The 53,102-nt window shown below is 65.8% G+C and carries 67 protein-coding genes and 4 tRNA genes (2 of these 71 running past the window's edge); 23 read left to right on the plus strand and 48 right to left on the minus strand.

Annotation, left to right across the window (positions count from 1 at the left end):
* The 12 genes from AC5P99_RS05385 to AC5P99_RS05440 form a co-directional block, all read right to left on the minus strand.
* On the minus strand, positions 1–310 hold the beginning of the coding sequence (locus AC5P99_RS05385) for a portal protein (RefSeq protein WP_495212953.1). It extends 1,289 nt beyond the left edge of the window; the window shows 310 of its 1,599 coding nt (coding positions 1–310); the start codon lies at positions 308–310; the stop codon falls past the left edge of the window.
* Entirely contained in the window at positions 310–540 is a 231-nt protein-coding gene (locus AC5P99_RS05390; protein WP_414615967.1) for a hypothetical protein, read from the minus strand. Before AC5P99_RS05390 ends, AC5P99_RS05385 begins: the two co-directional genes overlap by 1 nt.
* Positions 541–544: 4 nt before the next feature.
* A complete protein-coding gene (locus tag AC5P99_RS05395) occupies positions 545–859 on the minus strand; it encodes a hypothetical protein (RefSeq protein WP_414488075.1) in 315 nt (104 codons plus the stop codon).
* A 3-nt stretch (positions 860–862) separates the two neighbouring features.
* Positions 863–1,501: a hypothetical protein gene (locus AC5P99_RS05400; protein WP_495212954.1), complete on the minus strand. Its 639-nt coding sequence runs from the start codon at positions 1,499–1,501 to the stop codon at positions 863–865.
* A 72-nt stretch (positions 1,502–1,573) separates the two neighbouring features.
* Complete coding sequence (locus tag AC5P99_RS05405; protein ID WP_050483592.1) at positions 1,574–1,810, minus strand: hypothetical protein; 237 nt, start codon at positions 1,808–1,810, stop codon at positions 1,574–1,576.
* A 2-nt stretch (positions 1,811–1,812) separates the two neighbouring features.
* Complete coding sequence (locus AC5P99_RS05410; protein WP_414608593.1) at positions 1,813–2,385, minus strand: RuvC family protein; 573 nt, start codon at positions 2,383–2,385, stop codon at positions 1,813–1,815.
* A complete protein-coding gene (locus AC5P99_RS05415) occupies positions 2,382–2,675 on the minus strand; it encodes a hypothetical protein (RefSeq protein WP_414488072.1) in 294 nt (97 codons plus the stop codon). Before AC5P99_RS05415 ends, AC5P99_RS05410 begins: the two co-directional genes overlap by 4 nt.
* Entirely contained in the window at positions 2,672–3,136 is a 465-nt protein-coding gene (locus tag AC5P99_RS05420) for a recombination protein NinB (protein ID WP_495212955.1), read from the minus strand. The genes AC5P99_RS05415 and AC5P99_RS05420 overlap by 4 nt, the downstream gene beginning before the upstream one ends.
* Entirely contained in the window at positions 3,133–4,614 is a 1,482-nt protein-coding gene (dnaB, locus tag AC5P99_RS05425; RefSeq protein WP_495212956.1) for a replicative DNA helicase, read from the minus strand. Before dnaB ends, AC5P99_RS05420 begins: the two co-directional genes overlap by 4 nt.
* Positions 4,611–5,528, minus strand: a complete 918-nt coding sequence (locus AC5P99_RS05430; RefSeq protein WP_495212957.1) for a hypothetical protein — start codon at positions 5,526–5,528, stop codon at positions 4,611–4,613. Before AC5P99_RS05430 ends, dnaB begins: the two co-directional genes overlap by 4 nt.
* A gap of 82 nt (positions 5,529–5,610) precedes the next feature.
* Positions 5,611–5,973: a helix-turn-helix domain-containing protein gene (locus AC5P99_RS05435; RefSeq protein WP_100450392.1), complete on the minus strand. Its 363-nt coding sequence runs from the start codon at positions 5,971–5,973 to the stop codon at positions 5,611–5,613.
* Positions 5,974–6,236: 263 nt separating this feature from the next.
* Positions 6,237–6,437 (minus strand): helix-turn-helix domain-containing protein, encoded by a 201-nt coding sequence (locus tag AC5P99_RS05440; protein ID WP_414488068.1) that lies wholly within the window; start codon positions 6,435–6,437, stop codon positions 6,237–6,239.
* Between the two features lie 92 nt (positions 6,438–6,529).
* Between AC5P99_RS05440 and AC5P99_RS05445 the strand changes: the two genes are divergently transcribed.
* The 20 genes from AC5P99_RS05445 to AC5P99_RS05540 all read left to right on the plus strand — a co-directional run bounded on the left by AC5P99_RS05445 (position 6,530) and on the right by AC5P99_RS05540 (position 15,548).
* Positions 6,530–7,201, plus strand: coding sequence for an XRE family transcriptional regulator (locus tag AC5P99_RS05445; RefSeq protein ID WP_495212958.1), 672 nt, complete (start codon positions 6,530–6,532; stop codon positions 7,199–7,201).
* Positions 7,202–7,204: 3 nt separating this feature from the next.
* A complete protein-coding gene (locus AC5P99_RS05450) occupies positions 7,205–7,522 on the plus strand; it encodes a hypothetical protein (protein WP_495212959.1) in 318 nt (105 codons plus the stop codon).
* 126 nt (positions 7,523–7,648) lie between these two features.
* Positions 7,649–7,978 carry a hypothetical protein gene (locus AC5P99_RS05455; RefSeq protein WP_032962306.1) on the plus strand — a complete coding sequence of 110 codons (330 nt, stop codon included), beginning with the start codon at positions 7,649–7,651 and terminating at the stop codon, positions 7,976–7,978.
* Between the two features lie 109 nt (positions 7,979–8,087).
* Positions 8,088–8,357, plus strand: coding sequence for a hypothetical protein (locus AC5P99_RS05460; RefSeq protein ID WP_495212960.1), 270 nt, complete (start codon positions 8,088–8,090; stop codon positions 8,355–8,357).
* On the plus strand, positions 8,345–8,470 hold the full coding sequence (locus AC5P99_RS05465; protein ID WP_495212961.1) for a hypothetical protein: 126 nt from the start codon (positions 8,345–8,347) through the stop codon (positions 8,468–8,470). The genes AC5P99_RS05460 and AC5P99_RS05465 overlap by 13 nt, the downstream gene beginning before the upstream one ends.
* Positions 8,471–8,511: 41 nt before the next feature.
* Entirely contained in the window at positions 8,512–9,039 is a 528-nt protein-coding gene (locus AC5P99_RS05470) for a hypothetical protein (protein WP_495212962.1), read from the plus strand.
* 83 nt (positions 9,040–9,122) lie between these two features.
* Positions 9,123–10,061 (plus strand): hypothetical protein, encoded by a 939-nt coding sequence (locus AC5P99_RS05475; RefSeq protein ID WP_495212963.1) that lies wholly within the window; start codon positions 9,123–9,125, stop codon positions 10,059–10,061.
* Between the two features lie 8 nt (positions 10,062–10,069).
* On the plus strand, positions 10,070–10,972 hold the full coding sequence (gene bet, locus AC5P99_RS05480) for a phage recombination protein Bet (RefSeq protein ID WP_313177126.1): 903 nt from the start codon (positions 10,070–10,072) through the stop codon (positions 10,970–10,972).
* Positions 10,969–11,751 (plus strand): lambda exonuclease family protein, encoded by a 783-nt coding sequence (locus AC5P99_RS05485; protein ID WP_495212964.1) that lies wholly within the window; start codon positions 10,969–10,971, stop codon positions 11,749–11,751. Before bet ends, AC5P99_RS05485 begins: the two co-directional genes overlap by 4 nt.
* A complete protein-coding gene (locus AC5P99_RS05490; protein WP_480983198.1) occupies positions 11,751–11,966 on the plus strand; it encodes a hypothetical protein in 216 nt (71 codons plus the stop codon). The genes AC5P99_RS05485 and AC5P99_RS05490 overlap by 1 nt, the downstream gene beginning before the upstream one ends.
* Positions 11,963–12,184, plus strand: a complete 222-nt coding sequence (locus AC5P99_RS05495; RefSeq protein ID WP_164178493.1) for a hypothetical protein — start codon at positions 11,963–11,965, stop codon at positions 12,182–12,184. The genes AC5P99_RS05490 and AC5P99_RS05495 overlap by 4 nt, the downstream gene beginning before the upstream one ends.
* A complete protein-coding gene (locus AC5P99_RS05500; protein WP_495212965.1) occupies positions 12,181–12,399 on the plus strand; it encodes a hypothetical protein in 219 nt (72 codons plus the stop codon). Before AC5P99_RS05495 ends, AC5P99_RS05500 begins: the two co-directional genes overlap by 4 nt.
* Positions 12,396–12,638 carry a hypothetical protein gene (locus tag AC5P99_RS05505; RefSeq protein ID WP_495212966.1) on the plus strand — a complete coding sequence of 81 codons (243 nt, stop codon included), beginning with the start codon at positions 12,396–12,398 and terminating at the stop codon, positions 12,636–12,638. The genes AC5P99_RS05500 and AC5P99_RS05505 overlap by 4 nt, the downstream gene beginning before the upstream one ends.
* Positions 12,635–13,498: a hypothetical protein gene (locus tag AC5P99_RS05510; RefSeq protein ID WP_495212967.1), complete on the plus strand. Its 864-nt coding sequence runs from the start codon at positions 12,635–12,637 to the stop codon at positions 13,496–13,498. The genes AC5P99_RS05505 and AC5P99_RS05510 overlap by 4 nt, the downstream gene beginning before the upstream one ends.
* The gene (locus AC5P99_RS05515) at positions 13,491–13,649 is read left to right on the plus strand and encodes a hypothetical protein (protein WP_495212968.1); all 159 of its coding nucleotides are present in this window, start codon (positions 13,491–13,493) and stop codon (positions 13,647–13,649) included. Before AC5P99_RS05510 ends, AC5P99_RS05515 begins: the two co-directional genes overlap by 8 nt.
* The gene (locus tag AC5P99_RS05520; protein WP_495212969.1) at positions 13,642–13,794 is read left to right on the plus strand and encodes a hypothetical protein; all 153 of its coding nucleotides are present in this window, start codon (positions 13,642–13,644) and stop codon (positions 13,792–13,794) included. Before AC5P99_RS05515 ends, AC5P99_RS05520 begins: the two co-directional genes overlap by 8 nt.
* Complete coding sequence (locus AC5P99_RS05525; protein ID WP_495212970.1) at positions 13,787–14,050, plus strand: hypothetical protein; 264 nt, start codon at positions 13,787–13,789, stop codon at positions 14,048–14,050. Before AC5P99_RS05520 ends, AC5P99_RS05525 begins: the two co-directional genes overlap by 8 nt.
* Positions 14,050–14,232 carry a hypothetical protein gene (locus AC5P99_RS05530; RefSeq protein ID WP_495212971.1) on the plus strand — a complete coding sequence of 61 codons (183 nt, stop codon included), beginning with the start codon at positions 14,050–14,052 and terminating at the stop codon, positions 14,230–14,232. The genes AC5P99_RS05525 and AC5P99_RS05530 overlap by 1 nt, the downstream gene beginning before the upstream one ends.
* An 11-nt stretch (positions 14,233–14,243) precedes the next feature.
* A complete protein-coding gene (locus AC5P99_RS05535) occupies positions 14,244–14,444 on the plus strand; it encodes a helix-turn-helix domain-containing protein (RefSeq protein ID WP_111172936.1) in 201 nt (66 codons plus the stop codon).
* A 9-nt stretch (positions 14,445–14,453) separates the two neighbouring features.
* A complete protein-coding gene (locus AC5P99_RS05540) occupies positions 14,454–15,548 on the plus strand; it encodes a tyrosine-type recombinase/integrase (protein ID WP_495212975.1) in 1,095 nt (364 codons plus the stop codon).
* An 82-nt stretch (positions 15,549–15,630) separates the two neighbouring features.
* Here AC5P99_RS05540 and AC5P99_RS05545 read toward each other — a convergent pair.
* The 9 genes from AC5P99_RS05545 to thrS form a co-directional block, all read right to left on the minus strand.
* Positions 15,631–15,707: transfer RNA gene (locus AC5P99_RS05545), tRNA-Pro, on the minus strand.
* A 68-nt stretch (positions 15,708–15,775) separates the two neighbouring features.
* Positions 15,776–16,132, minus strand: a complete 357-nt coding sequence (locus tag AC5P99_RS05550; protein WP_005410431.1) for a MerR family transcriptional regulator — start codon at positions 16,130–16,132, stop codon at positions 15,776–15,778.
* Complete coding sequence (locus AC5P99_RS05555) at positions 16,113–16,412, minus strand: integration host factor subunit alpha (protein WP_005410432.1); 300 nt, start codon at positions 16,410–16,412, stop codon at positions 16,113–16,115. Before AC5P99_RS05555 ends, AC5P99_RS05550 begins: the two co-directional genes overlap by 20 nt.
* 27 nt (positions 16,413–16,439) lie before the next feature.
* Positions 16,440–18,821, minus strand: a complete 2,382-nt coding sequence (gene pheT / locus AC5P99_RS05560) for a phenylalanine--tRNA ligase subunit beta (protein ID WP_495212972.1) — start codon at positions 18,819–18,821, stop codon at positions 16,440–16,442.
* Between the two features lie 120 nt (positions 18,822–18,941).
* Positions 18,942–19,937, minus strand: coding sequence for a phenylalanine--tRNA ligase subunit alpha (locus AC5P99_RS05565; RefSeq protein ID WP_005410434.1), 996 nt, complete (start codon positions 19,935–19,937; stop codon positions 18,942–18,944).
* A 192-nt stretch (positions 19,938–20,129) separates the two neighbouring features.
* Positions 20,130–20,489, minus strand: a complete 360-nt coding sequence (gene rplT / locus AC5P99_RS05570) for a 50S ribosomal protein L20 (protein ID WP_005410435.1) — start codon at positions 20,487–20,489, stop codon at positions 20,130–20,132.
* A gap of 11 nt (positions 20,490–20,500) precedes the next feature.
* Positions 20,501–20,698, minus strand: a complete 198-nt coding sequence (gene rpmI, locus AC5P99_RS05575; RefSeq protein ID WP_005410436.1) for a 50S ribosomal protein L35 — start codon at positions 20,696–20,698, stop codon at positions 20,501–20,503.
* 265 nt (positions 20,699–20,963) lie between these two features.
* Positions 20,964–21,506, minus strand: coding sequence for a translation initiation factor IF-3 (gene infC / locus AC5P99_RS05580; protein WP_005410437.1), 543 nt, complete (start codon positions 21,504–21,506; stop codon positions 20,964–20,966).
* 48 nt (positions 21,507–21,554) lie between these two features.
* Positions 21,555–23,456, minus strand: coding sequence for a threonine--tRNA ligase (gene thrS, locus AC5P99_RS05585; protein WP_285309823.1), 1,902 nt, complete (start codon positions 23,454–23,456; stop codon positions 21,555–21,557).
* Positions 23,457–23,885: 429 nt separating this feature from the next.
* On the opposite strand from thrS, the gene AC5P99_RS05590 reads away from it, so the two are divergent.
* From AC5P99_RS05590 to AC5P99_RS05600, 3 genes are read left to right on the plus strand one after another with little or no spacing between them, the layout of a single operon-like run.
* Complete coding sequence (locus tag AC5P99_RS05590) at positions 23,886–24,182, plus strand: hypothetical protein (RefSeq protein WP_005410439.1); 297 nt, start codon at positions 23,886–23,888, stop codon at positions 24,180–24,182.
* The gene (locus AC5P99_RS05595) at positions 24,182–24,445 is read left to right on the plus strand and encodes a hypothetical protein (RefSeq protein WP_099605435.1); all 264 of its coding nucleotides are present in this window, start codon (positions 24,182–24,184) and stop codon (positions 24,443–24,445) included. The genes AC5P99_RS05590 and AC5P99_RS05595 overlap by 1 nt, the downstream gene beginning before the upstream one ends.
* Positions 24,446–24,455: 10 nt before the next feature.
* The gene (locus tag AC5P99_RS05600; protein ID WP_187757097.1) at positions 24,456–26,015 is read left to right on the plus strand and encodes a PepSY-associated TM helix domain-containing protein; all 1,560 of its coding nucleotides are present in this window, start codon (positions 24,456–24,458) and stop codon (positions 26,013–26,015) included.
* A gap of 129 nt (positions 26,016–26,144) precedes the next feature.
* Here the strand turns inward: AC5P99_RS05600 and AC5P99_RS05605 are convergent, their stop codons facing one another.
* The 27 genes from AC5P99_RS05605 to secG form a co-directional block, all read right to left on the minus strand.
* Entirely contained in the window at positions 26,145–26,537 is a 393-nt protein-coding gene (locus tag AC5P99_RS05605; RefSeq protein WP_005410442.1) for a VOC family protein, read from the minus strand.
* A gap of 90 nt (positions 26,538–26,627) precedes the next feature.
* Positions 26,628–27,818, minus strand: coding sequence for a glycoside hydrolase family 18 protein (locus tag AC5P99_RS05610; protein ID WP_108270355.1), 1,191 nt, complete (start codon positions 27,816–27,818; stop codon positions 26,628–26,630).
* Positions 27,819–28,105: 287 nt separating this feature from the next.
* Positions 28,106–30,214: a polyribonucleotide nucleotidyltransferase gene (gene pnp, locus AC5P99_RS05615; RefSeq protein WP_005410444.1), complete on the minus strand. Its 2,109-nt coding sequence runs from the start codon at positions 30,212–30,214 to the stop codon at positions 28,106–28,108.
* Positions 30,215–30,365: 151 nt separating this feature from the next.
* Positions 30,366–30,626 carry a 30S ribosomal protein S15 gene (gene rpsO / locus AC5P99_RS05620; protein WP_005410445.1) on the minus strand — a complete coding sequence of 87 codons (261 nt, stop codon included), beginning with the start codon at positions 30,624–30,626 and terminating at the stop codon, positions 30,366–30,368.
* A gap of 172 nt (positions 30,627–30,798) precedes the next feature.
* Positions 30,799–31,707 (minus strand): tRNA pseudouridine(55) synthase TruB, encoded by a 909-nt coding sequence (gene truB / locus AC5P99_RS05625; protein ID WP_005410446.1) that lies wholly within the window; start codon positions 31,705–31,707, stop codon positions 30,799–30,801.
* A 107-nt stretch (positions 31,708–31,814) separates the two neighbouring features.
* On the minus strand, positions 31,815–32,198 hold the full coding sequence (gene rbfA / locus AC5P99_RS05630; protein ID WP_005410447.1) for a 30S ribosome-binding factor RbfA: 384 nt from the start codon (positions 32,196–32,198) through the stop codon (positions 31,815–31,817).
* Positions 32,199–32,330: 132 nt separating this feature from the next.
* Positions 32,331–34,976 (minus strand): translation initiation factor IF-2, encoded by a 2,646-nt coding sequence (gene infB, locus AC5P99_RS05635; RefSeq protein ID WP_005410448.1) that lies wholly within the window; start codon positions 34,974–34,976, stop codon positions 32,331–32,333.
* A gap of 92 nt (positions 34,977–35,068) precedes the next feature.
* Positions 35,069–36,580: a transcription termination factor NusA gene (gene nusA / locus AC5P99_RS05640; protein WP_005410449.1), complete on the minus strand. Its 1,512-nt coding sequence runs from the start codon at positions 36,578–36,580 to the stop codon at positions 35,069–35,071.
* A 4-nt stretch (positions 36,581–36,584) separates the two neighbouring features.
* Positions 36,585–37,175, minus strand: a complete 591-nt coding sequence (gene rimP, locus AC5P99_RS05645; RefSeq protein WP_005410450.1) for a ribosome maturation factor RimP — start codon at positions 37,173–37,175, stop codon at positions 36,585–36,587.
* A 366-nt stretch (positions 37,176–37,541) separates the two neighbouring features.
* Positions 37,542–37,618: transfer RNA gene (locus AC5P99_RS05650), tRNA-Met, on the minus strand.
* An 82-nt stretch (positions 37,619–37,700) separates the two neighbouring features.
* Positions 37,701–37,777 (minus strand) — tRNA-Met (locus tag AC5P99_RS05655).
* 129 nt (positions 37,778–37,906) lie between these two features.
* Positions 37,907–39,367, minus strand: coding sequence for an NADH-quinone oxidoreductase subunit NuoN (nuoN, locus tag AC5P99_RS05660; protein ID WP_005410451.1), 1,461 nt, complete (start codon positions 39,365–39,367; stop codon positions 37,907–37,909).
* 15 nt (positions 39,368–39,382) lie between these two features.
* Positions 39,383–40,891, minus strand: a complete 1,509-nt coding sequence (locus tag AC5P99_RS05665) for an NADH-quinone oxidoreductase subunit M (RefSeq protein WP_005410452.1) — start codon at positions 40,889–40,891, stop codon at positions 39,383–39,385.
* A 23-nt stretch (positions 40,892–40,914) separates the two neighbouring features.
* Complete coding sequence (nuoL, locus tag AC5P99_RS05670; RefSeq protein WP_495212973.1) at positions 40,915–43,074, minus strand: NADH-quinone oxidoreductase subunit L; 2,160 nt, start codon at positions 43,072–43,074, stop codon at positions 40,915–40,917.
* A 7-nt stretch (positions 43,075–43,081) separates the two neighbouring features.
* Positions 43,082–43,387 (minus strand): NADH-quinone oxidoreductase subunit NuoK, encoded by a 306-nt coding sequence (gene nuoK / locus AC5P99_RS05675; protein ID WP_005417921.1) that lies wholly within the window; start codon positions 43,385–43,387, stop codon positions 43,082–43,084.
* Positions 43,384–44,040: an NADH-quinone oxidoreductase subunit J gene (locus AC5P99_RS05680; protein ID WP_123958847.1), complete on the minus strand. Its 657-nt coding sequence runs from the start codon at positions 44,038–44,040 to the stop codon at positions 43,384–43,386. Before AC5P99_RS05680 ends, nuoK begins: the two co-directional genes overlap by 4 nt.
* Positions 44,041–44,049: 9 nt before the next feature.
* Positions 44,050–44,538 carry an NADH-quinone oxidoreductase subunit NuoI gene (gene nuoI / locus AC5P99_RS05685; protein ID WP_005410456.1) on the minus strand — a complete coding sequence of 163 codons (489 nt, stop codon included), beginning with the start codon at positions 44,536–44,538 and terminating at the stop codon, positions 44,050–44,052.
* 4 nt (positions 44,539–44,542) lie between these two features.
* A complete protein-coding gene (gene nuoH, locus AC5P99_RS05690; RefSeq protein ID WP_005410457.1) occupies positions 44,543–45,637 on the minus strand; it encodes an NADH-quinone oxidoreductase subunit NuoH in 1,095 nt (364 codons plus the stop codon).
* Positions 45,634–47,868, minus strand: a complete 2,235-nt coding sequence (nuoG, locus tag AC5P99_RS05695) for an NADH-quinone oxidoreductase subunit NuoG (protein WP_329753471.1) — start codon at positions 47,866–47,868, stop codon at positions 45,634–45,636. Before nuoG ends, nuoH begins: the two co-directional genes overlap by 4 nt.
* Positions 47,865–49,205, minus strand: a complete 1,341-nt coding sequence (gene nuoF, locus AC5P99_RS05700) for an NADH-quinone oxidoreductase subunit NuoF (RefSeq protein WP_010486436.1) — start codon at positions 49,203–49,205, stop codon at positions 47,865–47,867. The genes nuoG and nuoF overlap by 4 nt, the downstream gene beginning before the upstream one ends.
* Positions 49,206–49,209: 4 nt before the next feature.
* Positions 49,210–49,737: an NADH-quinone oxidoreductase subunit NuoE gene (gene nuoE / locus AC5P99_RS05705; protein ID WP_005410460.1), complete on the minus strand. Its 528-nt coding sequence runs from the start codon at positions 49,735–49,737 to the stop codon at positions 49,210–49,212.
* Between the two features lie 97 nt (positions 49,738–49,834).
* Complete coding sequence (locus AC5P99_RS05710; RefSeq protein WP_014037950.1) at positions 49,835–51,142, minus strand: NADH-quinone oxidoreductase subunit D; 1,308 nt, start codon at positions 51,140–51,142, stop codon at positions 49,835–49,837.
* Entirely contained in the window at positions 51,139–51,888 is a 750-nt protein-coding gene (locus AC5P99_RS05715) for an NADH-quinone oxidoreductase subunit C (RefSeq protein WP_005410462.1), read from the minus strand. Before AC5P99_RS05715 ends, AC5P99_RS05710 begins: the two co-directional genes overlap by 4 nt.
* 33 nt (positions 51,889–51,921) lie before the next feature.
* Positions 51,922–52,476 (minus strand): NuoB/complex I 20 kDa subunit family protein, encoded by a 555-nt coding sequence (locus tag AC5P99_RS05720; RefSeq protein WP_005410463.1) that lies wholly within the window; start codon positions 52,474–52,476, stop codon positions 51,922–51,924.
* Positions 52,467–52,823: an NADH-quinone oxidoreductase subunit A gene (locus AC5P99_RS05725; protein WP_005414075.1), complete on the minus strand. Its 357-nt coding sequence runs from the start codon at positions 52,821–52,823 to the stop codon at positions 52,467–52,469. Before AC5P99_RS05725 ends, AC5P99_RS05720 begins: the two co-directional genes overlap by 10 nt.
* A 111-nt stretch (positions 52,824–52,934) precedes the next feature.
* A tRNA-Leu gene (locus AC5P99_RS05730) sits at positions 52,935–53,019 on the minus strand.
* A gap of 51 nt (positions 53,020–53,070) precedes the next feature.
* Positions 53,071–53,102, minus strand: the 3' end of a protein-coding gene (gene secG / locus AC5P99_RS05735) for a preprotein translocase subunit SecG (protein WP_005410465.1). Its footprint extends 406 nt past the window's final position; only the last 32 of its 438 coding nucleotides appear in the window; its start codon lies beyond the right edge, outside the window; its stop codon occupies positions 53,071–53,073.

The following is a 53,102-nucleotide window of genomic DNA, read 5'->3' on the forward strand; positions in this document are numbered from 1 at the left end:
CAGCCTCGCCCAGCCATTCCTTCTCGTCGTCGGTGGCCTGCTCCACGTCCAGCTCGAACCAACGCGAGTTGGCCGGAGTCAGGCCCGACATGATCCCCGAGGCCAGGATGCGGCAGCCGTCGGTGCCGGTGCTGTCCAGGATCTCGCCGCGCTTGCGCATGCCCTGCTGGGCGTCCAGCTGCTGGCCATCGAAGCCATCGGCGCGCAGCGGGTACGTCATTTCGAAGCAGTGGCGCCACGTGGGTTCGTGGATCTGCCGGCGCGACTTCAGCTCACCGAGGCGCTTGTGGATGCGGGCACCGGCGCTCATCAGGCACCGCCCAGGGTGGACTTGCCAACAGCGCTGGCCAGCAGCGAGCGGCCACCGCCGCCACCTACCAGGCCCTGTGCCCCGAGCGTCAGCAGCGACGACTCGCGGCGACGGCGGCGGCGCGATGCCAGCTCGAGGTTGGATTGGGTTGTGGCTTGCGCCTCGGCGGCGCGCTGGTCGGCCACGGGGTCGCGTTCAACGACCTTGGGTGCCTTGGGTTTCCCACACATGGGGTCAGCCTCCTGCAGAGCCCAGCAGGCTGACGGCGAAGGAACTACGCCGCTTCAGTCGCTGGTTGAGGGTGGATTCGGTGGACTGCGCGGCCAGGCGGCGGGCATCAGCCAAGGCGTTCGGCAGGACGTTCTTTGCGTCGTCCTGCGCCTTTCGGTCGGCGGCAGCCTGGGCGGCCACCTTCGCGCGTTCCTTGCGGATATCGCCCGTCGGGTCGCCGATGGCCGTCTTGGTGACGCCGAGCGGGTCGGCCCACTTGGCGTTCTTGCCGGTAAGCAGCCCGGCCGGGTCGAGGATCTTGGCCTTGTTGCCGCACATGGCTCAGGCCTTCGGCTGCGGCTCGGGGACGACCCAGCCGGCGTCGGTCAACACGGCCTGGCCGGAGGTGCGCGGCGCATTCACTTCCGCTTTCGGCAGTTCTGCAACCGGAATCGGGGGTTGTGCTGCCGCTTCGACCAGATCCACACCCAGCTCGCGCCAGCCACCTACGGCAGCCTCATCGAGCGACAGGCCACGGGTAGCGGCCCATTCCTCGATCGCTTCGACGGCCGCGCCAGCTTCCTCGGATGCGCCCAGGGCGATGACCTTGTCGCGCGTGGTGAGGAAGCCGGCGAAGTCGAACAGTGCGCCGGCGATGACCACGCACAGGTCGGCAGGCAGTGGGTCGGCTGGGGCAATCGGGTCAGTAGAGCCCAGCTCGGCACGGCGCTTGTCCTCTGCCTCGATCGCAGCCAAGACACCCTTGCGGTTGTCGCCGGCCACCTCGAGGTCGCGCAGGGCGATCAGATCGCCAGCCACCAAGCCGGGCAGCGCCTCAGTGATGACCGCGACGGTCTGCTTGGACAGGGTGAGGACGGCGGCCAGGCGCTCGTCCGGCGGTGCGGTGGTGGTGCTGGCGGCTGCGGCGCTGGTGTCGGCGGTTTCGCCGGGGACTTTCACGGTCAGTTCGGGCGCGGGCATGTGCTGCTCCTGTGGGCTGCATGAGTGGCGAACAGCCCGGAGTGTTCGCCACCCGCCCATGCGGATTCCCGACTATTTCCCCATGCGCGGCAGCTGCTCAATGGGGCGATCAGTCAGGCCCAGCCACAGCGCCACCAGCCGCTCGCCGTCTGCGAACTTCGGTTCCGCGCCCTGCTTCCACCCCAGGATGGTCGACTGCGGCACGCCAATGGCTGACGACACGGCCAGCACTGGCACGCCCTTCCGGCTCAGGTCGGTGAGGACCTGGAACCAGTCGACGCGATCAGGGTCTGTCGCCAGCCGCCGCATGCTCAGGCCGCCGCTTCGTCGCAAACGCGCGCGCGCACGCGAGGCGCAGCAGGGGCAGTTTCCCCCTCCCCTCCCAGCAGATGACTGCCGAGCTGGGTGTTCTCGTGCCACAGACCGATGAGCAGGGCATCGGCTCGGCCGTTGTCCTTCTTCCTGCTCATGGTCTTGGCTGCCGCTGGGAATCGGGCACAGGCCAGGAGGCGGCCAGCGTCCTTGGGTTGCTTCAGCAGGCCGAAGGTTCGCTTCCACACGGCGGGGATCGCCCGAGTGGTGGGGATGCCCAGCACCTCGAGGATGGCCTGCAGCTTCCCAGTGCCCTGGCCGAAGCGGAATGCGCTGGTGCCGCCGTCGCCGGGGCGTGCACCAACCTTCTCGATGCAGGCGGATACGTAGGCCCCGGGGTGGTTGGCGCGCTGTTCGCGGATGAACACCGTCACCGCGCGGGCGTCGATCTCGTCCCAGCCGTCCACGTCCATGGTGGGCATGTCCAGCACCGGGCCGGGCTCGCCGTCGATCAGGGTGGCGATCGCGCCGGACAGGCCCGGGTCAATGCCGAAGGTGAGGCGCATGGTCATCGAATCCCCCTTGTGCTGAGTAGCAGCAGTACGTTCCGAATGGTTTCGTTCAGGGCGCCTACTTCGTCGATCTTGTAGATGCGCCACATGGTGCGGCGGCCGTGCAGGCCGTTCTCGCTGCCGGTGTGACAGTCCTGGCACAGCGCCACGGTGGTGAAGTGGTCACCCTGGTTGATGTGGTGGGCTTCCGACGGAGCCGCGCGGCCGCAGACACTGCAGGGGCAGAGCTTCACCAGCGCCATGTGCGCGCGCTCTGCCGCGGTGATCGCCTTGGCGTTCTTCGTCCTCATGCCACCGCCTGCTCGGCCAAGCGCTGGTCCCGCAGCGGCGCCACGTCGCGCAGCAGCACGTCGTTCTCCACGGCCCAGCACTGCGCGAAGGTGATCAGGTCGGCCATGTCCCCAACGGTCATGCGCCGGGTCTGGATGGACAGGTTCACGATGCTGGCACCGTCCAGGGTAGGCACCACGTCGCCCTGCTGCCGGTTGGATTCTCGCGCCCAGGCGTCGACCAGCAGCCGTTTCCAGCCCTCAGCGTCGATCCAGCGGCCGGCCCACTGCTTCCGCTGGGCCAGCTCGCCGCAGATCGAGTGGAACTTCGCGTTCTGTTCCTTCGACCGGGCCGGCTTGTACTCGGCCACAGTGACCATCACGTCCTGCCCGTGCTGCAGGAACCCGCAGGCGAAGAGCCAGGCGGCTTTCATGCGGGCGCGGGCATCGCCGGCGCGAAGAATGAAGGTTCCCAGGTTCATGCGCGCTCTCCGGTTGCCATGTCCTTGCCACTCCTGCGGCGGTCGCGCGGCGCGTCGAAGCCGCCGCTGTCATCGTCTGCATCGCGCAGCACGGTCTTGAGCGAGTAGTTCGGCTTCTCGCCGTGGTAGTTCTCGAATCGGCTGCATTCGAGGTGGTGCCGCAGGTAGGCGGTACCGGTCTCGCCCTGGCGGTTCTTGGCCAGGATGAATTCCGATATGCCGGGAGCGCCGCACGCGTCCTTCGTGTAGTAGTCGTCGCGGTAGATGAAGGCGATCACGTCGGCGTCCTGCTCAATGCCTCCGGACTCGCGCAGGTCGGCCATCACCGGGCGCTTGTCGGTGCGCGTTTCCAGCGACCGATTGAGCTGCGACAGCGCGATCACCGGGCAGCCCAGCGTCTTGGCCAGTTTCTTCAGCGTGCGCGAGATGTAGGAGACTTCCTCGGTCCGGTTACCGGCCTTGGCCGGCCCTGACAGCAGCTGCAGGTAGTCGACCGCGACCACGCCCAACCCGCCCTTCACCTTGGCGTGCATGCGGGACGCGCGCGCCACCAGCGAATCCACCGGCAACGAGCCGCAATCATCGATCGCAAGCGGCAGGCCATGCAGGAAATTGCGGGCGATGCTCAGCTTGTGCCAATCGTCGTCGGTCAGCTCGCCCTTCACCCGCATGCGCGACAGCGGCACGCCCGAGTGCATGCTCATCAGCCGCGCGAGCAGCTGCCTGCGCGCCATCTCCAGGCTGAACACCGCAGCGTGCTTGCCCTGTGCCGCAACGCTGTAGACCCACTCCAGCATGTTGGCCGTCTTACCCATCGAGGGCCGAGCCGCGAGGATCATCAGGTCGGTGGGTTCCAGTCCGGGCAGTTTCCTGGCCACGTTCTGCCACGGCGGCACCAGGCCGAGGTCAGCGGTTCCGTCGTAGCGCGCCTCCATTTCCTCCCACATGCCCTGCAGGTCGCTGCGCACCATCACCAGGCCACCGTTGCCGCCCGACTGCACGCTGAGGTTGGCGAACTTGGCGGTGGCGCTGGCCACCAGGGCATCGGCGTCCTCGTCGGCAGTGCCGTAGGCATCGTTGGTGATCTCGGTCGCACGCTCGATCACGCCCCGCAGCAGCGCCTTGTTGCGCACGACCTCGGCATAGCCGCGAATGTTGGCCGCTGACGGCGTGGTGCTGGCCAGCTCGACCAGATACGCGCCATCGCCTACCAGCTCGAGCTGCCGCTGGTTCTCAAACCAGTTGATCAGCAGCACCGTGTCGAAGGGCTGTTCGCGGTCGGCCAGATCGCAGATGGCATGCCAGATCAGCTGGTGATCCCGGCGATAGAAGTCCCGTTCGGCCAGCACATCGCGGACCTCGCGCAGCGCTTCCGGCGCCAGCATCAGCCCGCCGAGGACGGACTGCTCAGCGTCGATCGAGTGCGGCGGCACTGGCAGGTAGGCGTAGTCGTCGCGGTAGGCAGGCTGGGCGCTCATGGGGCCTGCTCCTGCTCACGGGCCTTTTCGGCATCTCGCTCACGGGCCAGCTGCACACCGGCCGTGGTCAACTCGCAGCCACCTGCAGGCGGCAACCACCAGAGCTTGAACCAGTTCCGGCGAACGGCGTCGCGGAAGTGGGCGCGCCAGTCCTTCTGCATCTTGCCGCTGTCGCGGTGTCTGCCAGCGAACTCTCGCCATGCCAGGTGCAAGAAGTCCTTCGGGATCCCAGCGTCACGGGCGAAGGCAAAGATTGGGTCCGTCCTCGGGATGGCCGATTCGCCGGCGTCCTGGCACTGGTCGAGGAAGGCAGCGAAGGTGATCTTCTCCCGCTTCTTCCGCCCTGGCTTCGCCCCTTCGGCGGCAGCCGGAGGGGTATGGGGAGGTTCTTCTGCTTTTGGAGACGGATTCGGAGACGGATTCGGAGACGGAGACGGGGCATTGCTCGATCCTGCTAGTTGCACACCCTCGCCTGCTACTGGCATACCTTCGCCATGCTCGGGCTGTGCACTGAGCAGCTTTGCTGCGTACTCGGGCATCAGTTGCGCAGCCTCTTGGCGACCATGCCGGCGACACAGGGCGGCCCACTTCGCTTTCTCCGACCGTGCCTCAGCACCTGCAGACCAGGGTTGATGCTCTGCCCAATCGTGCAACCGGTACGAACCAGCATCGCCGTCGAGGAAGCCGACCGACGCCAGCTCACGCACGAGCGCATCGTTGTCGCCGGCCCAATCCGAAGCCAGTTCAATGTCCTCGGCCGTCATGCCGCACAGGTCGCCATCTGGACGGTTTGCGCGTGCCCACAGGATCAGACACACCAGTGACCAACCAGCGGCTGGGCCGAGCCGGCGCACAAGCTTCTTCGTCTTCGGGTGGCCAGGCAGGCCGGTACTCAGCCGCGCGTCCGTACTCATGCGGCACCTTTCAGCAGCAACAGATAACCGGCGGTGTGCCACAGCACGCGCACGGCCAGCAGCGCCTTTTCAGTGGCGTCCATCAGGCAGACCTCAGCATCCCCGCCAGGCGCGCAATCTCCGAGCGCGGGTCGGGCTGTTCCAGGGCCGCCTGCAGGTCCATGTACTGGCGGATGAGATTCGAGCCGGTGGCAGCGCACAGCGACAGCACCAGGCGGGCCGGGATCGGCCGTTCACCGGTGCGCATGCGCGACACGTAGCTCTCCGACTTGCCAATGGCCGCGGCGATCGTCGCCAGCTTGTGGCCACCGGCCTGCATCGATACCGCCAGGGCCTGAGCGGCCGATTCGATCTGGCGGAGCAGCTTCTGCGGGGCATCCTTCGGCGCGCTGTGCACGCCGAACACAAGGCGGAGGTTGTCCTGTTGCTTGCCAATGCTTTCCATGATTTGCCTTTATTTGCCAAGGGTTTGCGGGCGAAAAAGAAGGCCTCTCAGATGGAAGCCTTGAATGCCCAGGTCAGTTCGAAAGCCGCGATCCAACGTCGTGGATCTGAAATTCCAGTGGATCAGCGGGAAGTGCTTCGCCCTGATCCGTCAGGGTCGAAGGGTCGATGTGCGCCCATACCCCCGTAGGCGCCGTGAGCCACCGCTGCCCGGCACGGGCACCGTGGTGCCCTTCCCCGCCAAGGCGCGGTGAGGTGGCCACGTCAGCCTGCAGTCGCCGGCCGGGCGCCGGTGGCGTAGAGGTGGTGGAGCTGCACAGCGGCCATGCCGCCCGGCTCCTTCGTCCGCCCCTGCTTCAGGTCGCTGACGGTCTGCGGCGACTTGCCGATGGCGCGGCCAATGTCGGTGAGGGTCCAGCCGCGCTCTTCGAGCGCCTTGATTCGGTCTGCCCAGGTGATTTCCATGTGCCGTTTCCAGTGGGTTCGTCGCCATCCTACGGAATTCCGTTACCCCTCGTCAACGGCATTCCGTTACGGCATTCCGTTCAAATGTGAATATGGAAACGATTGGCACCAGGATCAGGGCGGAACGCGAGGCGCAGGGCGTCTCGCGCGCAGAATTGGCGCGGTCTGCTGGTATCGCCCCCACGACCCTTTCGGACCTCGAGCTGGGGCTGTCGAAGTCAACCACCGCGCTGCACAAGATCGCCAGGCGCCTTGGCCTGCGCCCCGAGTGGCTGGAAACCGGACGCGGCGCCAAGGAACCAACGAACGATCCGACCGAAGGTGACTGGGCCGATATCAACGGCTACGCGCAGGCCATCGGCCTTGGCGGCGGTCCCGAGGCTCAGGAGTACGCCGAAACCCACAAGTTGAAGTTCAGGGCTGAGTCGCTGGCCCGAAAGCGTCTTCGCCCCAACAACCTGGCCGTCATGTATGGCAAGGGCGACAGCATGGAACCGCGCATCCACAGCGGTGACGCCATCCTGTTCGACACCAGCGACACCATCCCCCGCGACGGGCAAATGTACGTGGTGATGGTCGACGGCGGCGGCGCGGCGAAGGAGTACCACGTGAAGCGCTGCGAGGTGATCGACGATCTGGTGTTCTTCAAGGCCGACAACCCCCGCGGCGACCACAACTGGCGGAAGCCGAAGCGGCTGGACAGTCCCCGGCATCCTATCCAGGTGATCGGCCGGGTTCGATGGATCGGAAGCTGGGAGGGCTGACGCATGTTCCCCAAGATCCTGCTGGACACCCCCGAATGGCGCATGACCATCGACTGGTTCGGAGTGGGCTCGCTGAAAGTGACTGACAAAGTGACGGGGCGATATGCCAAGGCACCCGCACACGTGAAGGCGCATCTACTCAACACCGCCAGAGAGCTCGAGGGGTTGGGGTTGCCGCTGGCACCGCCCAGCCCAGCCACTATTCGGCTGTTTATGTGCTTTGCCCGCATAACTATCTCTCCCCATGACCTCATTGCCCGGTCGATGCTTAACCAGACACCCCGGCAGATGGCTATAGGACTTCTAAGCGACACCCCGTGAAACGCCACCCAGCCTGGCTGGGTGTTTTTTTCGCCTCTCTCTACGGAATTCCGTTGACAGGGTGTAACGGTATTCCGTAGTCTAGACCCCGTCGGCCCTTCCGGGCCATCTGAAACGGGGTTCACCATGGCACTGCACACTGCAAACGACCTGGCCCGCAACGCCCAGCGCAGCTGGGACGGGCTGATGCCCGCAGAATCCGAGGTCGACAGCACCGCGCTGGAATCGCTCCGCGCCCTGCCGGCCGTCCTCGAGGACGTGCTGGGCTACCAGGACCACACCTTCTGGGCCAAAGCAGCGCGGCTGCTGGACAACCACAAGGACGCCGAGCTGGCCGAGCTGTTCCGCAGCACGCGGGACCGGATCGTCAACGAGAAGGTTGAGGACACCGCCGGCGACGAGTCGATTTCCGCAAATGGCGCGATCGACCTGCTGCTGAAGAGGTACGCGGCATGAGCGCCGCAGAACGCGAGTACCGCCGCAGCGTGCGGGCCACCTGTGTGACCCACTTCCTGGCGCTGTGCCTGGGCGTGCTGGCCTCGCTGCTGGTGCAGGCGGTGCTGTCGTGACGCCGCGCACCATGACCCTGCTGGGCCTGCTTGTCTGCGAGGCCACAGACTTCGAGAACAGCGCGAGCGTCCGCCGCGAGCGCGTAGGAAAGGCGCACCTCGACCTGTTCAACGAACTGTGCGCCGAGTATCGCCGCGTGGCCGAAGTCCTCGCCGCCGCCCGCGCCTCCCTCGCTGCACGCGACCTGGCCGACCAGATGGCCGCAGACGACCGCCTGCGCGCCGCTGTGGCGGCCTGCGAATCGGAGGCCCCATGCGCTTTCTGACCGCCATCGGCTGCCGCAGCTGGCGCGACTTCGCCGCCTGCCTCGCCTGCTACGCCATCACCGCCTTGCTCGCAGCCGCCATGTGCTGGCCGCTGGCCTGGTCCTGGTCCTGACTTCCCGCCGGCGCGGCCGGCCTTCCTGAGAGGCACCACCGATGTTCGAACTGATCGACGCGACCGCCAAGGTCTCCAACTACAACCCCCGCGCCGAGAAGCATGGCGGCGAAAACAAGATGGCCGGCGACCTGAAGCTGCTCGCTACCACCGGCAGCAGTGTGCTGGATTTTTTCAGCAAGGATCTGCGCAAGGCCCTGTACCGCAAGCCCGGCCAGGGTGAACAGCAGGACCTGATCGAAGGCGCCGACGGGCTCACCGCCGTGAAGTTCCCGAGGCTGGGCGCCCTGCCCTGGGACGAGGAATACCCGGGCTATGAACTGGTGATCGCCGGCGGCCTGGGCCTCACCGAACCGATGGTGCTGTCCGGCGTGACGCTGAAGAACTTCAAGTTCGAAGCGCTGGACGGCGGAAGCCTGCAGGTCACCGTGAGCGCCCTGTTCCATCCGACCACCGAACAGGCCGGCGCCCTGTGTGCGCTGATCCAGGAAGACGTGCAGATCACCCTGATCCCGCCGACCAAGCAGGCCAAGGGCAGCAAGCCGCAGCAGGCAGACCTGGCCGCGTAACGCATTCCCCCGCCCTCACGGGCCCCGCGCCGGCCGGGATTCCACGACGCCGGCATCTATTCCCACCCGACAAAGGAACTGCCATGTCCGAAGCCCTGATTCCGCTCGAATCCGTCAATGCCGTCGAGGTCTTCACCGGCGGCGGACTGGACGACCTGCTGGCCCGCATCCGTGCTGAGGCCGTCACCTTGGTACCGAACGTCAAGACGGTTGCCGGCCGCAAGGAAATCGCCTCGATCGCCTACAAGGTGTCGCGCTCCAAGACTGCCATCGATGACGCTGGCAAGGCGCTGGTGGCCGACCTGAAGAAGCAGACCGGCGACATTGACTCGGCCCGCAAGAAGGCACGCGACACCCTGGACGCGCTGCGCGACGAGGTGCGCAAGCCGCTGACCGACTGGGAGGAAGAGCAGGCCCGCATCGAGCGCGAGCGCGCCGAGGCCGAGGAACGCGCCCGTGCTGAAGCCGAAGCGGCCCGTCTGGCTGAAATCGCCCGCCGGGAAGAAGAGATCCGCGCCCGTGAGGAAGCCGTGCGCGCCGCTGAGGAAGCTGAGCGCCAGCGCGTCGCCGCCGAGCAGGCCGAGCGTGAGCGCGTGGAGCGTGAAGCCCGCCTGCAGGCCGAGGCCGCCGAGAACGCGAAGCGCGAGGCAGCCGCTGCAGTGGAACGCGCCGAACGCGAGGCCCGCGAAGCCACCGAGCGCGCGGCCCGTGAGGCAGCCGAAGCCGAGCAGCGCGCCAAGGACGCAGCAGCGCGTGCCGAACGCGAGAAGGCCGAAGCCGTCGCCGCTGCCGAGCGCCGCGCCCAGGAAGAGGCCGAACGCGCCGAACGCCAGCGGCAGGCCCAGGCCGATGCGCAGCGCCGAGAGGACGAAGCCCGCGCCGCCGACGTCGAACACCGCCGCCAGATCAACCGTGCAGCCGTTGCCGCCCTGACCGCCCTGGGCATCAGCGACGACGACGCCGCCACCGTCATCACCGCCATCGTGCAGGGCAAGGTCCCGGCCGTGGCCATCCGCTACTGAGGCACGCCATGAACCAGATGACCACCCGCGCCGCTGGCGGCGAACTGATTACCGAAGAACAAGCCGGGGCTATCCGCACCGCGCTGAAGACGAGCCTGTACCCCGGCGCCAGCGATGCGTCGGTGGACCTGGTTCTGGCCTACTGCAAGGCCGCTGGCCTGGACCCGATGAAGAAGCCGGTGCACATCGTGCCGATGTGGGACAACAAAGCCCGCACGATGCGTGACGTAGTGATGCCCGGCATCGGCCTGTACCGCACTGACGCGGCCCGCACCGGCGAGTTCGCCGGCATGTCCAAGCCGGTGTTCGGCCCGATGGTGACCGAGAATATCGGCGGCCGCGAGGTGACCTTCCCCGAATGGTGCGAGGTCACCGTCTACCGTCAACTGCGCAGCGGCCATATCGCCGAGTACACCGCCACCGAATACTGGATCGAGAACTACGCGATCAAGGGCGGTAAGGACCAGGACCAGTCGCCGAATGCGATGTGGACCAAGCGCGCGCGCGGCCAGCTGGCGAAGTGCACCGAGGCCCAGGCGCTGCGCAAGGCGTTCCCCGAGGCCGTCGGCTCGCAGCCCACCGCCGAGGAAATGGAAGGCAAGGCCATCATCGACGGCGAGCTGGTGCGCGACGAGCGCCGCCCGTCCACCGCCGGCGCCATCACCCGCCAGCAGCCGGCCGAGCCCGAGGACACTCCCGAACGAACCAAGCTCTACATCAGCCTGAAGGACTTCGCCGACCAGGGCATGGAAGAGTACGCAGGCGCGTGGAGCCGGCTCACCAAGGAGCAACGCCAGATGATCGGCAATGCCGGCCACGAAACCCTGAAGGGCATCGCCGAGCGCGCCAGTGCCACCGACGTGGAGGATGCCGACCAACAGTCGGCAGCCGATGAAGAGGTGCCGCTGTGATCGTCATCGGCTGCGACCAGGGCAGCGAGGCATGGCACCGCGCCCGCGCCGGCATCATCACGGCCAGCATGTTCGCCACCGCGCGCTCGCGCGTGGGCGAGCTGAGCGACCAGCAGCGCACCTATGTGGACGCGGTGCTGTCCGGCCTGGCCGAGAAGGCCGCCATGGAGCGCGCCGGCTACAAGGCCGTGCCGCGCTCGGCCATCATCGAGAAGGCCATCGCCGGCGAACCCATCGGCGACTTCAGCGAAGCGTCGAAGAACTACGCTTTCCGGCTGGCCATCGAGCGCATCAGCGGTGAGCCGCTGGACGAAGGTTTCGAGACGTTCGCCATGCGCCGCGGTCATGAGCTGGAACCGGAAGCCCGCGCCGAGCATGAGGTGCAGTCCGGCCTGCTGGTGAAGCGCGCCGGGTTCGTGCTGAGCGAGTGCGGCGACTACGGCTGCTCGGCCGACGGCTTCATCGGCGAGGACGGCGGCAGCGAATACAAGTGCTTCATCAACCCGGAGAAGCTGCGCGCCTTCCACATCGACAACGATGCGAGCGAGGTGTTCGAGCAGGCCCAGGGCTGCATGTGGCTCACCGGCCGGCAGTGGTGGCACATCGGTCTCTACTGCCCGGCGCTGACCGCCGTCGGCAAGCAGCTGTGGTGGCGCCGCTTCGACCGCGACGAGGCGTTCATCGCCAAGCTGCGCGCCGACCTGGAACCGTTCCGCCAGATGGTCGTCGGGTTCGAGCAGAGCCTGCGCGCTGGCGATCACCAGCAGGTGGCCGCCTGATGGACGTCGCCCTCTACCCCTGTCACGCCAAGAGCCTGCGCCGTGCCGGCCAGGCCCGCGCGCAGCTGTTCGCCCACGTCATCGAGGGCAAGCGCTACACCACCGCGCAGGTGGCCGAGATCCTGGACATATCCCACAGCGCCGCATACGAGCGGATCAAGCGGCGCCCTCACCCGCTCACCTGGGCGGACCTGCAGAAGGTGCGCCTGCCATGAAGACCTGCACGAAGTGCGCGGCCCGGCTGCCGCTGCGGTTCTTCCCCCTGATCAACGGCAAGCCCACCGCCGCGTGCGCGCCCTGCCGGAACACCGAGCGCCGCCTGCACGACCCGCTGCGCCCCCTGCGCCGCGATCCGCTGCAGGTGCGCCTGAACAATCTCACCAACCTGTGGCACGGGCCAGTGCGCCGCGTGCCGCTTCGGAGCCACGCATGAGCAGCATCCACGTACAGCCGACCTTCGACCTGGCCACGCAGGCCGAGAAGGACCGCCAGCGGGCCGAGATCGCCGACGACGTGGCGCAGTTCCTGCGCTCGGGCGGAAAGGTCCAGATCCTCGGCAACAGCCCCATCGACCGATCCACCATCAGCCGCCGCCAGGTGGTCGAGGGTGTCCACAACAGCCGCACGAAGAAGGAAGCCCGCGCATGAGGGAGATGACCATCAAGGAAGCCATCGACATTGAGGTCCAGGTGTACGGCTCGCTTCGTGAAGCCGCCAAGCACCTTGGTATCGATGCCGGCTATCTGTCGCGTCTTGCCAATGGTGAAAAGGAGAACCCGGGCGACTACGTGCTGGAGCAACTGCGCTTGCAGAAGAAGGTCGTGTACGTGCGACCGACCGTGAACTACGAACCGACGCCGCTGATCGCGAGGAGCAAATCCGCATGACCACCGACAACAAGACCCTGGCGGACGTGCAGCCCGGTGGGAGGGTGAGGCTGGGGGATGCACTGATGCCCTGCCCGTTCTGCGGAAACGATGCCGAGTTCGTCCCCTACAAGAACAACGGACTCACCCTGAAGTGCAAGAGCATGGGCTGCATCCAGCGGCACCAGCGCACCCTCCGCTACGGAATCGATTGGCTGCGAACCTCGATGACAGAACACTGGAATGCGCGCGTCCTCTCCGCCCAGCCCTCCCCGGGTGGTCAGGGGGATCAGCGCTCCGACCTCGTGCCGGGCATCGTGCGCTGTGCGAAGTGCCAGTTCCAGCTTGCGCGGTCGAATCTCAACATGCACGACGGAACCGTGACCGCTGGCGACAGCAAGACTGAGCCGTGCCCGAATGGCTGCGGCCCGCTCTGGCCCGTGACGTGGGAAACGTGGGCGCGCGAAGGCTGGGCCGAGGCCGAACGTCTGCACTTGGAGAATGCCGCCCTCGCCGCCCGCCAGCCGGTGGGGGAGCCGATTGGCTACCTGTTTACAGACGACCCAGCGATCTTTGCGATGCCCGGCTCAGGCTTCCACCCCGGCGCAGAGCCACCAAAGGACGCCGTGAACGTTGAGCCTGTGTATGCCGCACCCCAAACTCAGGCAGCGGATACGGTGGAAGGGGACATGTTCTGGCTAGCAGAGGACGGTGAGCGGTTCGGCCATTCGGTTGAAGAGCTGATCGATGACTGCGAGATCGGTGACGAACTCGAAATTCAAACTGCTACGCGACTTCCGAACTTCTGGATTCGAGTAAAGGAAACGAATGGATGCGCTGACTATGACGTGATCGACAGCCAGGCGGTGGGCAATGGCTGACCGCCAGCACATCGAATGCACCAACAAGAAGTGCATCGACGGCGTGATCGTTGAGCCCCCCGGCAGTTGGTATGGCGCTGCGATTGTTTCCGACAACTGCGAGGAATGCGACCTGCTGTTCCAGAGGGATCAGGAGAGCTCGGATGGCTGACCAGCTGCTCACCGCTGCAATGGTCCACGTGTTCGCCCTGGCCGGGTTTGCGGCCGGCATCGCCACCCTGTGGGCGATCAGCCGCGCATGCCGCGCCGCGCGCGGAGGGCTGCGCTGGTGCTGGCGGAGGTGCGCTCATGGCTGATCCTACCGACCACCGCGAGGTCGGCCGGCAGCTGGCCAGCATCGAAGGCGTGAACCTGGAATCTGCCTCGTCGGCAACGCTTCGCCTGTGGGATGCCCGTGGCCTCGCCCTGATGGCTCTGGCACGAGGCGACCAGGCCGAGGCGGAGAAGGTGATGCGCCCGTTCAAACCGGCAACGCGATCGTGCGGCGGGTGCGGCGAGACGAATCCTGACAAGCGCTGTATCGGCTGCCTGCATGACTTCGGGGACGCGTGATGACCGTCCAGCTTTTCCCCCGCGAACCGCGCCGCATGAAGCAGCCGGCCAAGGACGTGCTGCGCGAGCAGCTGGTGGTCGCGGCCGATGAAGTGATCCGCCTGCGCGCTGAGGTCCTGCGCCTGCGCGATGCAGCAACCCAGGCCACCGAGCAGCTGCGCGCTGCGCTGGCCACGAACTGAAGGAGACCAGCATGCAACTGATGACCCCCGAGCGGTGGCTGGACCGCTATTTCGAAGAAGGCAGCCGCCCGTCCATGCAGGTGCTGCAGCGCCTGATGCGCGAGGGCAAGCTGCCCGGCCGCAAGGTCGGCGGTGCCTGGTACATCGACGAACACGAGTGGCTGGCCGGCGGCGACGACCTGATCGCGCGCGTCCTGGCCGGTGCGGCGTAACCTGCCATGATGGGACGTGCCCGCAAGCCCGGCCGCCGCGACTGGCCGCAGAATCTCTACGCTCACCGGGACGGGTTCAAGTACCGACACCCGATCACCCGGAAAGAGCATTCCATGGGCAAGGACAAGGCCAAGGCCTTCGCCGCGGCCAAGAAGCTCAACGCCATGCTGATGCCCAGCAACGACCTGGTATCGAAGGTGTTGACCCCTGGCGAGACGGTGGCCGATGCGATTGTCGTGTTCCGCCGCGATGACGTGCCCGGCAGAAAGTGGGCGCCGAAGACAGCCGAGGTCTACGAAAGCGTGATCCGACGCATCGAGGCCGGACTGGGTTCGAAGCCGGTGGCCGACGTGACGGTGAAGGTGTGCGCCACCTTCATCCGCGAGGTGACCGAATCCGACCGCGCGCGCCAGCAGTTCCGGCTGGTGCTGGGCTGGATCCTGGCCTGCGCCGTGGAAGAAGGCTGGATAGATACCAACCCCGCGCTGGCGACTCGCCGGTTCCAGCACGAGCGGAAGCGCGTGCGCCTGACCCTCGACGTGTACCGAGCCATATGGGACCAGGCAGCACCCTGGCTGCGCAACGCCATGGACCTGTCGCTGGTGACGCTGCTGCGGCGCGAGGACGTGGTTACGGTGAAGTTCGCCGACATGCGCGACGGCCACCTGTGGGTGGTGCCGTCGAAAACCGAGGGCTCGACGAACGTTCGACTACAGATCGCCGTGGCCGGCCCGCTGCTCGACCTGCTGGCCCGATGCCGCGATGACGTGGTTTCGCCGTTCGTGATCCATCGCCTGCCGGAGAAGGCCAGGCCCAGCGACATGCGCGCGAAGGACCGAGCGCACCACACGCAGGTGCTGCCCGAGCAGCTGTCGCGGGCGTTCGCAAAGGCGCGCGATGCTGCCGGCGTAGGTGGCGATGCACCACCAACCTTCCACGAGATCCGCAGCCTGGGCGGTGCGCTGCTGCGCGATGCTGGCTGGACCACAGAGCAGATTCAGGCGCTCATGGGACACGGCAACGTATCGATGACCGAGCATTACCTGGGTGGCCACGAAGCACCGTGGCAGCCAGTCACCACAGGCATCGCGCTGCCGCGATAGTGGTGGAATAGTGGACGCGTAGTGACCACAACGAAAAAGGGCCTGCACCGTATGGCGCAAGCCCTTGTTCTATCGCTGCTTTTGGTCGGGACGGCCGGATTCGAACCGACGACCCTCTGCCCCCCAGGCAGATGCGCTACCAGGCTGCGCTACGCCCCGACTGATGCTGCGATGTGCCCGCCAGTGCGGCGGGCCGTGAAGTATAGCGGATTACGATGGAAATGGGATCAGCGGCGCAACAACTGCAGCACTTCTTCCAGCTCCATGCGCACCTGCTTGATGATCTGGTTGCTCAGCGCCGATTCCTCGCGGGCATCGGGGCCATCCAGGCGCAGGCGGGCACCACCGATGGTGTAGCCCTGTTCGTACAGCAGGCTGCGGATCTGCCGCACCATCAGCACGTCATGGCGCTGGTAGTAGCGGCGGTTGCCTCGGCGCTTGGCCGGCTCAAGGCTGGGAAACTCGGTTTCCCAGTAGCGCAGGACGTGCGGCTTGACGTCGCACAGCTCGCTGACCTCACCAATGGTGAAGTAGCGCTTGGCCGGGATCGGCGGTAGTTCGCGGTTACTGCCCGGATCCAGCATAAGCCTCCACCCTCTCCTTGAGCTTCTGGCCCGGACGGAAGGTGACCACCGTACGGGCGGAAATCGGAATTTCCTCGCCGGTCTTGGGGTTGCGACCCGGGCGCTGGTTCTTGCGCCGCAGATCGAAATTACCGAAGCCCGACAGCTTCACCTGACGTCCCTGTTCCAATGCTTCACGCAGCACATCGAAAAACGCGTCGACGAATTCCTTGGCTTCACGCTTGTTCAGACCGACTTCGTCGAACAGCTTTTCCGCCATCTCCGCCTTGGTCAATGCCATTGCCTGCTACCCCCGAGTGCTGCCCGCTCAGCCGCGGATCCGGGCGTGGTGTTCACGCTCGATGGCAGTGACCGCCTCGGCCACCACCGCATCCACGTCGCGGTCCGTCAGAGTGCGCGACTTGTCCTGCAAAATCAAGCCCATAGCGAGACTCTTGAAGCCCGGCTCGACGCCCTGGCCAACATAGCGGTCGAACAGGTTCAGGTCGCGCAGCAGCGGGCCGGCGGCCTGGCGGACGGTCGCCGCCAGGTCGGCCCAGGCCACCTGCTCAGGCACCAGGAACGCCAGGTCGCGGCGCACCGCCGGGAAGCGCGACAGCTCGCCGGCACGCGGCAGGCGACGGGCGGTCAGCGGCTCCAGGTCCAGCTCGAAGGCGTACACGTCGGCCTCGATCTCCATCGCCCGCGCCAGGCGCGGATGGATCTGGCCGATCCAGCCGATGGCCACGCCATCGCGGAACACCTCGGCCGAACGCGCCGGGTGGCCGTAGGCGCGGGCCGACGGACGGAACTCCAGCTGCGCGCCACTGGCAGCCGCCAGCGATTCCAGGTCGCCCTTCAGGTCATGGAAATCGACCTTGCGGGTCGGCAGGCCCCACTGCACCGCCTGCGCTTCACCGCAGACCGCAGCGGCCACGCGCGGGGTTTCCAGCGGCGCCGGTTGGCCGTCTCCGCTCTGCTGGGCAAACACACGGCCGATCTCGAACAGGCGCACGCGGCCCAGCTGGCGCGCGGCATTGCGGCCAAGCGTGTCGACCAGGCCCGGCAGCAGCGAAGGACGCATCACCGCCAGTTCCGCCGACAGCGGGTTGGCCAGCGGCACCAGACCGTCGCGCAGCTGCCACTGGGTCAGCAGCGCGTCGTCGACGAAGGCGAAGTTGACGGTTTCCTGCTGGTCACGGGCGATCAGCTGGCGGCGCACGCTCAGCGCGTCCAGCTGCGTCTCGCTCGGCATCGCCACGCGCGAGGCACCGCCCGGCAGCGTGGTCGGGATCTGCTCGTAACCGTGGATGCGGGCCAGCTCTTCGATCAGGTCTTCTTCGATGGCGATGTCGAAGCGGCGGCTCGGCGCCGTGACCTGCCAGCCCTCGGCGGTGGCAACCACGTCCATGCCAAGCGCGCGCAGGATGCGCTCGACTTCGGCATCGTCGATGCTGATGCCGAGCACGCGGGTGATGCGGGCGCGGCGCAGCACGATGGTCGCCGGCTGCGGCAGATCGGCTTCACGCACGGCCTCGGTGACCGGTGCCGGGGTACCGCCGGCCAGGTCCAGCACCAGGCGGGTGGCGTACTCGATCGCGGTGCGCGGCAGCGCCGGATCGACGCCGCGCTCGAAGCGATGGCCGGCATCGGTGTGCAGGCCCAGCTTGCGGCCACGGCCCATGATCGCGGCCGGCGCGAAGTGCGCGGCTTCCAGGAACACGGCGGTGGTCGCGTCGGTGACGCGGGTGTCGAAGCCGCCCATCAGGCCGGCCAGGCCGACCGCACGGTCAGCATCGGTGACCACCAGGAAGCTGTCGTCCAGCGCAGCATCGCGGCCGTCCAGCAGCTTCAGCGTCTCGCCCGCGCGCGAACGGCGCACGGCGATGCTGCCCTGCAGGGTGCCCAGGTCGTAGGCGTGCATCGGCTGGCCCAGCTCCAGCATCACGTACTGGGTGATGTCGACCAGCAGCGAGACCGGACGCACGCCGCTGCGGCGCAGGCGCTCGGCCATCCACAGCGGGGTCCTGGCGGCAGCATTGACGCCTTCGATGACACGGCCCAGGTAACGCGGCGCTTCGGCGCCGGCGTCGAGCTGGATCGACAGTTCGCGGTTGCCAACCGGCACGATGGCATCGGCGGCGAAATCCAGCACTTCACTGCGGGTGGCGGCGGCGACGTCGTAGGCGATGCCGCGCAGGCTGAAGCAGTCGGCGCGGTTCGGGGTCAGCTTGATCTCGATGCTGGCGTCCGGCAGGCCCAGGTACTCGACCAGGGTCTGGCCGATCGGGGCATCGTCCGGCAGTTCCAGCAGGCCGGACGCATCGCTGTCCAGGCCCAGCTCCTTGGCCGAGCACAGCATGCCGTTGGACTCGACGCCACGCAGCTTGGCCGGTTTGATCTTCAGCTCGCCGATCTGCGCACCAACCATCGCCAGCGGCGCGACCAGGCCCGGGCGTGCGTTCGGTGCGCCACACACGATCTGCAGCAGTTCGCCCTGCCCGGCATCGACCCTGCACACCTGCAGGCGGTCGGCTTCCGGATGGCGCACGGCTTCAACGATGCGTGCCACGACCACGTGATCGAGGCCTTCGCCAAGCGCGGTTACTTCTTCCACTTCCAGGCCGATGGCGGTCAGCACCGCGCTCAGCTCATCGCGCGAGGCGGAGGTCGGGACGTGGCTGCGCAGCCAGTTTTCGGAGAATTTCATGGTGTCACCCTGGTGGGAGGCGTGCCTCCCGTTGCGGTTTTTGGGGTCGCCCAGCGCATGCGCAAGCAGGCGTCCATCCAGAAAGCAGCCGAGCATGGCTCGGCTCTACACGGTTGCGGCTTACGCGAACTGCTTCAGGAACCGCACATCGTTCTCGAAGAACGCGCGCAGGTCGTTGACGCCGTAGCGCAGCATCGCGAAACGCTCCACGCCCATGCCGAAGGCGAAGCCGGTGTAGCGCTCCGGATCGATGCCGACATTGCGCAGCACGTTCGGATGGACCATGCCGCAGCCGAGCACTTCCAGCCAGCGGGTGCTGCCATCGGGCTGCTGCCAGGCGATGTCCACTTCCGCGCCCGGTTCAACGAACGGGAAGTAGCTGGGACGGAAACGCATCTCGAAATCGCGCTCGAAGAACGCGCGCACGAACTCGGCCAACGTGCCCTTCAGGTCGGCGAAGGTCGAATGCTCGTCGACCAGCAGGCCTTCCACCTGGTGGAACATCGGCGAGTGGGTCTGGTCGCTGTCGCTGCGGTACACCTTGCCGGCGGCGATCATGCGCAGCGGCGGCGCGTGGTCGCCCATGTAGCGCACCTGCACACCGGAGGTATGCGTACGCAGCAGGCGGCCGTCGCCGAAGTAGAAGGTGTCATGCATGGCGCGCGCCGGGTGGTGCGGCGGGAAGTTCAGCGCCTCGAAGTTGTGCCAGTCGTCCTCGATCTCCGGCCCTTCCGACAGCTCGTAGCCCAGCCGGCCGAAGATGCCGGTGATGCGCTCCAGGGTGCGGGTGATCGGGTGCAGGCCGGCACGGTCGCCATTGCGGCCCGGCAGGGTGATGTCGATGGCTTCGGCGGCCAGGCGCGCATCCAGTGCCGCGTCTTCCAGCAGCGCCTTGCGCTCGCCCAGCGCGCGGGTCAGCACGTCGCGGGCCTGGTTGATCGCTTCACCGGCGGCCTTGCGCTCGTCGGCCGGCAGGGCACCGAGCTGCTTGAGCTGCGAGGTGATGCTGCCGCTCTTGCCAAGCAGGGCCACGCGCAGCTGCTCCAGCACGTCGGGGCTCTGTGCGGCGGCCACATCGGCCAGCGCCTGGGTGGTGAGGGATTGGATGTCGCTCATGGGGGGCTGGAACTCCAGTCGATCTGCCATCGCGATGCGCGAAGGGCCGACCCCTGTCGCCACCGCCGTCCCCGCGCTGCCGTCGTGGCCTCGCCGGGACCCAAAAAAGAATGGGGAAGGACTTGCGCCCTTCCCCATGCATTGCCTTGACCTGACACCGTCCGAGTGAACGGTTACGGCATCGGGAAGGACTTATGCCGCCAGCGCGCCCTTGGCCTTTTCGGCCAGCGCAGCAAAACCGGCTGCGTCGTGCACGGCGATGTCAGCCAGGACCTTGCGATCCAGGGTGATGCCGGCCTTCAGCAGACCGTTCATGAAGCGGCTGTAGCTCAGGCCGTTGATGCGGGCAGCCGCATTGATACGGGTGATCCACAGCGAACGGAAGTTGCGCTTCTTCTGCTTACGGCCGATGTAGGCGTACTGCTGTGCCTTGATGACCGCCTGCTTGGCGACGCGGAAGACCTTGCGGCGGGCGTTGTAATAGCCCTTGGCGAGATCCAGGATTTTCTTGTGGCGGCGACGCGCCTGTACGCCACGCTTAACTCGTGCCATTTTTCAGTTCCTCAGAGGTAAGGGAGCATGCGGTCCAGACGGCCTGCGTCTTCTGCACGGACATGGCCCGTCTGACGCAGATTACGCTTACGCTTGGTCGCTTTCTTCGTGAGGATGTGGCTACGGTTGGCGTGGCCGCACTTGTACTTGCCCGAGGCGGTCTTGCGGAAACGCTTGGCCGCTGCCCGGTTGGTCTTGATCTTGGGCATTGCAATGTCCTTGATGGGATATGACCCTGGTTTCTGACTGATCTGGCGGCGGCCTGGGCCGCTCTTTCCGTCCTGCCATGATCGGCGTACGACCCGTCCTGGGTGGGTCGAGCCGGGCATGATACAGGCAAAACCGCCCTGCCACCAGCCCCTGCAACCCTTTACCGGCGATTCACCGGCGTCCTGCAAAAGCAAAGGGACGCCAGCGGCGTCCCCTTACCCTGAACCATTCAGCCAGGCGCCCCGGAAGGCGGCCCGTCAGGCCTCAGGTCTTCTTCTTCGGCGCGATCATCATGACCATCTGACGCCCTTCCAGGCGCGGACGGGATTCAATGACGATGTCCTCGCCCAGATCGGTCTCGATCCGGTTGGCCATTTCGCGGCCCAGTTCCTGGTGGCTCATTTCACGGCCACGGAAACGGATGTTGACCTTGATCTTGTCACCATCTTCGAGGAACCCGCGCATCTTGCGCAGCTTGATCTGGTAGTCGCCCTCGTCCGTGACCGGACGGAACTTCACTTCCTTGATCTCGACCTGCTTGGTCTTCTTCTTGGCCTCGCTGGCCTTCTTCTGCGCTTCGAACTTGAACTTGCCGAAGTCCATGATCTTGCAGACCGGCGGATCGGCCTGCGGCTGGATCTCGACCAGGTCCAGGCCTTCATCTTCGGCCATGGACAGCGCTTCGTCGCGCGACAACACGCCGATCATTTCTCCGTCACTGCCGATCACGCGGACGCGCGGCACACGGATTTCCTGATTCTTGCGGTTCTGTTTGTTGTCAGGGGTGCTGATATTACGTTCTCCCAAGGGTATCGAACCGGTCCGGGTGCCTGTGCGCCCGGACCGGACCTTTGCTTACGCGCCCTCGGCGTGGAGCCGCTCGATGAAGGCCTGCAGGCTCATGCTGCCCAGGTCTTCGCCAGAACGCGTACGCACCGCCACAGCCCCATTTTCCTTCTCGCGGTCACCGATGACCAGCAGGTAGGGCACGCGCTGCAACGTATGCTCGCGGATTTTATAGCCGATCTTCTCGTTACGCAAATCCGAGCTGACGCGGAAGCCTTGCTCCGCAAGGGTTTTGGTCACGCCCGAGACGTAGTCGGCCTGGGCGTCGGTGATGTTGGCCACCACCACCTGGGTCGGGGCCAGCCAGGCCGGGAACTGGCCGGCGTGGTGCTCGATCAGGATGCCCAGGAAGCGCTCCATCGAGCCGACGATGGCGCGGTGCAGCATGACCGGGTGCTTCTTCTGGCTGTTCTCGTCCACGTACTCGGCGCCCAGGCGGCCCGGCATCATGAAGTCCACCTGCATGGTGCCCAGCTGCCAGGTACGGCCGATGGCATCCTTCAGGTGGTACTCGATCTTCGGGCCGTAGAAGGCGCCCTCGCCCGGCAGCTCCTGCCATTCCACGCCACAGGCGGTCAGCGCCGAGCGCAGCGCGCCTTCGGCCTTGTCCCAGGTGGCGTCGTCACCCAGGCGCGATTCCGGGCGCAGCGCGATCTTGATCTGGATCTCGTCGAAACCGAAGTGCTGGTAGACCGCCAGCGCCTGCTGGTGGAAGGCAGTCACTTCCGACTCGATCTGGTTTTCCGTGCAGAACACGTGGCCGTCGTCCTGGGTGAAGCCACGCACGCGCAGGATGCCGTGCAGCGCGCCGGACGGCTCGTTGCGATGGCAGGAACCGAACTCACCATAGCGGATCGGCAGGTCGCGGTAGCTGTGCAGGCCCTGGTTGAACACCTGGATGTGGCCCGGGCAGTTCATCGGCTTGACCGCGTACGTGCGCTTCTCCGATTCGGTGAAGAACATGTTGTCCTGGTAGTTGTCCCAGTGACCGGACTTCTTCCACAGGCTCACGTCCAGGATCTGCGGGCAGCGCACTTCGCCATAGCCGCTGTTGCGGTAGACCTTGCGCATGTACTGCTCGACCACCTGCCACAGCGCCCAGCCCTTCGGGTGCCAGAACACCAGGCCCGGTGCTTCTTCCTGCAGGTGGAACAGGTCCTGCTGCTTGCCGATGCGGCGGTGGTCGCGCATTTCAGCTTCTTCGATGCGCTTGATGTACGCCTCGAGCTGCTTCTTGTCGGCCCAGGCGGTGCCGTAGATGCGCTGCAGCTGCTCGTTCTGCGCGTCACCGCGCCAGTAGGCGCCGGAGATGCGGGTCAGCTTGAAGGCCTTCAGGAAGCGCGTGTTCGGCACGTGCGGGCCACGGCACATGTCCACGTATTCTTGGTGATAGTACATGCCCATCGCCTGGATGTCGTCGGACATGTCCTCGATCAGGCGCAGCTTGTAGTCCTCGCCACGGGCCTTGAAGATCTCGATCACTTCGGCGCGCGGGGTCATCTTCTTGATGACGTCGTAGTCCTGGGCGATCAGCTCGCCCATGCGCTTCTCGATCGCGGCCATGTCGTCCGGGGTGAACGGGCGCTCGGAGTAGATGTCGTAATAGAAGCCTTCGGCGATCACCGGGCCGATCACCATCTTCACGTCCGGGTAGAGCTGCTTGACGGCGTGGCCGACCAGGTGGGCGGAGGAGTGGCGGATGATCTCCACGCCCTCCTCGTCCTTGGCGGTGATGATGCGCAGGCTGGCATCGTGGTCGATGACGTCGCTGGCATCGACCAGCACGCCATCCACGGCACCGGCGATGGTGGCCTTGGCCAGGCCGGCGCCGATCGACTGGGCGACCTCCATGACGCTGACGGGGTTTTCAAATTCGCGGCGGCTGCCGTCGGGAAGAGTAATGTTGATCATCGCAGTGGCTTCGTGCGGGGCCCGCTGGGCGGGCTGGAAAGCGTTCCCGGGGCGGCGCCCGGGCAACAAAAAAGCGCCGCGAGGGCGCCTGGAACACAGGGCCTTCGGGGGCAGGTCAACAGTGGGCGGTGGTAGTGCTCATGTCGCACGCTCGGCCGGCGCTGGGCGCGGGCCACCTTGTTCCAGTCAGGGTTCTACGATGATCTTAAACCAGCGCACGGGAAAGCCCAAGGGCTACCGTACGGTCGGCTGAATGTGCCTCGCTGGCGGCGTGAAATCGCAATGATTACCATGTCGGCGCAGGCCGCTCCGTGCCAGCCTGCCCGCTTTCCCCCAGGACCCCGTGATGCGCCACCCGCTCCGACCGGCTTCCGCCGGCCCCGCCCGTGCCCCGCGTTCGCCGGCCCGCTGCCACGCCGGCCGCCCGCAATGATCACCGTCGGCCTTTCCACGCTCGGCTTCTGCAGCCTGGGCATGCTGGCAGCGATGTTCTCGGCGCTGGCCTTCTATGCCGCTTCGCCGCATTGCCGCTGGCCGCGCCTGCGCCGCGCCGGCCGCCTGGGCCGCCAGATCGGCCTGGTCGCCGCTGCCGCCGCGCTGTGGCTGTGGATGGCCGAGCTCGGCTTTGCCGCCGGCCTGGTGGCGATGTTGTGCACCTGGATGCTGGCCGCGATGCTGTTGCCGGCGCTGGCCGCCTGGCACCGTCCCGGCACGGAGTCGCCCTGATGTGGCCGCGCGCCTTCGCTGGCACCGTGGCCGGCTTCCTCCTGGCCGCGGCCGCGACCGGCCTGCTGGCATGGGTACCGCCCGGCCCCTGGCAGCGGGCGCTGGTGCCGACCCTGATCGCTTTCATCCCGCTGTGGATGCTGGCCGCCCTGTGGGCGTTCAGTTTCCGCAGCGGGCTGCGCGCCTGGCTGGTGCTGGGTGGCAGCGCCGCCGCCGGCTTCGCCATGCTCGGGCTGCTGCGCCTGACCGGCGCAGTGCAATGAGACCTCTCCCATGAAGTTCAGTTCGCAGACCCTGCGCACGTTCACCACCCTGCATACCTGGGTCGGCCTGGTGGCCGGCTTCGGCCTGTTCGTGGCCTTCTACGCAGGTGCGCTGACCCTGTTCCATCACGACCTGCCACTGTGGCAGACCCCGGGAGCCGCCACCGCACTGCCCGCCGGGCTGGACGATGCGCAGTACCTGCTGGAAGACGTGCTGGCTGCGCATCCGGAGGCACGCCGCCACGTCGGCATGACCTTCCCCGGCGCCGAACACCCGCAGCCGCTTGCGTACTGGCAGGCCGATGACGGCAGCTGGCGCTATGCCTGGCCCGGCCAGATCGCCGGCAGCCCCACACCACCGCAGACCGGACTGGCCGAACTGGTCAACGAGCTCCATTACAGCCTCGGCCTGCCCGTAGCCGGGATCTACGTGATGGGCATTGTCAGCCTGCTGTACGGCATGGCACTGCTCAGCGGCCTGGTGATCCATCTGCCGAAGCTGCTCGGCGACCTGTTCGCGCTGCGTCCGGGCCGCAACCTGAAGCAGCTGTGGCAGGACGCGCACAACGTGATCGGCGTGCTCAGCCTGCCTTTCCACCTGATGTTCGCGGTGACCGGTGCCCTGCTCTGTCTGGTGTTCGTGCAGATGGCCCTGCTCAACCCGTTGATCTACGACGGCAAGGCGCTGCAGGCGGTGCCGACGGCGATGGACACCGCGCCCGTGCGCGATGCCAGTGGCATTCCGGCACCGCCGGGCAGCCTGCGCGTGCTGCATGCGCGCGCGCTTGAAGTCGCCCGCGCACAGGGCGTGGCCAACTTCGAACCGGCCTACCTGAAGCTGGCCAATGCCGGCGATGCCAATGCCACCATCGAGATCACCGGCGAATCCACCGGCACGCTCGGCCCGCTTGGCGCGGTGGCGCTGGACGTGGCCACCGGCGACGTTCTGGCCTCGCAGCTGCCGGGCCAGCGCGACGCCAACCACGCCACGCTCAGCGCCGCCTACGCGCTGCACTTCGGCGAATTCGGCAACGGCGTGGTGGTCTGGCTGTACTTCCTGCTCGGCCTTGGCGGTGCGTTCCTGTTCTATTCGGGCAACCTGCTGTGGATCGAGTCGCGGCGCAAGCGTCGCCAGCCGCAGCAGCCGCGCGCCGGGGTGAACATGGCGCGGGCGACGGTCGGCGTGTGCATCGGCCTGTGCGTGGCGATCTCGGTCGCGTTCGTCACCGCGCTGGTGCTGGAGCGGCTGGCGCCGACAGCGGTCGATCGCGGCATCCGCTGGGGCTGCTTCGGCAGTTGGGCGGCCTGTGCGCTGTGGGCCGCGCTGCGACGCCCGGCGCAGGCCGCACGCGAGTTGCTGTGGGCGGCGGCGATCAGTACCGCGCTGGTACCGGTGCTGCACGGCGCACTCAATGGTGACTGGCTGTGGCGCGCCGCCGCGCGTGGCCACTGGCCGCTGTTCTGGGTCGACGCCATCGCGCTGGCCATGGCCTTCGGCTTTGCCCGCCTGGCAGTGGCCAGCCAGCGCCGCGCCCGCAACGGCGATCCCAACAGCGTCTGGGCCAACTGAACCTTCGCCGGGCATGCCCCGGCGCTACCTACCGTTGCGCGCAACGCCCCCTGTGGCGTCGAGCTTGCTCGACAGCTGTTGATTTCGCGCCAAGCACCGTCGAGCAAGCTCGACGCTACCCAAGCAGGATCATGCCTCGCCGGGGTAACGACTCACTTCGATCAGGTTGCCATCCGGGTCGCGGAAATACACCGATTCGATCGGCCCCAGCGCGCCGGTGCGTGCAACCGGCCCCTCTTCCACTGCAACGGACTGCGCCTGTAGGTGGGACAGCACATCGACTGTCGCCATGCGCGTGACCAGGCACAGGTCGGCACTGCCCGGCGTGGGCCGCAGCGCATGCGGCTGCAGCGGAGCACTGGCCGCATGCAGATTGATCTTCTGCTGGCCGAACTGCAGCGCGGTACGACCCGCGCCGAAGCGCACGACCTGCATGCCGAGCACGCGCTGGTAGAAGTCACAGCTGCGGTCGATGTCGGCGACGGTGAGGACCAGGTGGTCCAGGCGTTCAAGATGGATCATGCCCGCAGCGTAACGCTGCGGGCGTGGCCCTGCTGTGCAGGGTTGGGCCAATGGCGTTGCGGCATTGCGCCGGGCATCGCCTGATGCAGCTCAATCGCCGATGCGCGCCTTCTGCCAGGGGCCCAGCATGGCGTTGAGCAGGCTGGCCTGTTCGTCGTCGCCGGTCAGCTCCCACATGAAGACCCCGGCCAGGCCCTGCTCACGGGCGAACTGCGCACGCAGCCCGATCGAGCGCGGGTCTTCATAGCTGATGAAGATCTTCTGCCCGGCGTTGTACAGCCACGGGCTCTGCGCCTGCGGCTGCCAGTGTTTCGTCCAACCCGGCTGATCGAGATAGCGCGCCTTGATCACCCGCCAGTCGCCGGCATCGGCCGGCGCACTGTAGGACTGGTACAGACCATCCGCTGCATCGCCGGTGACCTTGAAGCCGCGCCCGTAGAACGGTACGCCCAGCACCAGCTTCTCGGCCGGCACGCCGTGCTCGCGGTAGTACTGCACCGCGCCGGCCACGTGGTTCCAGCGCCGCAGCTCCGGGGCCAGCGGATCGGCCGGCACTTCATGCAGCGGCGCGTTGAAGGTCGACACCGCCGAGAAACCGGTGCCCATGTCGTAGCTCATCAGGTTGATGAAATCGAACACCTTGGCCAACGCCGGCAGGTCGTAGCTCGCTGCTGGATCGTAGGGGCCATCGGTCTGCAGGCGACCGGCGGCCAGCGCGGCGGTCAGCAGCATCGGCTGTCGCTCCTTGCGCCCGTGCGCGTCGAGTGCCACGCGGAACGCCTGCGCGAGCCGGGTCAGGTTGGCGCGATCCTGCGGGCGGTGCGCCAGCTCCTTCGGTCCGCCACTGACCGGGAACTCCCAGTCGATGTCCACGCCATCGAAGCTGCCGGCATGGCGGTCGAAGAACAGCGCCATGCACGAGTCGACCAGGCGCTTGCGGCTGGCCTCGGTCAGCGCTGCATCGGAGAATCCACCTGCGCCCCATCCACCAATTGAGATCAGCGTGCGCAGATGCGGGTGCGCCTTCTTCAGCTCGGCCAGCGCAGCAAAATTCTTCGGCGCTTCGGCGCCGACCGTGCAGCGGCCGTCCTCGATGGTGGAGAACGCGTAGAACAGGTGGGTGAGGCGCTCGGCCGGAATGCTCGACACCGGGTAGCGCGCGGCCGAGCCGCCGGGGTAGTAGGCACCGAAGATCGGCGGCTGTGCGGGCGCGGCATGCAAGGCAATGGGCAGGGCGCCGGCAATCAGCACGGCAAGGACGGCCACGGTCTGGCGGAACATGGGATCTCCCGGTTCGAAGGCGCAGCCACGTTAGCAAACGGATGGGGCTGCGGGATGGTTGTCGCGGCATGTCGTCCAGTGGACAGGTGCGATCCGCGCAACCGCGACAGAACGATGGCTGCGTAGCGCCTCTCGTGCACCGCGGCAGGACATGCAACGACCTGGGTGCGCGGTTCTTCATAACAGCGAGGCAAAGAAAAAGCGGGCCGAAGCCCGCTTTTTCAATTCAGCGATTCCAGAAGCGTGTCAACCAAGGTTGACACCTACCGTAATCGACCGGAGGTCGATTACTCGGCGCTGGCGGCGTCGCCTTCTTCCACGGCCTTCATCGACAGGCGGATACGGCCCTGCTTGTCGACTTCCAGCACCTTGACCTTGACCACATCGCCTTCCTTCAGCACGTCGCCGACCTTCTCGACGCGATCGCTGGAGATCTGCGACACGTGGACCAGACCGTCCTTGCCCGGCAGGATGGTGACGAACGCACCGAAGTCCATGATCTTGGCGACCTTGCCTTCATAGATGCGGCCCGGTTCGACGTCCGAGGTGATCTGCTCGATGCGGGCCTTGGCGGCCTGCGCAGCGATGGCGTTGACCGAAGCGATGACGATGGTGCCGTCGTCCTGGATGTCGATCTGGGTGCCGGTTTCCTTGGTGATGGCCTGGATGGTCGAACCACCCTTGCCGATCACTTCGCGGATCTTGTCCGGGTGGATCTTGATGGTCAGCAGGCGCGGCGCGTAGTCCGACAGCTCTTCACGCGGAGCGGTCAGGCCGTGGGCCATTTCGCCCAGGATGTGCAGACGGCCAGCCTTGGCCTGCTGCAGGGCCTGCTTCATGATCTCTTCGGTGATGCCTTCGATCTTGATGTCCATCTGCAGGGCGGAAATGCCCTCAGCGGTACCGGCCACCTTGAAGTCCATGTCGCCCAGGTGATCTTCGTCACCCAGGATGTCGGACAGGACGACGAAGCGCTCGCCTTCCTTGACCAGACCCATGGCGATACCGGCAACCGGCGCCTTCACCGGCACGCCGGCGTCCATCAGGGCCAGCGAGGAACCGCAGACCGAGGCCATCGACGAGGAACCGTTCGACTCGGTGATTTCCGAGACGACGCGGATGGTGTACGGGAAGGCTTCCAGCGACGGCATGACAGCCAGCACGCCGCGCTTGGCCAGGCGACCGTGGCCGATTTCGCGGCGCTTCGGGCCCATCATGCGGCCGCACTCACCCACCGAGAACGGGGGGAAGTTGTAGTGGAACAGGAAGTTTTCCTTGTACTCACCGGCAACGGCGTCGATGACCTGGCCGTCACGGGCGGTGCCCAGGGTGATGGTCACGATGGCCTGGGTTTCGCCACGGGTGAACAGCGAGGAACCGTGGGTACGCGGCAGCACACCGGTCTTCACGGCGATCGGGCGGACGGTGTCCAGCGCACGGCCGTCGATACGGACCTTGGTGTCCAGCACCGAGTCACGCATGGTGCGGTATTCCAGCTCGCCGAATTCCTTCGACAGCTCGGCCGGGTTCCAGCCTTCGGCGGCCACGCGGCCAGCCAGGGTTTCGAACACGTCCTTCTTGATTGCCGAGATGGCGTCGCGGCGCTGCAGCTTGTCACGCACCTGGAAGGCTTCGCCCAGGCGCGGGCCGATGGCTTCCTTCAGGGCGGAGATCAGCGCGTCGTTCTTGGCCGGGGCTTCCCAGGTCGACGGCTTGGTGCCGGCTTCGACGGTCAGCTCGTTGATCGCGTTGATGACCTTCTGCATTTCGCGGTGACCGAAGGTCACGGCGCCCAGCATCACTTCTTCGGACAGCAGCGCGGCTTCGGATTCAACCATCAGCACGGCGTTGGAGGTACCGGCGACGACCAGTTCCAGCTGCGAGTCAGCCAGTTCGCTGACGGTCGGGTTCAGGATGTACTCGCCGTTCTTGTAACCGACCTTGGCAGCGCCGATCGGACCCATGAACGGGGTGCCGGCCAGGGCCAGGGCAGCGGAGGCACCGATCAGGGCCGGGATGTCGCCGTCCACGTCCGGGTTCAACGACATGACCGTGGCGATGATCTGCACTTCGTTCTTGTAGTCTTCCGGGAACAGCGGACGGATCGGACGGTCGATCAGACGCGAGATCAGGGTTTCCTTCTCGGTCGCACGGCCTTCACGCTTGAAGAAACCACCCGGGATACGGCCGCCGGCGTAGAACTTTTCCTGATAATCGACGGTCAGCGGGAAGAAGTCCTGGCCTTCGCGCGCGCTCTTGGCGGCGACGGCGGTGACCAGCAGTACGGTGTCGTCCATCTTGACGATGACGGCGCCGCTGGCCTGACGGGCGACTTCGCCGGTCTCAAGCGTGACGGTGTGCTTGCCGTACTGGAAGGTTTTGGTGATTTTTGCCACGGAGGGTGTCCTTGGGGATGCTGTCTGCGAATTTGGACCGTCGGCGACCCTTGCCGCCAGCGGGTGGCCGGATCGTTCCGGCCTGAATCGGGGATTGCGGTACTACAAAACAAAACCGCGGCGCATCGCTGCGCCGCGGGGGATTCGTTGCTTAGCGACGCAGGCCAAGCTTCTCGATCAGGGCCTTGTAGCGCTCGACGTCCTTCTTCTTCAGGTAGTCGAGCAGGCTGCGACGGCGGTTGACCATCTGCAGCAGGCCGCGGCGGCTGTGGTGGTCCTTCTTGTGGGTCTTGAAGTGGCCGGTCAGCAGTTCGATGCGGGCGGTCAGCAGCGCAACCTGGACTTCCGGGGAGCCGGTGTCAGCCGAGCTGCGCTTGTTGTCTTCAATGACCTTCTGGGTGTCGATCGACATTTCTTTTTCTCTGTGATGCGTGGCCGGCAGGAACGCGCTTCGCGCACCGCCAGGCTCGCCGTGGACTACGAGGATGAAACCTGCGCCAGGCAGGCTGCCGGAAAACGGCCGCGAAATTGTAACGGCCGGGGGCGTCCGGGACAAGGACCGGGGCTGAACCGGCAGGCCCAGGTCAGAGGTTGAAACGACGCTGCGGGGCCAGCAGGCCGCTTTCGTCGACCTGGCCCAGGCCCTGGACAGCGTCGTCCGGACCAAACACCGCCACCAGGCCACGCGGCCAGGACAGATCGCGCTGGCGCTGGCCGACGCAGAAGCGGTGGGCCTGGTCGGCATCCAGGTCGACCCGCGGGTACTCGGCCAGGCCGGCCGCCAGCGGCAGCAGCAGCGCGTCCATGCCCGCCTCGTCACCCGCCTCGACCATCGCCCGCAGCTGGTCCAGGGTGACCATCACCGGCTCACGGAACGGCTCGACCCAGAGCCGACGCAGTGCGCTGATGTGGGCACCACAGCCCAGCGCCTCGCCCAGGTCGCGGGCCAGGCTGCGGATGTAGGTGCCGGAGCCGCAGGTCACGCGCAGCCGCAACCGTTCCGGCTGCTGCTCCAGCACCTCGATGGCATGTACCTGCACCTCGCGTTCGGGCGCTTCGATGACATCGCCGCGGCGGGCCTTCACATACAGCGGCTCACCGCCCTGCTTCAGCGCCGAATAGATCGGGGCACGCTGGCGGATGTTGCCGGTCAGCGCCGCCAGTGCGGCCTGCAGCGCTTCGGCACTGATGGCCGGCACCGGGCGCTGCAGCAGCACCTGGCCTTCGGCATCGTCGGTATCGGTGGTCTGGCCCAGAACGATCTCGGCGTCGTAGGCCTTGGCCGAGCCGAGTAGCAGGCCGGCGATCTTGGTTGCCTCGCCGAAGCACAGCGGCAGCAGGCCGGTGGCCAGCGGGTCAAGGCTGCCGGTGTGCCCCCCTTTCTCGGCGCGGAACAGGCGGCGGGCTACCTGCAGGGCGGCGTTGGAACTCATGCCGGTCGACTTGTCGAGCAGCAGGATGCCATCCAGGCGGCGGAACTGAATTCGGGTCATGGCAGAATTTTGTAGGGTCGAGCCATGCTCGACTGCCGCAGCGCGGTCTGCATCAGACATCGCGCAGCCGGAATGCAACAACGCCGGGCATGCCCGGCGCCACGCGGTTATTCTTCGTCGCTCTCGCGACGCTTCTCCGCGGCCAGCGTATCGGGCAGGTCGCGCAGGATGTTGTCGATGTGCTCACCACGGTCGACCGAGTCGTCGTAGTGGAAATGCAGCTCCGGCACGTGGCGCAGCTTCATCGCGCGTGCCAGGTCCATGCGCAGGCGGTAGCCCAGCTCCTTCAGGCCGGCCACGGCTTCGGCCGAACGTTCCGGCATCAGCGCGGTGACGAACACCTTGGCATGGGCCATGTCGCGGGTGATTTCCACGTCGGACACGCTCACCGAGGGCAACCCATGCTCGCGCACGGCGTTGTGCACCAGGGTGCCGAGTTCACGGCGCAGCTGGGCGGAGACACGGTCGGTTCGATGGAAAGTCTTGGGCACGAGGAGCTCTTGGTTCAGTTGTCGCCCGACCAACGGTCGGGCGCTACCTTTGATTCGATTGTCGCCCGACCAACGGTCGGGCGCTACAGGTCCATGGTGGGGCCCGACCGTTGGTCGGGCCACCTTGCAGCATTACAGGGTGCGCGGCACTTCGATACGCTCGAAGCACTCGATCTGGTCACCCGGCTTGACGTCGTTGTAGGCCTTCACCGCGATACCGCACTCGGTACCGTTGCGGACTTCCTCGACGTTCTCCTTGAAGCGACGCAGCGATTCCAGCTCGCCCTCGAAGATCACCACGCTGTCGCGCAGCACGCGGATCGGCTTGTTGCGCCTGACCACGCCCTCGATGACCATCGAGCCGGCAACGGCGCCCAGCTTGGAGCTGCGGAACACGTCGCGGACCTCGGCGATACCGATGATCTCTTCGCGGATCTCCACGCCCAGCAGACCGGAGGCCACCTGCTTCACCTGATCGATCACGTCATAGATGATCGAGAAGTAGCGCAGGTCCACGCCGTTGGATTCGATGATGCGACGGGCCGAAGCATCCGCACGCACGTTGAAGCCGATGACGGTGGCCTTCGAAGCGGCCGCCGAGTTGGCGTCCGATTCGGTGATGCCGCCCACGCCGGAGTGGATCACGTTGATGCGGATGTCTTCGTTGGACAGCGCCACCAGCGCCTGGCTGAGGGCCTGCACCGAACCCTGCACGTCGGCCTTGATGACCAGGTTGAGGACCTGCTGGCCCTCGCCCTTGCCCAGGGTCGCCATGATGTCTTCCATGCGGCTGCCGGCGGTGGCGACCAGGCGCGATTCACGGCGCTTGGTCTCACGCTGCTGGGCAACGTCCTTCGCCAGGCGCTCGTCCTCGACCACCACGAAGTCGTCACCGGCTTCCGGCACGCCGGACAGGCCCAGGACCTGCACCGGGATGGACGGGCCGGCGAACTCCGGCTGCTTGCCGGTTTCGTCGAACAGCGCACGCACGCGGCCGTACTGGATGCCGCACACCAGGTAGTCGCCCTTCTTCAGGCGGCCCTGCTGCACCAGCACGGTAGCGACCGGGCCGCGGCCCTTGTCCAGCGACGATTCGATCACCACGCCCGAGGCGCGGCCTTCGTCGACGGCCTTCAGTTCCAGCAGTTCGGCCTGGATCGAGATGGCGTCCAGCAGATCGTCGATGCCCAGGCCGGTCTTGGCCGAGATCTCCACCATCTGGGTGTCACCACCGAAATCTTCGGCCACGACCTGCTCGGACAGCAGTTCGTTCTTGACCCGCATCGGGTCGGCGTCGGACTTGTCGATCTTGTTGATCGCCACGATCAGCGGCACACCCGCCGAACGGGCGTGCTGGATCGCTTCCTTGGTCTGCGGCATGACGCCGTCATCGGCGGCCACGACCAGCACCACGATATCGGTCAGCTTGGCGCCGCGGGCACGCATCGAGGTGAAGGCAGCATGGCCCGGGGTATCCAGGAAGCTGATCACGCCCTTCGGCGTATCCACGTGGTAGGCACCGATGTGCTGGGTGATGCCGCCGGCTTCGCCGGTGGCGACCTTGGTGCGGCGGATGTAATCCAGCAGCGAGGTCTTGCCGTGATCGACGTGGCCCATGATGGTGACCACCGGCGGACGCTGGGTGGCTTCGCCCTGGTTTTCACCGGTCGAGGCCAGCAGTGCGTCTTCGGCGTCGTTGTCGTTGGCACGGATCGCCTTGTGGCCGAGTTCTTCGGTCACCAGCGCGGCGGTGTCGTGGTCGATGGACTGGGTGATGGTGGCCATCACGCCCATCTTGAACAGCGCCTTGACCACCTCGCCGCCCTTCAGCGCGAGCTTCTGCGCCAGGTCGGCCACGGTGATCGTGTCGCCGATCGCCACTTCACGCACCACCGGCGCGGTCGGACGCTCGAAGGCGTGCGGGCCGGCATTGTTGCCACCGCGCGACATGTCGCGACGGCCACCGGCCTGGTTACGGCCACCCGGCCGACCACGGGTGTTGCTGTTGTTGCTGTTGCCACGACGCGCACGGTCGGCAGCCGACAGGTGCATCTGGCCGGCGAAACGGTCGCCCGGGCCACGCTCGTTGCGCGGCGCGCTGCGGTTGTTGCGGTCGTCGTTGCGCGGCGGCGGCGGCGCACTGCGCGGCGCAGCCGGAGCGGCGGCCGGCGTGCGCGGCGGACGCGGCGCGGTTTCATCGATCGGAGCGCGCTTGGGCTTGGTGGCAGCCAGTGCCTCGGCAGCCTTGGCGGCGGCCGCAGCTTCCTCGGCAGCCTTCTTCTCGGCCTCTGCGCGTTCCTTGGCCGCAATCTCTTCCTCACGGGCACGGACGATGGCTTCGTCGCGCAGACGATCCTTCTCGGCCAGGGCCTGCTGTTCGGCGAGGTTGCGGGCGCGCGACTCTTCCAGCTTGCGCAGGATGTCGGCGCGCTCTTCGTCCGGCGTCATGGCGCGCGCACCATCCTTGACGTAGGTGCGCTTCTGGCGCACCTCGACATTCACGGTCGTCTTGCTGCGACCGGAATTGACCGTCACTTCCTGCTGCTTCCGGCGGTTGAGCGTGATCTTCTTTGCAGACTGATCGCTCTCTTCCGGGGCCTGCTCGGGCTTGCCGTGCGAACGACGAAGGAAGCCCAGGAGCTTCACCTTCTCGGAGCTGGTCACGACCTGGTCGGGACCGCTGAACTTCATGCCGGCACCGGCCAGCTGTTCCAGCAGTTTTTCGACCGGCGTGTTGACCAGTTCGGCAAGCTTGCGGATGGTGGTTTGCTGCGACATTCGGATCCTATGATCTTGTGGGCGCCCCCCCGCATCTGGAGGCGGCGCGGATTCTACGCCCTGAGCGGCTCAGGGCCCTGTTCATTGCCGGCTCATTCGCCGCGTTCCAGTCGGGCGATCTCTTCGGCACGGGCGGCCAGGATCAGCGCAGCGGCGCGCGCCTGATCCAGTCCTTCGATGCCGAAGTCCATGACCTCGTCGGCGGCCAGGTCGGACAGGTCCTCGCTGGTACGCACGCCGTGGCCGGCCAGCGCATATGCGGTGGCTTCGTCCATGCCCTTCAGGGACAGCAGGTCCTGCGCCGGCTGGCCGTCTTCAAGGCCTTCTTCGACTGCCAGGGCCTCATTGAGCAGCGCATCGCGGGCACGAGCGCGCAGCTCTTCGACGATGTCTTCGTCGAAACCTTCCACGGCCAGCAGTTCGCCGACCGGGACATACGCGATTTCCTCGACGGTGCCGAAGCCTTCGCTGACCAGGATGCCGGCGATTTCCTCGTCCACTTCCAGCTTGTCCATGAACAGCTGGCGGGCCGAAGCCTGCTCGGCCTCCGACTTGGCGGTGACCTGGTCCTGGGTCATCACGTTGAGCTGCCAGCCGGTCAGGCGGCTGGCCAGGCGCACGTTCTGGCCGCCCTTGCCGATCGCCTGGGCCAGGCGGTCTTCGGCAACGGCCAGGTCCATCGAGTGCTTGTCTTCATCGACGATGATCGACTGCACTTCGGCCGGCGCCATCGCGTTGATGACGAAGTTGGCCGGGTTGTCGTTCCACAGCACGATGTCCACGCGCTCGCCATTGAGCTCGTTGGACACGGCCTGCACGCGCGAACCGCGCATGCCGATGCAGGCACCGATCGGATCGGTGCGCTGGTCGTGGGCGAGCACGGCGATCTTGGCGCGGTCGCCCGGATCACGGGCGCAGGCCTTGATTTCCACCAGGCCCTGGCCGACTTCCGGCACTTCCAGCTTGAACAGCTCGATCATGAATTCCGGGGCGGCGCGGCTGATGAACAGCTGCGGGCCACGGGGTTCCGAACGGACTTCGGCCAGGTAGCCGCGCACGCGGTCACCGGCGCGCAGCACGTCGCGCGGAATGCCCTTGTCCTTCGGAATGAAGCCTTCGGCATTGCCACCGAGGTCGACATAGATGTTGCCGCGCTCGGCGCGCTTGACCACACCGGTGATCAGTTCGCCGACGCGATCCTTCCACGCATCCACGACCTGCTGGCGCTCGGCTTCGCGCACGCGCTGGACGATGACCTGCTTGGCGGCCTGGGCGGCGATGCGGCCGAAGTCCGGGTTCTCGATCTGCTCTTCGATGTAGTCGCCGACGTCCACGCCTTCGGCCTCGTCGACGGCGTCCATCAGGCGGATCTGGCGGTCCGGCGATTCCATGACCACGTCGTCGGCCACCACTTCCCAGCGGCGGAAGGTTTCGTAGCTGCCATCCTTGTGGTCGATGACCACGCGGGTCAGCACTTCCTCGTCGGGATAGCGCTTCTTCGCTGCCGAGGCCAGGGCGGCCTCGATGGCATCGAAGATCACTTCACGCGGCACGCCCTTCTCGTTGGCGACCGCGTCGACTACCAGCAACAGTTCCTTGCTCATTGGCTCACTCCGCGCGCGGCTTCTTTGCCGCCGGCTCGTTGGAAGAAGAATTCGTGTTCGGCTTCGGACGCTTCGGCGCCGGACCGGTCGGCTTGCTCGGGGCCAGCCCCAGCGCCACCCAGTCGGGCATGATCCGTGCCTTGTCGATGTTGTCGGCCGACACCACCACTTCGGTCTTGTCGACGATGAAGGTGATGGTGCCTGCGGCCTCGTCGGTTGCCTCGATACGGCCCTGCAGGCGACGACGGTTGTCCTGCGGCAGCTTCAGCGTGACCTTGGCCGATTCACCCTGGTGGCGAGCGAACTGCTCCAGGTTGAACAGCGGGCGATCCACGCCCGGCGAGGACACTTCCAGCGTGTAATTGCCGCTGATCGGGTCTTCGACGTCCAGCTGCGCCGACACTTCGCGGCTGACCCGCTCGCAGTCGTCGACATTGATGATGCGCTCGGGCTGTTCAGCCAGCGGCACGTCGATGTAAAGGCGCAGGGTCGCACCGCCGGGGGCCGGCAGATACTCAACGCCCAGCAGCTCCAGGCCCAGCGACACAACGGTCGGGGCGAGCAGATTCGCGATGTCGGTTGCCTTGTCGCTCACAGCCTGCCTTGATCTCTTGGTTGGGTGCCGGCCTTGGCCGGCGTGAAAACATGACGCCCCGGAAACGACAAAGGGCCCGCTGGGCCCCTTTTCCGGAAAAACTCCGGTGACTGGATTCCGGTTGCAACCTGCAGTGCCTGCCGGTTGCGGCCCTCCTTCCGGGTCCGGACTCCCGCCGGGAGGCCGCCTTCAGGGGTACTGCTAGGCCGCTGATGATAGCGGCTGCACCGCGCTGGTGCAAGGTGCGGACCTGGGGTCAGATCCCTTTCCCGCGGAAAAGGGAGCTGACCCCGATCATGCAGAAACGACGCAGTCGCCCAAAGAAAAACGCCTTCGAAGCAGGACCTCGAAGGCGATCTCTTTACTTGGTAGCGGGGGCAGGATTTGAACCTGCGACCTTCGGGTTATGAGCCCGACGAGCTGCCAGACTGCTCCACCCCGCATCAGAAGCGGAATTATGAGCGTTGGCTCCAAAAAATGCAAGCCTTCCCTCATTCATCAAACCGGTTGGCGCCGATCTGAAGTTGGTAGCGGGGGCAGGATTTGAACCTGCGACCTTCGGGTTATGAGCCCGACGAGCTGCCAGACTGCTCCACCCCGCACCGGAAGTGTTTGAACTGCTGCCCTGCTCTCTTTCAAGGAGGGCTACCGCAACGATGTTCTGGCTGAACCGCTGCAGTGACAACTCAGGCTGCGCATATTACACGAATCGCGCAGCTTTGTGTCAACTTTTATGCAAGATGCGCAAATGCCTGCTGGCACCAGACCATGATCGGGTTCCAGGCCAGGCCCAGCGCCAGCAGCGCCAGCGCGTTCACGCCCAGCACCAGGCCCAGCACGCGGTCGTTGCTGCGCGGCATGGCCTCGCCCACCGGCTCATCGAAGTACATGACCTTGATGACGCGCAGGTAGTAGAAGCAGCCGACCACGGCACACAGCACGCCGAGGATGGCCAGCCACAGCAGGCCACCGTTGACGGCCGCGCCCAGCACCGCCAGCTTGGTCCAGAAGCCCAGGAACGGCGGAATGCCGGCCAGCGACGCCATGATGCACAGCACCAGGCCGGCCATCCACGGGTTGCGGGCATTGAGGCCCTTGAAGTCCTCGATGTTCTCGGCTTCGAAACCGGCACGCGACAGCGCGATGATCGCGCCGAAGGCGGCGGTGGACATGATGGCGTAGGCCAGTGCGTAGAACAGCGCGGCGGCATAGCCCTGCGCGCCACCACCGGCGATGCCCATCAGCAGGAAGCCGATGTGCGAGACGGTGGAGAACGCCAGCATGCGCTTGAGGTTGCTCTGCGCGATGGCCATCAGGTTGCCGATGACCAGCGAGACCGCGGCCAGGCCGGCGATCAGCAGCTGCAGTTCAGTCGACAGCGGACCCACGCCCATTTCCAGCAGGCGGTAGGCCATGCCGAAGGCGGCCAGCTTCGGCGCCGAGCTGATGAACAGCGCGATCGGTGCCGGGGCACCCTGGTACACGTCCGGCAGCCACATGTGGAACGGTGCGGCACCCAGCTTGAAGGCGACGCCGGCGATCATGAACACCGCACCGGTGATCAGCAGCACGCGCTCTTCCGAGTGCGGGATGGCGTCACGGATGACGTCCAGGTGCAGGCTGCCGGTGGCGCCGTAGATCAGCGACATGCCGTACAGCAGCAGGCCCGAGGCCAGCGAACCCAGCACGATGTACTTCATCGCCGCTTCCGAGGCCAGACCGTTCTCACGGTTGCTGGCAACCAGTGCGTAGGAGCACAGCGCCAGCAGTTCCAGGCCCAGGTAGACCATCAGCAGGCTGCCGGCCGAGACCAGAATCATCATGCCGGCGGTGCCGAACAGGATCAGCACCGGGATCTCGCCCTGGAACAGGTTGCGGTCACGCAGGTAGCGCCAGCCGTAGACCAGGGTCAGGCCGCTGAGCAGCACGATCCCGGTCTTCATCACGTCCGCGGCGGTATCGCGCACGAACATGCCATGGAAGACCTCGCCCTGCCCGCCCACGCCGGTGGCCAGCATGAACAGCACCACGGCCAGCGCAGCGAGCGAGAACAGGTGGGTGACGATCTTGTTCCGGTTGCTGACGAACAGGTCGAGGATCATCAGGGCGAAGGCGCTGCCGATCAGCACCAGCTCGGGAGCGAGCGGTGGCAGGTCAGCGGCGGTCAATGGCAGCAGCGGCGAAGTGGTCATCATCAAATCCTGGAATTACAGCAGCTTGCTGGATGCGATCTGCATCGCCAGCTTCGCGATCGAGGGCTCCATCAGGTCGGTCAGCGGCTTGGGGTAGATGCCCAGGGCCAGCACGCCGATGGCGAACACGCCCAGCACCAGCCATTCGCGGCCGTTGATGTCCTTCAGTTCGGCCACGTGGCTGTTGGCCACTTCGCCGAAGAAGATGCGCTTGTACAGCCACAGGGTGTAGGCGGCGCCGATGATCAGGGTGGTGGCCGCGCCCAGTGCGATCCACGGATTACGCTGGAAGGCCGACAGGATGACCATGAACTCGCCGACGAAACCGCTGGTGCCCGGCAGGCCCGCATTGGCCATGAAGAACAGCATGGCGAAGGTGGCGAACCACGGCATCACGTTGACCACGCCGCCGTAATCGGCGATGCGGCGGCTGTGCATGCGGTCGTACAGCACGCCGACACAGGAGAACATCGCACCGGACACGAAGCCGTGCGAGATCATCTGCACCATGGCGCCCTGCAGGCCCAGGCGGGCAGCATCGGCGTTGCCTGCTTCACGCACCAGCCACAGGGCGATGAAGGTACCCAGGGTGACGAAGCCCATGTGCGCGATCGACGAATAGGCGATCAGCTTCTTCATGTCGTCCTGCACCAGGGCGACCAGGCCGACGTAGATCACCGCGATCAGCGACAGCGCGATCACCAGCCAGGCCCATTCCTGCGACGCGTCCGGGACGATCGGCAGGTTGAAGCGCAGGAAGCCGTAGCCACCGATCTTCAGGGCGATGGCGGCCAGGATCACCGAACCGGCGGTCGGCGCTTCCACGTGGGCGTCCGGCAGCCAGGTGTGGACCGGGAACATCGGCACCTTGACCGCGAAGGCGATTAGGAAGGCAAAGAAGATCCAGGTCTGTTCCTTGGCCGACAGCGGCAGCGCGTACAGGTCGGCCAGCTGGAAGCTGCCGCCCTTCATGTACAGGTAGATCAGCGCCACCAGCATCAGCACCGAGCCGAGGAAGGTGTACAGGAAGAACTTCAGTGCTGCGTAGATGCGGCGCGGGCCACCCCAGACACCGATGATCAGGAACATCGGGATCAGCATGGCTTCGAAGAACACGTAGAACAGCATCGCGTCCGTCGCGGCGAAGATGCCGACGGTGACGCCTTCCAGGATCAGGAAGGCCGCCACATACTGGTTGACGCGCTTGTCGATGGCGCTCCAGGCGCCGATCAGGGCAAGCACGCTGACCAGGGTAGTCAGCAGGATCAGCGCCACGGCAATGCCGTCCACGCCCAGGTTGTAGCCGATCTTGTACGCCGGGATCCAGGCATGGGTCTCGACGAACTGCAGGCCGTCGATGCCCGCGTTGTAGCCGCTCAGCAGCGAGAGGCTTGCAACGAAGGTGAGCACCGCGACGCCCAGCGACGCCCAGCGGGCAGTCTGTGCATCACGGATCGCAAGGATCAGGGCGCCACCGATGATCGGCAGCCAGATGAGGACACTGAGTAGAGGCCAGTTCGACACGTCTTCTTATTCCGTACAGGTCATCAACGCAGGTAATGCATCAGCACGCCCAGCAGGGCAATCAGGCCGATGATCATCGCGAAGGCGTAGTGATAGAGGAAACCGGATTGGGTACGACGCAGCACGCCGGCTGCAACGTCCACAACACGTGCCGAGAGATTGACCACGCCGTCGACGATGTTGCTGTCGATCCAGCGCGAGACCTTGCCCAGCTTGACGCTGCCACCGGCAAAGCCATCGATCCACAGCTTGTCGAAGCCGTACTTGTTTTCCAGCACCGAAACGATCGGGGCGAAGGTCTTGCGTGCCTTGCCCGAGAGGTCCGGCTTCCACAGGTAGAACAGCGCAGCCAGCAGGAAGCCCGCCAGGGTCAGCCAGAACGGCGGCAGCATCATGCCGTGCAGCGCGAACGCGACCGGGCCATGGAACTCTTCACCCAGGAACGCGACGGTGTTCTTGGCCGGATCGTAGAAGTCGACGATGCCGGTGAAGAACGTCTGTGCCTGGCCCTTGATCGCCTCGTGCGCATGGTTGCCGGCCCAGTCGGTGCCGTGCAGCATCGGACCGATGCTGAAGAAACCGATGGCGATCGACGGGATGGCCAGCAGGATCAGCGGCAGGGTCACCACCCACGGGGTTTCATGCGGTTCATGCGGACCGTGGCCATGGCCGTGGTCGTCATGGGCATCGCCATGGTGGGCTTCGGCGGCGTGGTGATCGTCATGGCCGTGGCCATGATCGTCGTGCGCGTCGCGGAAACGCTCCTTGCCGTGGAAGGTCATGAACAGCAGGCGGAAGCTGTAGAAGCTGGTCACCAGCACGCCACCCAGCACCGCCCAGTAGCCATAGGTGGCCACCCAGCTGTTCTGCATGTGGGCGTGGATCTCGGCCGCCTCGATGATCGTGTCCTTCGAGTAGAAGCCGGAGAAGAACGGCGTACCAACCAGGGCCAGCGTACCGATCCACATGGTGATGAAGGTGATCGGCATGTATTTGCGCAGGCCGCCCATCTTGCGCATGTCCTGCTCGTGGTGCATCGCGATGATGACCGAGCCGGCGCCCAGGAACAGCAGGGCCTTGAAGAAGGCGTGGGTCATCAGGTGGAACACGGCGGCCGAGTAGGCCGACACGCCCAGGGCGACGGTCATGTAGCCCAGCTGCGACAGGGTCGAGTACGCGACCACGCGCTTGATGTCGTTCTGCACGATGCCGATCAGGCCGGTGAAGAACGCGGTGGTGGCACCGATGAACAGCACGAAGTTCAGCGCGGTCTGCGACAGCTCGAACAGCGGCGACATGCGGGTGACCATGAAGATACCGGCGGTCACCATCGTCGCGGCGTGGATCAGTGCCGAGATCGGGGTCGGGCCTTCCATCGAGTCCGGCAGCCACACATGCAGCGGGACCTGGGCCGACTTGCCCATGGCACCGATGAACAGGCAGATGCAGATGACGGTGGCGATCGACCAGATCACCGGCTCGTTCAGCAGCTGCATGCCCAGGATCGTGCCGTCCCAGATCTGCAGCTGGGCGCGCGGGTCAGCCAGCATGCCGGCCTGCGAGAACACCTGCGAGTAGTCCAGGGTGCCGAACACCCACAGCACGCCGGCGATGCCCAGCAGGAAGCCGAAGTCACCGACGCGGTTGACCAGGAACGCCTTCATGTTGGCGAAGATCGCGGTCGGGCGCTTGAACCAGAAGCCGATCAGCAGGTACGACACCAGGCCCACCGCTTCCCAGCCGAAGAACAGCTGCAGGAAGTTGTTGCTCATCACCAGGGTGAGCATCGAGAAGGTGAACAGCGAGATGTAGCTGAAGAACCGCTGGTAGCCCGGATCGTCCTGCATGTAGCCGATCGTGTAGATGTGGACCAGCAGCGACACGAAGGTCACCACCACCATCATCATCGCGGTCAGCTTGTCGACCATGAAGCCGACGTGCGCCGAATACTGGCCCACTTCGAAGAACGTGTAGATGTTCTGGTTGAACGGCTGCGCACCGCCCCACAGCAGCTGGTAGAGCGTGTACATCGACAGGCCGCAGGCCACCGCGACGCCGAGGATGGTGATGGTCTGCGCGCCGAAGCGCTTGACCTGGCGACCGAACAGGCCGGCGATGATGCTGCCGAACAGCGGTGCAAGCACCACTGCGATCAACAGACTCTTGGAGAGAGTGATTTCCATCTGTGGATCAGCCCTTCAACGAATCGACTTCGCCGACATTGATCGTGCGGCGTGTACGGAACAGGGTCACCAGGATCGCCAGGCCGATGGCGGCTTCCGCGGCGGCGACGGTCAGGATGAAGAACACGAACAGCTGGCCGGACGGATCGCCCAGCTGACGCGAGAAGCCGACGAAATTGATGTTCACCGACAGCAGCATCAGTTCGATCGACATCAGCAGGACGATGACGTTCTTCCGGTTGAGGAAGATGCCGGCCAGGCTGATGGCGAACAGCACCGCGCCCAGCGCGAGGATATGGCCAAGGGTGATCACGGCTGGGTCTCCTCGCCGGCGACCGGCTTGCTGTTGCTGTGCACGACCGGTGCTTCGGCACCCATCTTGACCATGCGCAGGCGCTGGCCGGCCTTGACCATGGTCTGCTCGCCCGGGTTCTGGCTCTTCACGCCGGTACGGCGACGCAGGGTCAGCATCACGGCGGCAACCACGGCCACGGTCAGGATGACGGCGGCGAACTCGAACGGCAGCAGGTACTCGGTGAACAGCGTGCGTGCCAGCCAGGTGATGTTGGAGCTGTCGGCGGCGACCGCAGCGGCGTTGTCGGCCGGGAACGGAGTGACCGCCCTGCCCTTCACGCCGATCAGGATCAGCATCTGCACCAGCATCGCCACTGCCACGATCAGGCCGACCGGCAGGTAGCGCACCCAGCCCTCACGCATCTTGGTGGGATCGATGTCCAGCATCATCACCACGAACAGGAACAGCACCATCACCGCGCCGACGTAGACCAGCACCAGCGCCACGCCGAGGAACTCGGCGCCCACCAGCAGCCACACGCAGGCAATGGAGAAGAAGGTCAGCACCAGGCACAGCACTGCATGCACCGGGTTGCGCACGCTGATCACCGCACCGGCCGAAACCGTTGCCGCGATGGCGAACACCCAGAAAGCGATATTTACCCAATCCATCTCTCGACCTCAGCGGTAAGCGGCATCGGCGGCACGACGCTCGGCGATCTCGTTTTCGAGACGATCGCCAAGGGCCAGCAGCTGCGGCTTGGTAACGATGTTTTCGCCACGGTTCTCGAAGTGGTACTCGAGGATGTGGGTTTCGACGATCGAGTCCACCGGGCAGCTTTCTTCGCAGAAGCCGCAGAAGATGCACTTGAACAGGTCGATGTCGTAGCGGGTGGTGCGGCGGGTGCCGTCCTCACGCTTGGCCGAGTCGATGGTGATGGCCAGGGCCGGGCACACCGCTTCGCACAGCTTGCAGGCAATGCAGCGCTCTTCGCCGTTGGGGTAACGGCGCAGCGCGTGCAGGCCACGGAAGCGCGGCGACTGCGGGAACTTCTCCATCGGGTACATCATCGTGTACTTCGGCTTGAAGCTGTACTTCAGCGTCAGCCAGAGGCCCGCCAGCAGTTCGAGCAGCAGCAGGCTCTTGAAGTAATGGGTAATCCTGTTCATCACTTTAGACGCCCTTTTGAATCACGCCGAAGAACACCATGACGGCGGTAACCGCGATCCACAGAATGGCCAGCGGGATGAAGACCTTCCAGCCCAGGCGCATGATCTGGTCGTAGCGGAAGCGCGGGAAGCTGGCACGGAACCAGATGTAGGCACTGGCGAAGAAGAACACCTTGACGAACAGCCACGGTGCACCGCCCTTCCAGATCCAGTCGACCAGCGGCGAGACATCGCCGAAGTTGACCCAGCCCTGGACCGGGCTCAGCCAGCCGCCGAGGAAGAAGATCGAGATCAGGAAGCTGATCAGGATCATGTTCGCGTATTCGGCCAGGAAGAACAGCGCGAAGGCACCGCCGGAGTATTCGACCATGTGGCCGGCGACGATTTCCGATTCGCCTTCCACCACGTCGAACGGCGCGCGGTTGGTTTCAGCCACGCCCGACACCCAGTAGATGACGAACAGCGGGAACAGCGGCAGCAGGAACCAGTCGAAGAAGCCGGAGCTGCCGGCCTGCGCCATCACGATATTGCTCAGGTTCAGGCTGCCAGCGGCGATCATCACGCCGACCAGGGCGAAGCCCATGGCGATTTCGTAGCTGATCATCTGCGCCGAGGCGCGCATGGCACCCAGGAACGCGTACTTCGAGTTGGACGCCCAACCGGCCAGGATGATGCCGTAGATGCCCAGCGAGGTCATCGCCAGCAGGTAAAGCAGGCCGGCGTTGGCATTGGACAGCACGATCTGCGAATCGAAGGGGACCACCGACCAGGCCGCGAAGGCCGGGGCCAGGGTGATCAGCGGTGCCAGCAGATAGATCGCCTTGTTGGCGCTGCTCGGCTGGACCACTTCCTTGAACAGCAGCTTGAAGACGTCGGCGAAGGCCTGGAAGATGCCCATGCCCACGTACATCGGGCCGTGGCGGACGTGCATCCAGCCGATCAGCTTGCGTTCCCAGACCACGTAGAAGGCCACCGAGATGATCACCGGAACGGTGATCACCAGGATCTTCAGGATGATCCAGATCAGCGCGCCGATGTCACCGAGGCCAAGCAGCCACTGGTGCAGCGGGTCGACCGCGTTCAACAGCAATTCGTTCATGCAGCCACCACCGTTACGCGAGCGGCACCCAGCGGCGCGGTCGCGCCGTGGCCCGATTCAATCCAGACCGAACCCGCAGCGACGCGGGCGTCGACCACCACCGGCAGGGTGGCCTTGCCGGCATCGGTGCCGACCTTGGCCATCTGCCCTTCCTGCAGCTGCAGGCGAGCGGCATCTTCAGCGTTCAGCACGATGCGCGGGGCGTTGTTGAGCGGATGCGACTGCAGCGCCGGGGCGCGACGGACCACCGCATCGGTGCGGTAGATCGCGGCGGTCGAAGCCACTTCCAGGCCTTCGCCGGCAATCACCGGCTGCGCCGAAGCGGCAACGGTGACCGACACCGGGGCCAGGCTGGCACGCAGGCCGGCCAGGTCGGTGAAGTCGAAACCGGCCAGCGCCATGTCGCCGCCCAGTGCGCGCAGCACGCGCCAGCCTTCACGGGCCTCGCCCGGCAGCTTGCCGCCGGCACGGGCCGACTGCTCGCGACCATCGAGATTGGTCAGGGTGGCGTCGATTTCCGGCAGCGCACCGATCGGCAGGATCACGTCGGCGACGTCGCGGGTCGAGGCACAGGCGAACTGGCTGAAGGCCACCACCTGGGCACCGGCCAGCGCCTTGCGCGCGGCAGGTGCATCGGCGAAATCCAGGCCCGGCTCCAGGCCGTACACCACGTAGGCCTGGCGCGGCTGCGCCAGCATCGCGGCGACGTCCTTGCCCGCCGGCAGCACGCCGGCGCGGGTCAGGCCCACGGCGTTGGCGCCCTGCGGGATGCGGCACAGCTTGGCACCGGTGGCGGCGGCGAAGTCACGCGCGGCGGCGCGGATGGCGGCAGCCTGCGGGTGGTTCTCGGCGATGCCACCAACGATCAGCACGGTGTTGTTGCCGCCCTGCACGGCCGAACGCAGCTCGGCGCTGGCCAGCGCGTCGACGAACTTCGACGGCGCGACGATCTGCTTGCCGGCGATGCTGAAAGCGAAGTCGAAGTCCACCGGATTGACGACGTGGATCTTCGCGCCCTTGGTGGTCTGCGCCTTGCGCAGGCGGGCGTGCAGCAGCGGCAGTTCGTGGCGGATGTTGCTGCCCAGAACGACGATGCGGTCGGCGCCTTCGATCTCGGCCAGCGGCAGGCCGAACACTTCGGCGGTTGCGGCGTCGGAGAAATCGCGGTTGTTGATGCGGTGGTCGATGTTGCTCGAGCCCAGGCCCTTGGCCAGGCGGGCCAGCAGCGCGCCCTCCTCGTTCGAGGTGGACGGGTGCACCAGCACGCCCAGGTTGTCGCCCTGGTTGGCCTTGAGGATCTCGGCGGCAGCAGCCAGGCCTTCGGTCCAGCTCACTTCCTTCCACTCGCCATTGACCTTGCGCAGCGGCTTGACCGCACGGTCTTCGCTGTACAGGCCCTGGTGCGAGTAGCGGTCACGGTCGGACAGCCAGCACTCGTTCACCGCTTCGTTGTCGCGCGGCACGGTGCGCAGCACTTCGCCGCGACGCACGTGCAGGAACAGGTTCGAACCCATCGCGTCGTGGTAACCCAGCGACTCGCGCGCGGTCAGTTCCCACGGGCGGGCGCGGAACTGGAACACCTTGTTGGTCAGTGCGCCGACCGGGCAGACGTCGACGACGTTGCCGGACAGTTCGGTGGTCAGCGGCTTGCCGTCGAAGGTACCGATCTGCAGGTTCTCACCGCGGTACATGCCACCCAGTTCGTAGGTACCGGCGACGTCGGCGGTGAAGCGGACGCAGCGGGTGCACTGGATGCAGCGGGTCATCTCGGTGGCGACCAGCGGGCCCATGTCCTCGTCCGGCACCACGCGCTTGCGCTCGTTGAAGCGGCTGACCGAACGGCCATAGCCCAGCGACACGTCCTGCAGCTCGCACTCGCCGCCCTGATCGCAGATCGGGCAGTCGAGGGGGTGGTTGATGAGCAGGAACTCCATCACCGAGCGCTGGAACTTCAGTGCCTTCTCGCTGCGGGTGGCGACCTTCATGCCATCCATCACCGGAGTGGCGCAGGCCGGCGCCGGCTTCGGCGACTTTTCCACGTCCACCAGGCACATGCGGCAGTTGGCGGCGATCGGCAGCTTCTCGTGGTAGCAGAAGCGCGGAATCGAAATGCCGGCCTTGTCGGCCGCCTGGATGATCATCGAACCCTTGGGCACGACCAGCGACTTGCCATCGATTTCGATGGTCACGTGATCCGGTGGCACGTTCGGGTTTACGGGTTGCGCGCTCATGCGGCGGCTGCCTCCACCTTCTTGCCGTCAACCATCGAATGACCGTTGACGATGTAGTACTCGAATTCGTCCCAGAACTGGCGCAGGAAGCCCTGGATGGGCCATGCAGCCGCTTCACCGAACGCACAGATGGTGTGGCCTTCGATCTGGCCGGCCACCGCCTTCAGCTGGTGCAGGTCTTCCATCGTGGCCTTGCCGGCGACGATGCGCTCCAGCACGCGGTGCATCCAGCCGGTGCCCTCACGGCACGGGGTGCACTGGCCACAGGATTCCTTGTGGAAGAACTGGCTGATGCGGCAGGCGAACTTGACGCAGCAGACGCTGTCGTCGAGCACCACGATCGCGCCCGAACCCAGGCCGGAGCCCAGCGCGCGGATGGTGTCGTAGTCCATCGGCAGGTCCTTCAGCTCGGCCGCGGTCAGCACCGGCATCGACACGCCGCCCGGGATCGCGCCCTTCAGCGTGCGGCCCGGACGCAGGCCACCGGCCATTTCCAGCAGGTCGTGGAATTTGGTGCCGAGCGGCACTTCGAAGTTGCCGCCATTCTGCACGCAGCCGGACACCGAGAAGCACTTCGGACCGCCGTTGGCGGTCAGGCTCAGGCCCTTGAACCACTCCGGACCGTTGCGGATGATCGCCGGCACCGAACCATAGGTTTCGGTGTTGTTGATCGTCGACGGCTTGCCATACAGGCCGAAATTGGCCGGGAACGGCGGCTTGTAGCGCGGCTGGCCCTTCTTGCCCTCCAGCGATTCCATCAGCGCGGTTTCTTCGCCGCAGATGTACGCGCCGGCGCCCAGCGCGCCGTAGATGTCGATGTCCACGCCGCTGCCGAGGATGTTCTTGCCCAGCCAGCCGTTCGCATAGGCGTCGGCCAGGGCCTGCTCGAAGTGCTCGAACGGCTCGTGGTGGAACTCACCGCGCAGGTAGTTGTAACCCACGGTCGAACCGGTGGCGTAGCAGGCGATCGCCATGCCTTCCACCACCGAATGCGGGTTGTAGCGCAGGATGTCGCGGTCCTTGCAGGTGCCCGGCTCGGATTCGTCCGAGTTGCAGAGGATGTACTTCTGCATGTTGCCCTTGGGCATGAAGGACCACTTCAGGCCGGTCGGGAAGCCTGCGCCACCGCGGCCGCGCAGGCCCGAGGCCTTGACCATCTCGATGACCTGCTCCGGCGGGATCTTCTCTTCGAGGATCTTGCGCAGGGCGGCGTAGCCACCGGTCTTCAGGTAGCTTTCGTACGACCACGGGGTGTCGTAATGCAGGGTGGTATAGACCACCTGGTGCGGCAGCGGCGCGGGGCCGACCGGACCCTTGGATTCGTGGTGATGTGCCATGCCCTTACTCCAGCCCGTCCAGCAGCTCGTCGACCTTTTCCAGGGTCAGACGCTCATGGTAGTGACCGTTGATGACCATCATCGGCGCGCCACCGCAGCCAGCCAGGCACTCTTCCTCGCGCTTGAGGTAGACGCGGCCGTCCGGGGTCGATTCACCGTGCTTGATGCCCAGCTTCTTCTCGCAATGGCGGACGATGTCCTCGGCGCCATTGAGCCAGCAGCTGATGTTGGTGCAGATGGCCACGTTGTTGCGGCCGACCTTCTCGGTCTCGAACATCGAGTAGAAGCTGGCGACCTCGTAGGCCCACACCGGCGGCAGATCAAGGTACTTGGCCACGCCGGCGATCAGCTCGTCGGTCAGCCAGCCCTGGTTCTGCTCCTGGGCCGCATGCAGGCCCTGCAGCACGGCAGAGCGCTTGCGGTCCGGCGGGAACTTGGACAGCCAGTGATCGATGTGAGCGCGGGTCTTGTCGCTCAGCACCACCATCGGGTCGACGTCGCGCGCCGCCTCGAAATTACCTGTCGCCTTCATCGGCCGACCTCAGCGAAATGCATAACGTGAAATTCCAGAAACTGCGGCGCCGGCTTGCGCCGGCTGCCTGCAGCGGGCGTTGGCGTGGCGGACGGCATTACCGGTCAACCTCGCCGAACACCAAGTCGTAGGTGCCGATCATCGCCACCACGTCGGCCAGCATGTGGCCGCGCACGATCGAATCGATCGAGGACAGGTGGGCGAAGCCCGGCGCACGCAGGTGCACGCGGAACGGCTTGTTGGCGCCATCGGAGACCAGGTAGCAGCCGAATTCGCCCTTCGGGGCTTCCACCGCCGAGTAGGTCTCGCCGGCCGGCACGCAGTAGCCTTCGCTGAACAGCTTGAAGTGGTGGATCAGCGCTTCCATGTCGTCCTTCATGTCCTCGCGCTTGGGCGGAGCGACCTTGAAGTTCTTCACCATCACCGGGCCCGGGTTGGCCTTCAGCCACGCCACGCACTGCTTGATGATGCGGTTGGACTCGCGCATTTCGGCAACGCGGACCAGGTAGCGGTCGTAGCAGTCGCCTTCCTTGCCCAGCGGGATGTCGAAATCGACGGCATCGTACTTGGCGTACGGGCGCTTCTTGCGCAGGTCCCAGGCGACGCCCGAGCCACGCAGCATCACGCCGGTCATGCCCCACTGGTGCGCCAGTTCCGGCGTCACCACGCCGATGCCGACGGTACGCTGCTTCCAGATACGGTTGTCGGTCAGCAGGGTTTCGTATTCGTCGATGCGCTTGGGGAACTCGACGGTGAAGTTCTCCAGGAAGTCCAGCAGCGAGCCCTCGCGCGAAGCATTGAGCTGCTTCAGCGCCTTGCCCTTGTGCCAGCGCGACTCCTTGTACTTCGGCATGTGGTCCGGCAGGTCGCGGTAGACACCGCCCGGACGGTAGTACGCCGCGTGCATGCGTGCGCCGGAGACTGCTTCATAGCAATCCATCAGCTCTTCGCGCTCGCGGAAGGCGTACAGCATCACCGCCATCGCACCCAGGTCGAGCGCGTTGGAGCCCAGCCACATCAGGTGGTTGAGGATGCGGGTGATCTCGTCGTACATGGTGCGGATGTACTGCGCACGCTCCGGCGCCTCGATGCCCATCAGGGTCTCGATCGCGCGCACGTAGGCGTGCTCGTTGCACATCATCGACACGTAATCCAGTCGATCCATGTAACCGATCGACTGGTTGAACGGCTTGGACTCGGCCAGCTTTTCGGTACCACGGTGCAGCAGACCCACGTGCGGGTCGGCGCGCATGATGGTTTCACCGTCCATTTCCAGGATCAGGCGCAGCACACCGTGAGCGGCCGGATGCTGCGGGCCGAAGTTCATGGTGTAGTTGCGGATTTCCTGCCGGCTTTCGGCGGCGTTGCTGGCGAATGCTTCGCCGGCCTGGTGTACGTGGCTCACTTCACTGCCTCCTGCGCGCGCTCACCTTCTGCGGTCTGCAGACGGGCGTCGTCGCGGATCACGCGCGGCACGCCGACGCGCGGCTCCACCGAGGTGACCGGTTCGTAGATCACGCGCTTCTTTTCTTCGTCGTAGCGGACTTCGACATTGCCGATCAGCGGGAAGTCCTTGCGGAACGGATGGCCGACGAAACCGTAGTCGGTCAGGATCCGGCGCAGGTCCGGGTGGCCTTCGAAGATCACGCCGTACAGGTCGAACGCTTCGCGCTCGAACCAGTTCAGGCCCGGCCAGATGCCGGTCAGCGAGGACACCACCGGCAGTGCTTCGTCAGGGGCGAAGCAGCGCAGGTGCATCATCAGGTTGTGCTGGTACGAGCGCAGCTGGGCGACCACGGCGAAACGCTGGGTCGGCATGTGCTGCGGGCGGGCACCGTCGGCACCGTTTTCCTCGGTGGGGAACTCACCCCACGCGAAACGGCCCTGGGCCTTGCCTTCGACGCCACGGCTGAAGCCCTGCGAGGACACGTCGGCGGTGTCCCATTCGTCGGAGCCATAACCCAGGTAATCGACGCCGCAGAGATCCACGGCCTGCTCGAAACCAAACTCGTCACGCAGCGCCAGGGCGGTGGCGTGCCACTCGGCGGCAGGCACTTCCAGCGTCACTTCGCCGCGGGGTTCGACCACGATGACCTTCGCACCAGCGAAACGTGCGGAGAGTCGGTCGATGAAGGATGCTTGCTCTGCCATGGGGGCTTGGCGCGCTCTTGTCAGGTGAAGGGGTCAGCGGGCGATGGTCTGTGTACGCCAGATCTTCTTCTGCAGCTGCAGGATCCCGTACACCAGCGCCTCGGCGGTCGGCGGGCAACCCGGGACGTAGACGTCCACCGGCACCACGCGATCACAGCCGCGCACGACAGAATAGGAGTAGTGGTAATAGCCGCCACCATTGGCGCAGCTACCCATCGAGATGACCCACTTCGGGTCCGGCATCTGATCGTAGACCTTGCGCAGCGCCGGGGCCATCTTGTTGACCAGGGTACCGGCCACGATCATCACGTCGGACTGGCGCGGCGACGGGCGGAACACCACGCCGTAGCGGTCAAGGTCCAGGCGCGCGGCGCCGGCGTGCATCATCTCGACCGCGCAGCAGGCCAGACCGAAGGTCATCGGCCACATCGAGCCGGTGCGCGCCCAGTTCAGCAGTGCATCGACGCTGGTGGTGACGAAGCCCTTTTCCAGCAGCGGGTTGTCGCCTTCCGGCCGCAGGATGTCATCAACCCGGCCTTCCGGCGTGGGGTTGTTCATGAGGCCATCGAGAGTCTGAATCACTCCCATTCCAGCGCTCCCTTCTTCCAGACGTAAATGAAACCGAGGAACAGCATGCCGACGAACAGGCCCATGGTGACGAGCGAACGCGCGCCCAGCTCCATGAAGACCTGGGTCCACGGCACGATGAAGATGATTTCCAGGTCGAAGACGATGAACTGGATCGCGATCAGGTAGTAGCGCACGTCGAACTTCATGCGCGCGTCTTCGAAGGCCTCGAAGCCGCACTCGTACGGCGACAGCTTTTCCAGATCGGGGCGGCGGGGACCGAGGAATCGACCAACCAGCATCAGCGTAATGCCGATACCGGTGGCAACGATCAGAAACAGCAGAGACGGCAAATATTCGGCCAGCACAGCGATTCTCTCTTGCCTCTGCCGCTGCGCCTGCAGGCGCTTTGGCATGGGGGAGTGGACGGAAATCTACCTGGCGCCTTGCGCGCCAGGCGAACCCGCTTTACTTACAAATGGTGCCCAAGAGGGGACTCGAACCCCTACGACCTAAGTCGCTACCACCTCAAGGTAGTGCGTCTACCAATTCCGCCACCTGGGCAAACGATCACATCAGACTATCTTCCCGATGCGCCGCGTATTGTAACCGGCTTCAGTGTTTCTGGGAGCCTTCCGAAGGCTTTT

It is taken from the genome of Stenotrophomonas sp. YJH_SMC_80, from assembly GCF_059372495.1.

What these genes read in the sequence shown, in the direction of transcription:
- nuoE (WP_005410460.1), bottom strand. Translation starts at nt 49,737, where the DNA reads ATGAAGGCGACAGGTAATTTCGAGGCGGCGCGCGACGTCGACCCGATG.
- pheT (WP_495212972.1), bottom strand. Translation starts at nt 18,821, where the DNA reads ATGAAATTCTCCGAAAACTGGCTGCGCAGCCACGTCCCGACCTCCGCC.
- rpmI (WP_005410436.1), bottom strand. Translation starts at nt 20,698, where the DNA reads ATGCCCAAGATCAAGACCAACCGGGCAGCGGCCAAGCGTTTCCGCAAG.
- infB (WP_005410448.1), bottom strand. Translation starts at nt 34,976, where the DNA reads ATGTCGCAGCAAACCACCATCCGCAAGCTTGCCGAACTGGTCAACACG.
- AC5P99_RS05470 (WP_495212962.1), top strand. Translation starts at nt 8,512, where the DNA reads ATGTTCGAACTGATCGACGCGACCGCCAAGGTCTCCAACTACAACCCC.
- truB (WP_005410446.1), bottom strand. Translation starts at nt 31,707, where the DNA reads ATGACCCGAATTCAGTTCCGCCGCCTGGATGGCATCCTGCTGCTCGAC.
- AC5P99_RS05500 (WP_495212965.1), top strand. Translation starts at nt 12,181, where the DNA reads ATGAGCAGCATCCACGTACAGCCGACCTTCGACCTGGCCACGCAGGCC.
- AC5P99_RS05445 (WP_495212958.1), top strand. Translation starts at nt 6,530, where the DNA reads ATGGAAACGATTGGCACCAGGATCAGGGCGGAACGCGAGGCGCAGGGC.
- AC5P99_RS05465 (WP_495212961.1), top strand. Translation starts at nt 8,345, where the DNA reads ATGCGCTTTCTGACCGCCATCGGCTGCCGCAGCTGGCGCGACTTCGCC.
- rpsO (WP_005410445.1), bottom strand. Translation starts at nt 30,626, where the DNA reads ATGTCGATCGACACCCAGAAGGTCATTGAAGACAACAAGCGCAGCTCG.
- bet (WP_313177126.1), top strand. Translation starts at nt 10,070, where the DNA reads ATGAACCAGATGACCACCCGCGCCGCTGGCGGCGAACTGATTACCGAA.
- AC5P99_RS05595 (WP_099605435.1), top strand. Translation starts at nt 24,182, where the DNA reads ATGTGGCCGCGCGCCTTCGCTGGCACCGTGGCCGGCTTCCTCCTGGCC.
- AC5P99_RS05400 (WP_495212954.1), bottom strand. Translation starts at nt 1,501, where the DNA reads ATGCCCGCGCCCGAACTGACCGTGAAAGTCCCCGGCGAAACCGCCGAC.
- AC5P99_RS05410 (WP_414608593.1), bottom strand. Translation starts at nt 2,385, where the DNA reads ATGACCATGCGCCTCACCTTCGGCATTGACCCGGGCCTGTCCGGCGCG.
- dnaB (WP_495212956.1), bottom strand. Translation starts at nt 4,614, where the DNA reads ATGAGCGCCCAGCCTGCCTACCGCGACGACTACGCCTACCTGCCAGTG.
- AC5P99_RS05450 (WP_495212959.1), top strand. Translation starts at nt 7,205, where the DNA reads ATGTTCCCCAAGATCCTGCTGGACACCCCCGAATGGCGCATGACCATC.
- AC5P99_RS05495 (WP_164178493.1), top strand. Translation starts at nt 11,963, where the DNA reads ATGAAGACCTGCACGAAGTGCGCGGCCCGGCTGCCGCTGCGGTTCTTC.
- AC5P99_RS05440 (WP_414488068.1), bottom strand. Translation starts at nt 6,437, where the DNA reads ATGGAAATCACCTGGGCAGACCGAATCAAGGCGCTCGAAGAGCGCGGC.
- AC5P99_RS05430 (WP_495212957.1), bottom strand. Translation starts at nt 5,528, where the DNA reads ATGAGTACGGACGCGCGGCTGAGTACCGGCCTGCCTGGCCACCCGAAG.
- nusA (WP_005410449.1), bottom strand. Translation starts at nt 36,580, where the DNA reads ATGAGCAAGGAACTGTTGCTGGTAGTCGACGCGGTCGCCAACGAGAAG.
- AC5P99_RS05535 (WP_111172936.1), top strand. Translation starts at nt 14,244, where the DNA reads ATGCAACTGATGACCCCCGAGCGGTGGCTGGACCGCTATTTCGAAGAA.
- AC5P99_RS05605 (WP_005410442.1), bottom strand. Translation starts at nt 26,537, where the DNA reads ATGATCCATCTTGAACGCCTGGACCACCTGGTCCTCACCGTCGCCGAC.
- AC5P99_RS05390 (WP_414615967.1), bottom strand. Translation starts at nt 540, where the DNA reads ATGTGTGGGAAACCCAAGGCACCCAAGGTCGTTGAACGCGACCCCGTG.
- nuoN (WP_005410451.1), bottom strand. Translation starts at nt 39,367, where the DNA reads ATGACCACTTCGCCGCTGCTGCCATTGACCGCCGCTGACCTGCCACCG.
- AC5P99_RS05565 (WP_005410434.1), bottom strand. Translation starts at nt 19,937, where the DNA reads ATGAGCGACATCCAATCCCTCACCACCCAGGCGCTGGCCGATGTGGCC.
- AC5P99_RS05550 (WP_005410431.1), bottom strand. Translation starts at nt 16,132, where the DNA reads ATGCTGGATCCGGGCAGTAACCGCGAACTACCGCCGATCCCGGCCAAG.
- AC5P99_RS05405 (WP_050483592.1), bottom strand. Translation starts at nt 1,810, where the DNA reads ATGCGGCGGCTGGCGACAGACCCTGATCGCGTCGACTGGTTCCAGGTC.
- nuoL (WP_495212973.1), bottom strand. Translation starts at nt 43,074, where the DNA reads ATGGAAATCACTCTCTCCAAGAGTCTGTTGATCGCAGTGGTGCTTGCA.
- AC5P99_RS05515 (WP_495212968.1), top strand. Translation starts at nt 13,491, where the DNA reads ATGGCTGACCGCCAGCACATCGAATGCACCAACAAGAAGTGCATCGAC.
- AC5P99_RS05455 (WP_032962306.1), top strand. Translation starts at nt 7,649, where the DNA reads ATGGCACTGCACACTGCAAACGACCTGGCCCGCAACGCCCAGCGCAGC.
- AC5P99_RS05475 (WP_495212963.1), top strand. Translation starts at nt 9,123, where the DNA reads ATGTCCGAAGCCCTGATTCCGCTCGAATCCGTCAATGCCGTCGAGGTC.
- nuoH (WP_005410457.1), bottom strand. Translation starts at nt 45,637, where the DNA reads ATGAACGAATTGCTGTTGAACGCGGTCGACCCGCTGCACCAGTGGCTG.
- AC5P99_RS05720 (WP_005410463.1), bottom strand. Translation starts at nt 52,476, where the DNA reads ATGGGAGTGATTCAGACTCTCGATGGCCTCATGAACAACCCCACGCCG.
- AC5P99_RS05510 (WP_495212967.1), top strand. Translation starts at nt 12,635, where the DNA reads ATGACCACCGACAACAAGACCCTGGCGGACGTGCAGCCCGGTGGGAGG.
- AC5P99_RS05505 (WP_495212966.1), top strand. Translation starts at nt 12,396, where the DNA reads ATGAGGGAGATGACCATCAAGGAAGCCATCGACATTGAGGTCCAGGTG.
- nuoF (WP_010486436.1), bottom strand. Translation starts at nt 49,205, where the DNA reads ATGGCACATCACCACGAATCCAAGGGTCCGGTCGGCCCCGCGCCGCTG.
- AC5P99_RS05415 (WP_414488072.1), bottom strand. Translation starts at nt 2,675, where the DNA reads ATGAGGACGAAGAACGCCAAGGCGATCACCGCGGCAGAGCGCGCGCAC.
- AC5P99_RS05435 (WP_100450392.1), bottom strand. Translation starts at nt 5,973, where the DNA reads ATGGAAAGCATTGGCAAGCAACAGGACAACCTCCGCCTTGTGTTCGGC.
- nuoG (WP_329753471.1), bottom strand. Translation starts at nt 47,868, where the DNA reads ATGAGCGCGCAACCCGTAAACCCGAACGTGCCACCGGATCACGTGACC.
- AC5P99_RS05610 (WP_108270355.1), bottom strand. Translation starts at nt 27,818, where the DNA reads ATGTTCCGCCAGACCGTGGCCGTCCTTGCCGTGCTGATTGCCGGCGCC.
- AC5P99_RS05715 (WP_005410462.1), bottom strand. Translation starts at nt 51,888, where the DNA reads ATGGCAGAGCAAGCATCCTTCATCGACCGACTCTCCGCACGTTTCGCT.
- thrS (WP_285309823.1), bottom strand. Translation starts at nt 23,456, where the DNA reads ATGATCAACATTACTCTTCCCGACGGCAGCCGCCGCGAATTTGAAAAC.
- AC5P99_RS05555 (WP_005410432.1), bottom strand. Translation starts at nt 16,412, where the DNA reads ATGGCATTGACCAAGGCGGAGATGGCGGAAAAGCTGTTCGACGAAGTC.
- nuoI (WP_005410456.1), bottom strand. Translation starts at nt 44,538, where the DNA reads ATGAACAGGATTACCCATTACTTCAAGAGCCTGCTGCTGCTCGAACTG.
- AC5P99_RS05490 (WP_480983198.1), top strand. Translation starts at nt 11,751, where the DNA reads ATGGACGTCGCCCTCTACCCCTGTCACGCCAAGAGCCTGCGCCGTGCC.
- AC5P99_RS05530 (WP_495212971.1), top strand. Translation starts at nt 14,050, where the DNA reads ATGACCGTCCAGCTTTTCCCCCGCGAACCGCGCCGCATGAAGCAGCCG.
- rplT (WP_005410435.1), bottom strand. Translation starts at nt 20,489, where the DNA reads ATGGCACGAGTTAAGCGTGGCGTACAGGCGCGTCGCCGCCACAAGAAA.
- AC5P99_RS05420 (WP_495212955.1), bottom strand. Translation starts at nt 3,136, where the DNA reads ATGAACCTGGGAACCTTCATTCTTCGCGCCGGCGATGCCCGCGCCCGC.
- AC5P99_RS05525 (WP_495212970.1), top strand. Translation starts at nt 13,787, where the DNA reads ATGGCTGATCCTACCGACCACCGCGAGGTCGGCCGGCAGCTGGCCAGC.
- AC5P99_RS05590 (WP_005410439.1), top strand. Translation starts at nt 23,886, where the DNA reads ATGATCACCGTCGGCCTTTCCACGCTCGGCTTCTGCAGCCTGGGCATG.
- AC5P99_RS05520 (WP_495212969.1), top strand. Translation starts at nt 13,642, where the DNA reads ATGGCTGACCAGCTGCTCACCGCTGCAATGGTCCACGTGTTCGCCCTG.
- AC5P99_RS05680 (WP_123958847.1), bottom strand. Translation starts at nt 44,040, where the DNA reads ATGGATTGGGTAAATATCGCTTTCTGGGTGTTCGCCATCGCGGCAACG.
- AC5P99_RS05540 (WP_495212975.1), top strand. Translation starts at nt 14,454, where the DNA reads ATGGGACGTGCCCGCAAGCCCGGCCGCCGCGACTGGCCGCAGAATCTC.
- AC5P99_RS05395 (WP_414488075.1), bottom strand. Translation starts at nt 859, where the DNA reads ATGTGCGGCAACAAGGCCAAGATCCTCGACCCGGCCGGGCTGCTTACC.
- AC5P99_RS05600 (WP_187757097.1), top strand. Translation starts at nt 24,456, where the DNA reads ATGAAGTTCAGTTCGCAGACCCTGCGCACGTTCACCACCCTGCATACC.